The sequence below is a fragment of the Companilactobacillus suantsaicola genome (assembly GCF_004745525.1).
Classification (GTDB): Bacteria; Bacillota; Bacilli; order Lactobacillales; family Lactobacillaceae; genus Companilactobacillus; species Companilactobacillus suantsaicola.
In genome coordinates this window covers 1-57,671 of record NZ_RKLY01000002.1, presented here as the reverse complement: position 1 = coordinate 57,671, position 57,671 = coordinate 1, and the positions used below count along the sequence as shown (strand labels likewise).

The following is a 57,671-nucleotide window of genomic DNA, read 5'->3' as shown; positions in this document are numbered from 1 at the left end:
AGTGGGTAGTTTACTTAAATACCGGACATGTGGTAGAACTGAATCGGAAGCATATTCCTAATGTTGACGAGTAAAATTGCTAAATTAGTGAATATGTAGTATATTTTTGAACAAGTTGAGGTGAAAACTTATGAATAAAAGACTCACAAGATCAAGTACCGATCGAATGTTGGCTGGTGTTTGTGGTGGTTTAGGAGCTTTCTTTGGGATAGACTCAACTTGGATTCGTTTAGCGTTTATCTTCTTATTACCATTTACTTATTTTTTGCCAGCCTTGGTATATGTTATCAGCGTTTTTTTAATCCCAGAAAAGCGAAATATCCAAGAAACGGATTATAATCGGACTAAACGTAGAATGAAATCACCGAAGAAATATTATTGATTCGAAAAAGAATGAGGGTATGAAATGAGGTTACTAATAAAAGTGGCAATCCAGACACTATTGTTTATTGCAATCGCACGTCTGTTGCCCAATATGTTTATCGTTGATAGTTTAGCTACAGCGATTATTGCTAGTTTTGTCCTAGTAATTTTGAATTGGACTATCAAGCCGATTTTACATATTATTTCGTTACCGATCACGTTTATAACTTTTGGTTTGTTTTCGTTTGTCATTAATGCCATCACACTCGAGATGACTTCATCGTTAGTTGGATCAAGCAGCTTTAATTTTAATGGATTTGGTTCAGCGCTTGTCGTAGCAGTGATTTTGGCAATTTGTCATTCGATTATTAATAGTTATACGATGGATAATTTTCAAAGACGCGTTTAGAACGCGTTTTTTTGTTTCTAAAATGATAAAATTATTATAAATATGAATCAACGGGGGTTAGCAATGACAAATTTTGTTACTGTGTATCAAATGGTAAAAGATAATGAATTGAAGGTTTATGCTGGAGAAGAGTTATTAAAAGAGAAGAAGGTTATTACAACTGATATTTCTCGTCCAGGAATCGAATTAACTGGTTATTTTGATTATTATCCAAGTGAACGGATTCAATTGTTTGGTCAAACGGAAACAGCTTATTCACGTTCAATGACTGCCAATAATCGTTATAAAGTTATGTTGGAGATCTGTCGTGAAGACACACCAGTTTTGTTAATTTCGAGAAATATTCAACCTAGTAAAGAACTACTTAAAGCTGCCAAGGAACACCGCGTTCCTGTAATTGGTTCGGAATTACCAACAACTAGACTTTCCAGTATGATTACCGAATATTTGGATGAAAAGCTAGCTCCTAGAGAGTCAATCCATGGTGTTTTAGTCGATGTTTATGGAATTGGAATCCTCTTGACTGGACATTCTGGGATTGGTAAGAGTGAAACAGCTTTGGAGCTTATCAAACGTGGTCACCGCTTGATTGCTGATGATCGTGTTGACGTTTATCAACGTGATGAGAAAACAATCGTTGGTGAAGCACCGAAAATTTTGAATCACCTACTAGAAATTCGTGGAATTGGAATTATCGATGTGATGAATCTCTTTGGTGCCGGAGCCGTTCGTTCACAAAGTGAGATTCAATTGATCATTAATTTGGAAAATTGGTCAGCAGACAAGAATTACGATCGAATTGGAACTTTGGAAGAGAGTCGCGCTTTCTTTGATGTCGACGTACCACAAATTACCGTCCCCGTTAAAGTTGGTCGAAACATTTCTATTATTATCGAAGTTGCAGCAATGAACTATCGTGCAAAGAAGATGGGTTATGACGCAACAAAGAAATTCGAAGATAATCTTGGTTTGCTGATTAAGGAAAATGAAGCAAAAACTAAGTCGGAAAAAGATGGAGAAGGTAAGTAATGATTTTTGATTTATTAGCATTAAATCCAATTGCACTACAATTAGGTGGATTAGAAATTCACTGGTATGGTGTCATTATTGCCATGGGGGCGCTGATTGGTGTCATCATGGCTATGAGAGAGGCCAAGAGGAAACATTTAGATCCAGATAATATTTTGGATTTAGTTTTGTATGGAGTACCAATCGCTCTAGTCGGAGCAAGAATTTATTATGTGATTTTCCGATTGCCTTATTATATGGCCTATCCGGGAGAAATTATTAAAATTTGGCACGGAGGAATCGCCATTTATGGTGGTTTGATCGCCGCATTTATCGTGTTGCTAGTTTTGTGTAAGAAACGTAATATTTCTCCTTGGTTAATGTTAGATATTGCTGCCCCATCAGTTTTATTCGGACAGATAGTTGGTCGCTGGGGTAATTTTATGAACCAAGAGGCCTTTGGTGCAAAGACAACCTTGGATTTCTTGCAATCGTTACATTTACCACATTTTATAGTTGAACAGATGTATATCAATGGAGCTTACCGTCAGCCCACTTTTCTCTATGAATCAATGGGAAATTTGATAGGTTTAGTATTGATTTTAGTGTTACGCAATCGTAAACATCTGTTAAAACGTGGTGAAGTATTTTTAAGTTATTTAATTTGGTATCCAGCAGTGCGCTTCTTTGTTGAAGGGATGAGAACTGATAGTTTATATATTTTACCTGGTGTAAGAGTTTCTCAGATTCTATCATTGGTCTTATTCGTTGCTGCAATTGGTATCTGGATTTATCGTCGAAAGATGTTAGATGACCCTTGGTATAATGAGTTGTGAGCAATCTAATTGATAAATCGAAAATTAATGGTAATATTTGTTGAGTAATAGGAGGTATTTCGACGATGAAATCATATGATGTAGTAATTATTGGGGCAGGTCCTGGTGGATTAACCGCTGCTCTTTATGCTTCACGTGCTAACTTGTCAGTTATGATTCTTGATCGTGGTATTTATGGTGGACAAATGAACAACACCGCTGCGATTGAAAATTACCCTGGCTTTGAATCAATTTTGGGACCAGATTTGAGTGAAAAGATGTATAAATCTTCAACTCAATTCGGTGCCGACTTTGGTTATGGCGCAGTTGAATCCGTTGAAGATAAGGGTGATACAAAGATCATTCACACTGATGACGGAGATTATGAAGCAAAAGCTTTGATTATCGCAACTGGTTCACAATATAAGAAAATTGGGGTTCCTGGTGAAAATGAATTATCAGGACGTGGAGTTTCTTACTGTGCCGTTTGTGATGGTGCATTCTTCAAAGGTCAAGACGTTGCCGTTATCGGTGGTGGCGATTCTGCCGTTGAAGAAGGTATCTATTTAACACAATTAGCCAAGTCTGTAACAATTATTCACCGTCGTGACCAATTACGTGCTCAAAAGATTTTACAAGATCGTGCATTCAAGAATGACAAGATCAAATTTGTTTGGAATGCTGATGTAAAAGAGATCATGAGTGACGATGATAAAGTTTCTGGCGTTAGATACATTGATAAAAAGACTGGCGAAGAACATGTCGTTCCTGCTAAAGGTGCTTTTATCTACGTTGGTATTCAACCAATGACAGCACCTTTCAAAGATTTAGGTGTGCTTGATGAAGCTGGCTGGATCAACACTAATGAACATATGGAAACAAAGGTTCCTGGAATTTTTGCTGTCGGTGATGTTCGTAAAAAAGATTTACGCCAAGTAGCAACAGCTGTTGGTGAAGGTGGTATTGCCGGACAACAAGCTTACAACTACATTCAAGAATTAGCTGACGACTCAGTAGCAACTAAGTAATTAATTTTTACAATTTAAATAATGAGGATTATGAGGTGGAAGTATCCATCTTGTAATCCTTTTTTTATGCTTGTGGCACAAGGATTTTCTAAAAAACGAAAAAATTATTATTAACATATGGATTGAATATAGACATGTTTAAACATATACTATTAGTAAAAGACAGGAAGTGATTCTTATGCGTGAAGTAGTTGATAAAAAAATGAATAAGCTAATGAATGAATCCGGTTTTAATATTGCTCGAAATTTAAAAATTCTCAGAAAAGAAAGAAATGTAACACAAAAGGAAGTTGCTAGACATCTTAATATTGACGTCACAACTTTGTCCCATTATGAAACAGGTATTAGAATGCCAGATATTGACACTTTGATTGCTTTAGCGAAATATTATGACACAGACATCAACAGAATCATCAGTAATAATTTCGACTAATTTGTTTATTTGAAGACAATTTTTAAGGATATTTTAAAAAAAATCTTTTAAACTGTCGTAATCAAATATAAATAGTACTCTATGATTGCTATAATAGTTGTAAGTACTTACAAATTAGGAGGATTTAGTTAATGTCTTGGCAAGATAATATGCAAAAGTGGCTCGACTACAAAGATTTGGATCTTGATATGAAAGAGCAACTAAATGAAATGAAAAAGGATGATAAAGTTGCTGAAGAAGCCTTCTATCAACCTATGGAGTTTGGAACAGCTGGTATGCGTGGATTGATTGGACCTGGTATCAATCGGATGAACATTTACACAGTTCGTCAAGCAGCTGAAGGTTTAGCTTCATTCATGGATACATTGGATGAATCAACTAAAGCTCAAGGTGTTGCAATCAGTTATGATTCACGTTACTATTCACAAGATTTTGCTTATGAATCAGCTAAAGTTCTAGGTGCTCACGGAATTCACAGTTATGTGTTTGACAGTCTCAGACCAACACCAGAATTATCTTTTGCTGTAAGAAGTATTCCAACATATGCTGGTATTATGATTACAGCTAGCCACAATCCTAAGCAATACAATGGTTTTAAGATTTATGGTCCAGATGGTGGACAGATGCCACCAAAGGAATCAGATAACATCACTAGCTTTGCTAGAAAAGCTGACGACTTGTTTGCTATTAAAGTAAAGCCAGTCACACAATTAAGAGCCGAAAAACTTTTGACCCTAATTGGTGAAGATGTCGATCTAAACTATATGAAGAATCTTGAAACTGTAATTGTTAACCGTGATTTGATTGAAAACATTGGTGACAAGATGAAGTTCGTCTACTCACCACTTCATGGTACTGGTAAGATGATTGCTCCAAGAATCTTCCAAAAGTTAGGATTTAAAAACTTTAATATGGTGACTGAGCAAGCTATTCTTGATCCAGAATTTGCAACAACGCCATTTCCGAATCCTGAGTTCGCCCAAACTTTTGATTTGGCAATTGAACGAGGTAAAAAGATCGGTGCTAATATTTTAATTGCCACTGATCCTGATGCTGATCGTTTAGGAGCAGCCGTTAGACAACCTGATGGCTCATACAAATTGATGACAGGTAACCAAATTGCTTCAGTGCTTTTGAATTACTTGTTACATGCCAAGAAGGGCCTAAATGCTTTACCTAATAACGGAGCCGTTGTTAAATCAATTGTTTCATCAGAATTAGCAACAGCTATCGCTAATAAATATGATATTAAGATGTTCAATGTTTTAACAGGATTCAAATATATTGCTGAAAAGATTGAACAATTTGAAGAAACAGGAAGTAACGAATTCCTCTTTGGTTTCGAAGAAAGCTATGGCTATCTAGTTAAACCATTCGTTCGTGACAAAGACGCTATGCAATCAACATTGTTGTTGGCAGAAGCTGCCGCTTATTACGAATCAAAAGGTAAGACAATCTATGATGCTCTAGAAGATCTTTACAAAGAATTTGGTTATTATCGTGAAAAGACAATTTCCAAGACATTTGAAGGAATTTCTGGAAAAGATAAGATGGCTAATATCATGAAGACACTTCGTGAAGAAGGAATCGACGAAATTTGCGGTGTAAAAGTCATTGAATCAATCGATTATCTCAATGATACTGACAAGACAGCTGAAGGTACTAAAGAAACAGGCTTACCAAAGGCCGATGTTCTGAAGTATGTTTTAGCAGACGACACATGGGTAGCTGCCAGACCTTCTGGTACAGAACCTAAGTTGAAGTTCTATGTTGGCGTTAAGAGCGACACTGAAGAAGGAGCTTCAAAGAAACTAGCAGATTTTGCAAAAGAAATCGAAGGCTGGGAATAAAATTAAATATACTTTAAAGGGACAAGAAAATTCTTGTCTCTTTTTTTGTGGGGTGGGTGAAGTATGCCGTCCTCCATAGCAAAGTCGATTTTGGCAGAACGCTGCCGGCACAACTTTGAGCTTTTTCAAGTTCGGAAAAATCTCAAAGATTGGCCTTCTTGTACGTGCTAAAGCACTAACAAGAATTTGGCGGCTGAGCCAAATCGACTTTGCTATTCCGGACTGAATTTCATTTCTATGTTTTATTTGTTTTCCATTCTTTTAGGAATACCAATTCTATTCAAAAGTAAGGTTTGACACATTAACTAGTTATCGTGCTTCGCTCCATTTAAAAAAGAAGTAACAATAATAAAAGCAATAAAAAGAGAATGTTACTAGACATTGCTAATTACTGATGTTCTAGTAAAAGTCTCTTTTTTTAATATCGTATTAAATCAATCAAAATATTAACGTATTCAGACTATAAAGCAGTAAATTATTTAATCTGAACAGAGGTCTATCTAATTTCCGAATTTACTGGAATACTGCAAAAAACTGAAATTCAGTCTGGAGCAACAGCTCTGGGAAATGCTCAGCCGTGAAATTTTGGTTAGTGCTTTAGCACTTACCGAAAGACCAATCTTGGAGACAATTCCCGGGCCTGGAATTGGCTTCAAGTTGCGTCCACCGCGTTCCAGCGTTTCCCAGAGCTGTTGCGGAAGACGGCATCAACCACCGCCACATCATAAGACAAAATCAAAAATCTGTTCTTATTCTATTTTTTGTATCGTTACAACTCTGTCGTAACTGCGATATAATATTTTCATGTAGTTTGTGAAAAGGGGAAAGAGAATTGTCTAACAATCAACATTTAATTATAATTTCGCTCGATTCTCTAGGATTTAGAGACATTGATGAACACAGATCAGAATTGCCAACTTTGAATAAATTGGTCGAAAGTGGAACCTGGGTCAAAAAGGTTCAAGGAATCTATCCAACTTTGACCTATCCATCACATACATCAATCATTACCGGACAATATCCTAATGTGCACGGAATTGTTAATAACACTAAAATTCAACCAGAACGTCGTTCACCTGATTGGTTCTGGTATCAAAAAGATGTTAAATCAACTACTTTGTACGACTTGGCTCATGAAAAAGGCTTGAAAACAGCAGCTTTTTTGTGGCCCGTTACAGCCGGAAGTAAAATAACTTACAATTTGGCGGAAATTTTTCCTAACCGAATTTGGACTAATCAAGTTCTAGTTTCTTTGAAAGCTAGTTCACCTTTATTCATTTTGGAAATGGATAAGAAGTACGGTAAATTGCGTGATGGGATCAAACAACCACAACTAGATGAATTTATCACTGCTTGTGCGGTTGATACGATTGAAAACAAACAACCAAATTTGACATTGCTGCATTTAGTTGACATGGATAGTATGCGGCATCGTTATGGCGTTCGTTCTGATGAGGCGATGCAAGCTTTGCACCGGCTAGATAAGCACGTTAAACAAGTAATCGATGCTACTAAAAGAGCGGGGACTTTTGAGGATACCAATTTTGTTATCTTGGGTGATCATTATCAAATTAACGTTGATAAAATGATTCACTTGAATACTATGTTTGCTAAGAGAGGTTGGTTGACGGCAAAACCTGATCAAACTTTCAAGAAAAAATGGTCAGTAATGGCTAAGACTTGTGACGGCAGTACTTACATTTATACCCGCAATTTTGACCAAATGGAGCGTCTCAAGGAATTAGTCGCAAGCATCGAAGGTGTGGAAAAGATTTATTCAGCTCAAGAAGCCGCTGCTATGGGAGCTGATCCTAACTGTACCTTGATGGTTGAAGCAAAACCTGGTTACTATTTCACGGATGAAAGCGATCGTCCGCAAGTAGTTGAAAAAGTGTCACCCGAAATGATGGGTAATCCTGACCGCTATCAAGGTGTTCACGGATATCACCCTCAAAAAACGGGTTACAAAACGACAGTTATTTTCAATGGTCCAATGGTTAAAGAGAATCAAACCGTTGAAAAGGCAAACTTGGTGGATGAAGCACCGACCTTTGCAAAGTTGTTAGGCTTAAAGTTTGATCAAAAGATAGCCGGTAACTGTATTGAAGATGTTTTTAGAGAATAGAGGAAATTTATGAGGTTTAATAAAAAACAATGGAGTTGGATTTTTTACGACTGGGCCAATTCGGGCTACGGAATTATTGTTACGACCGCCGTTTTGCCAGTTTACTTTAAATCCGTTGCGCAAAACTCTGGAGTATCAGCTGCCAATGCGACAGCTTTTTGGGGATACGCCAACAGTTTTGGAACATTATTAGTATCAATTTTGGCACCTGTTTTAGGTGCTTTAGCAGATTATCCCCATCATAAAAAGAAGTTGATGAATTACTTTGCCTTTTTGGGAATCATCATGACATTTGGTTTGGCAGTTGTACCTTCGAGCCAATGGCAAATGTTGATAGGTGTGTATATCCTGTCGATAATTGGCTATTCGGCTGGAAATTTGTTTTACGATAGTTTCTTAACTGATGTGGCTGATAATTATGAGATGGATTCAATTTCGTCGAATGGTTATGCTTACGGATATTTAGGTGGAGTCGTGGCGTTTATAATATTCTTAGTGTTACAACTGACTAGCGGCTTTGGGATGTTGTCAAGTTACGGTGTGGCAAGGTGGAGTTTCGTCTTAGCAGCAGTCTGGTGGATAGTCTTTTATCTACCAATGCTAAAAAATGTTCATCAAGTTTATTCTTTACCGGCCAATCCGCATCCGGTCATTTCCAGTTTCAAGCGAGTTTGGGAGACGATGACTCATCTACGTCAATATAAGGCAGCAGCTTGGTTCTTAGTGGCCTATTTCTTCTATATTGATGGGGTCGATACGATTTTTACGATGGCAACTTCAATTGGAATGGATATGGGAATCAATACTACGACTTTGATGTTAGTTTTGTTGGTTGTCCAATTGGTAGCTTTCCCATTTTCCATTTTGTATGGTTGGCTGGCTAATCAAGTTTCAGCTCGTGCCGGTATTTTGTTAGGAATTGTTTTGTATTTTGGCATCTGTCTTTATGCTTTAAAACTAACTACTGCAACAGATTTCTGGATTTTAGCAGTCTTAGTAGGAACTTCGCAAGGTGGAATCCAAGCTTTGAGTCGGTCTTATTTTGGTAAGTTGATTCCTAAAGAATCTGGTAGTGAATTCTTTGGCTTTTATAATATTTTGGGTAAATTTTCAGCAGTTCTAGGACCTATTTTGGTTGGAATCGTGACACAAATCACTGGTAAATCAACGATTGGTGCCGCATCATTGAGTATCTTATTCTTGATTGGTTTGATCATCTTTTTGATGTTACCAAGACTAACAACTTCCGATTAAAATCGTGGCGAAAATATGTTCGCTATGGTAATATAGAGCAAGCGATATACCTGACATTAATTACATCTAATTCGGTGAGTTAGATGTTTTTTTTAGCTCAAAGGGGGTCAATTAATTCGTGATTGATAGAGTAAATGATAATAAGTTTGACTTAGTTTCCAAGTACTCACCTGCTGGGGATCAAGCTCAAGCTATTGATAAGATAACGAAAGATTTTCAAAAAGGTGATAAAGAAGTCGTACTTGAGGGTGCCACTGGGACTGGGAAGACCTTTACCATGGCAAACGTGATCAAGAATCTGAATAAACCAACTTTAATCATCTCGCACAATAAGACTTTAGCTGGCCAATTGTACGGTGAAATGAAAGAATTCTTCCCACACAATGCCGTTGAATATTTTGTGAGTTACTATGATTACTACCAACCAGAAGCTTATGTGCCTTCAAGTGACACGTATATTGAAAAAGATTCTAGTATCAACGATGAAATTGATAAATTACGGCATTCAGCTACTAGTTCACTCTTAGAACGTAATGACGTGATTGTCGTTGCTTCAGTTTCTTGTATTTTCGGTTTAGGTGATCCGAGAGAATATGCGGACAGTATTATTTCTTTGCGGGTTGGACAACAGATTGCTCGTGACACCTTGTTAGAGGAATTAGTCGACAATCAATTCGAACGAAACGATATCGATTTTCAACGTGGAAGATTCAGAGTTCGTGGGGATGTTGTCGATATTTTCCCAGCTTCTCGAGATGACAATGCGATTCGAGTGGAATTTTTCGGAGACGAAATTGATCGAATCATCGAAATGGATGCCTTGACCGGTGAAATCAAAGGTCAAATGGACCATATCGGGATTTTCCCAGCAACTCACTTTATGATCAGTGATTCGAAGATGGATGAAGCTTTGAAACGGATCAAGAATGAAATGGATCAACAAGTGGCTAAATTTACAAAAGAAGGTAAATTGCTTGAAGCTCAACGTATCAAGCAAAGAACTGAATATGATATTGAAATGATGCGGGAAATGGGATATACCTCAGGAATTGAAAACTATTCACGCCACATGGAAGGGCGTGCTGAAGGTGAACCACCATTCACCCTGTTAGATTTCTTCCCTAAGGATTTCAACATTATGATTGATGAATCCCACGTTACTATGCCGCAAGTCCGCGGGATGTACAATGGGGACCGCGCCAGAAAACAAATGTTAGTCGATTACGGTTTCCGCTTGCCAAGTGCATTGGATAACCGTCCATTGAAATTGAATGAATTTGAAAAACATGTCAATCGAATTTTGTATGTTTCAGCTACACCAGGTCCTTATGAACTTGAACGGACTCAAGATAAAGTAGAACAGATCATTCGTCCAACGGGTCTATTGGATCCTAAAATTGAAGTTCGGCCAATTATGGGGCAAATTGATGATTTAGTTGCTGAAATAAATGATCGTGTGGAAAAACATGAACGGGTCTTTGTCACGACTTTGACTAAGAAAATGGCTGAAGATTTGACTGATTACTTCAAAGACTTGGGAATCAAGGTTAGATATTTACACAGTGATATCAAGACTTTGGAAAGAACGAAAATCATCCGTGACTTACGTTTAGGTAAATTTGATGTCTTAATTGGAATCAATTTACTACGAGAAGGAATCGACGTTCCAGAAGTTTCATTGATCGCTATTTTGGATGCTGATAAGGAAGGCTTTTTGAGAGCAGAACGTTCCTTAGTTCAGATCATTGGTCGTGCTTCTAGAAATGAACATGGTAAAGTTATCATGTATGCGGATAGTATTACTGATTCAATGCGTGGTGCAATTGACGCCACCGCTCGTCGTCGTGAGATTCAAGAGAAGTTCAACAAAGAACATCACATCACACCTAAGACGATTGTTAAACCAATTCGTGATGCTATTTCAATGTTCCAAAAGGTTGATAATTCAGAATCAGAGACTGAAAAGATCGATGACGATATCGACTTTAAGGATATGAGTAAGAAAGAACAAAAAGAATTGTTGAAGAATTTAACTGAACAAATGGAAGCAGCTGCTAAGAAACTCGACTTTGAGGCAGCGGCTCACTTACGTGATACGATTTTAGAATTAAAGGCGGAAATGTAATTAATATGTTAAATGATAAAATTGTGATTCATGGTGCACGTGCCCATAATTTAAAAGATATTGATGTAACGATTCCTCGAGATAAGTTAGTCGTTATGACTGGTTTGTCTGGTTCGGGAAAAAGTTCTCTAGCCTTCGATACGTTGTACGCTGAAGGGCAAAGACGTTATGTTGAAAGTCTATCTTCTTATGCACGACAATTTTTAGGACAAATGGATAAACCAGATGTTGATTCGATCGACGGATTGAGTCCAGCTATTTCAATTGATCAGAAGACAACTTCAAAGAATCCTCGTTCGACAGTTGGAACGGTCACCGAAATTAATGACTACTTACGTCTCTTGTGGGCTCGAGTAGGAACACCAATCTGTCCTAACGATGGAACTAAAATTACCAGTCAATCGGCCCAACAGATGGTCGATGCAATTTTGAAATTGGATGAGGGAACTAAACTGCAAATTCTTTCACCAGTTGTTCGTGCTAAACGTGGTCAACACAAAAAAGCCTTGAATCAAATTAAGAAACAAGGTTATGTCAGAATTAGAGTTGATGGCGAAATTCATGACGTTAGTGAAGATATCGAACTGGATAAGAATAAGAAACACAGTATTGACGTGGTAGTCGATCGAATCGTGATCAATGACCATATCAAATCACGCTTGTTCGATTCTGTGGAAGCAGCTTTAAGATTATCCGATGGTTACATGAACGTCGATGTTATTGGTTCAGACATGATGGTCTTTTCAGAAAAGAATGCTTGTCCACTCTGTGGTTTTACTGTTGGTGAACTTGAACCTAGACTATTTTCTTTCAACGCACCATTTGGAGCTTGTGAAAATTGTGACGGTTTAGGAATTAAATTGGAAGTTGACTTGGATTTAGTAATTCCTGATCAATCAAAGACTTTGGCTCAGGGAGCAATTGAACCTTGGAATCCCATCAGTTCACAGTATTATCCAGAAATGTTGGCCCAAGCATGTAAAGAATTCGGAATTGATATGAATACGCCATTTGAGAAGCTGCCACAAAAAGATCAAGATATTATTTTGCATGGATCAGATGGCAAAAACTTCCATTTCCATTATGAAAATGATTTTGGAGGCGTTCGTGATGTTGACGTTGCGTTTGAAGGGGTAATTCCTAATATCAATCGTCGTTATCACGAAACTAACAGTGACTTTACTCGTGAAGTCATGAGAAAGTATATGACTGAACTTACTTGTCCAGTTTGCCACGGTAAACGTTTGAACAAGAAAGCTTTGGCAGTCAAAATTTCTGGCAAGGACATTGCGGAAGTCTCTGACATGTCAATCAAAGATGAACTACCATTCTTTAAAGCAGTCGAGTTTGGTGAACAGAATACGGTTATTGCGAAACCAATTTTAAAAGAGGTCAAAGATCGATTAACTTTCTTGATCAACGTTGGTTTGGAATATTTAACTTTGTCTCGTTCAGCCGGAACATTATCTGGTGGTGAAGCTCAAAGAATTCGTTTAGCAACGCAAATTGGATCAAACTTGTCTGGAGTAATGTACATTCTTGATGAGCCTTCAATTGGTTTGCATCAACGTGATAATGACCGTTTGATTCGTTCATTGAAGAAAATGCGTGATCTCGGTAATACTTTGATCGTGGTTGAACACGATGAGGATACTATGCGCGCTGCCGATTATTTAATCGATGTCGGACCTGGTGCTGGTGAAAATGGTGGTCAGATCGTGGCAGCTGGAACTCCAAGTGAAGTTGAAAAGAATCCTAAATCTTTGACTGGTCAATACTTGGCTGGTAAGAAGTTTATTCCAGTGCCATTGAAACGACGTCCGGGCAATGGGGACTTTGTTGAAGTCTTTGGGGCTCAAGAAAATAATTTGAAGAAATTAAATGTCAAATTTCCATTGGGTAAGTTTATCGTTGTAACTGGAGTTTCTGGTTCCGGTAAATCAACCTTGGTTAATATGATTTTGAAACGGGCTTTGGCACAAAAGATGAACCATAATTCACAAAAGCCAGGTAAATATAAGAAGATAACTGGCTATGAGAATTTGGAAAAGATGATTGCCATTGATCAAAGTCCAATTGGACGTACGCCAAGAAGTAATCCGGCTACTTATACTGGAGTCTTTGATGATATTCGTGATCTCTTTGCTCAAACTAATGAAGCTAAGTTGCGTGGTTACAAGAAAGGTAGATTTTCTTTCAATATTAAAGGTGGCCGTTGTGAAAACTGCCGTGGTGACGGAATTATTAAAATTGAAATGAATTTCTTGCCTGACGTTTACGTGCCCTGTGAAGTTTGTCATGGAACACGTTATAACTCGGAAACTTTGGAAGTTACGTATAAAGGTAAGAACATCGCCCAAGTTCTTGATATGAAGGTTTCTGAAGCATTAGATTTCTTTAGCAATATTCCTAAGATCAAACGTAAGTTGCAAACAATTCAAGATGTTGGGCTAGGTTATGTTTCATTAGGACAATCGGCTACCCAATTATCTGGTGGTGAAGCTCAAAGAATGAAACTGGCTTCTGAACTATATAAGAAGTCAAACGGTAAGAGTTTTTATATCTTAGATGAGCCTACGACTGGTTTACACACTGACGATATCAAACGTCTGTTGGGTGTCTTGCAACGTCTAGTCGATGAAGGCAATACTGTTTTGGTTATTGAACACAATTTAGACGTTGTTAAATCAGCTGACTGGTTGATTGATCTTGGTCCTGAAGGTGGTGAGGGCGGCGGTAAAATCGTTGCTCAAGGAACACCTGAAGATATTATTAAAGTCAAAGATAGTTACACTGGTCAATATCTTAAACCAATCTTGGAACGTGACACTAAACGTACCAAGGATGCGCAATAAAATTTTTATAAAAGTTGTTAAATCGTTTTAAAAGATTTAGCAGCTTTTTTATTTTTAAAAACTGACACGCCCGGCTTGTTATGGTATGCTTATATGGAATGTGAGGTGCAAAATGACAAAAGATACACTTAAATTAGTTATAGTAACCGGTATGAGTGGTGCGGGTAAAACTGTTGCCATGCAATCTTTTGAAGATCTAGGTTATTTTTGTATTGATAACATGCCACCTAACTTGTTACCTAAGTTCTGGGAATTAGTTCATGAATCTGGAACAATCAAGAAAGTAGCTTTGGTTGTCGACATTAGATCACGTGCGTTCTATGATGAGATCTTTTCAATGTTGTCTCAAGTTGATGAAGATGAACAAGAGAAGCATCAAAAAGTCGATATGAAGATTCTCTTCTTGAATGCATCTGACGAAGAATTAGTATCTCGTTATAAAGAAACTCGTCGCAGTCATCCTTTGGCAATGGAAGGACGTTTACTTGACGGGATTGAAAAAGAAAGAGAATTGCTTTCCGAAATTAAGGGTCGGGCTTCAGTTGAAATTGATACGACTGACTTGACTCCTAGACAATTGCGTGAAGAAATCTTTAATCATTTCCAAGAATCAACGGGAATGCCAACATTCCATATTGAAGTAATGTCATTTGGTTTCAAATATGGTTTGCCAATTGATGCTGATATTGTAATGGATGTCAGATTTTTGAAGAATCCGTTTTATATTAAAGAATTAAAGACCCAAACAGGGATGGATAAACCTGTTTACGATTATGTGATGGATGATCCAGAAACAAAGAATTTCTATGATAAATTTTATGGATTATTAAAGGATATCGTCCCGGGTTATGAAAAAGAAGGTAAAACTAGTTTAACGATAGCAATCGGTTGTACTGGTGGGCAACACCGCTCAGTCGCAATTGCTCAACGTTTAGGTACTGACTTAAAGAAGAAGTACTACGTTGATATAACTCATCGTGACATGGAAAAATCTCAAAAGAAGGTAATCGAAGATGGCCGCAAATAGGATAGTTCGTGTTGTTAAAGGGCGTCGTCCCAAAGTTGTAGTTATAGGTGGGGGTACTGGTTTACCAGTTGTATTAAATAGTTTGAGAAATATGGATGCTAATATTACTGCAATCGTGACAGTAGCTGATGATGGGGGATCGTCAGGTATTATTCGTGATTACATTAACGTTGTCCCTCCTGGGGATATTCGAAATGTTTTGGCATCACTATCTGATTTACCCAAAGTTGATATGGACGTTTTCCAATATCGTTTCAAGAGTAATGATGATTTCTTTTCAGGGCATGCGATCGGTAATTTGATTATCGCCGCATTGACAGAAATGTCACCTAACATCTTTGACGCTGTTCAAGAATTATCCAAGATGATGAAAGTTGACGGTCACGTTTTTCCTGCCAGCAATACGAAATTAACTTTGCATGCGGAATTTACTGATGGCACAAAACTTGCTGGTGAGCATGAAATTACTCACTCAGGTAAACATGTCAAACGAGTCTGGGTAACTGATTCAGATAATCCTGAAAAAGAGCCTAAGTCAGTTATTTCAGTCATTGCGTCAATCATGCAAGCTGATGTAGTTGTTCTAGGTCCTGGTAGTTTATTTACTAGTATTTTGCCAAACTTGATGATCAAGGATATTGGTGAAGCTGTTAAACAAACTTCTGCGGAAGTGGTTTATATTTGTAATATTATGACCCAAATTGGTGAAACTGAAGGCTTCACTGATGCCGATCACGTACGAGTATTGAATCGTCATTTAGGTGGCAATTTTATTGATACTGTTTTGGTCAATACGAGAGCTATTCCTGATGGTTACATGGATCATAAAAAATATGATGAGTACGTAAATCAAGTCGAGACTGATTTTGCTGGTCTTCGTAAGATGGGATGCAAGGTCATTCAAGATGACTTCTTGTCGCTCCACGACAAAGGTGCATTCCATGATGGTAAAAAGGTTGCACGCGAAATTATTAATTTGTCGCTGCAATCTGGTAATAGAAAAAATGAGGTGAGACGTTAGTGGTTTCATATGCAAGTGAGGTCAAACAAGAGCTCACAAAATTAGTCGTCCATCCCGAACACGCTCGAGTAGAATTGTCAGCGTTATTAAGAATGAATGGCTCATTAAGTTTACAAAATCATCATTTCGTCTTAACTGCACAGACTGAGAACGCTGCTATTGCAAGAAGAATTTTTTCTTTGATTAAGCAAAAGTATGGAATTGAATCAGAACTACTTGTGCGAAAAAAGATGAAATTGAAGAAAAATAATCAATATCTAGTTCGTTTGAAGTATGACACGAATCGGGTACTGACAGATTTAGATATTTTAGATGAATCCGGTTTGTCGATCAACACCGATGTACCTGAAGAAGTTCTAAACGAAGATCAACGGATGCGTTCATATCTTCGTGGGGCCTTTTTAGCTACTGGTAGTGTCAATAATCCCGAGACCTCTAGATATCATTTAGAGATTTATTCACTCTATGAAGATCACAATGAAGGAATCGCTCAAATGATGAACTATTTCCATTTGAACGCTCGGACGACGAAGCGCCGTAATGGATACATCGTTTATTTGAAGGAAGCGGAAAAAATTGCTGATTTCTTACAATTGATTGGAGCGACGAATTCAATGTTGAAGTTTGAGGACATTCGGATTGTGCGTGACATGAGAAATTCAGTTAACCGCTTAGTCAATTGTGAAAATGCTAATATTAACAAGACGGTAGCTGCCGCTGAACGCCAAATCGAAAATATTAAGCATTTGCAGGCAACGGTAGGCTTAGATTCCTTACCAGATAAATTACGAGAAATTGCGGTATTGCGTTTGGAAAATCCCGAGGTTTCTTTAAAGGAATTAGGCGAGATGGTACCAAGCGGCCCAATTTCCAAGTCAGGAATCAATCACCGTTTACGGAAATTAAACGAGTTAGCTGAGACAGCAAAAGTTTAATTTGGTTGTGGTGGGTAACTGCCGTCTTCCGCAACAGCTCTGGGAAACGCTGGAACGCTGTCGGCACGACTTGAAACTACCGCAAAGTGCGCGGCATTTCCAAGCTCGGCCTTCTAGTAAGCGATAAATCGCTAACTAGAATTTGACGGCTGAGCATTTCCCAGAGCTGTTGCTCCAGACTAGAATGCAGATCTAGGGGTTATTTCAATGAATTCTGAATGGGATATAAGTTCTATTCGTGATTAATGATCAGTTGTTTTATAGTCTGGATACGCTATTGTGTTTCTATAGTTTAATTGAAGTAATTTAATAAAAAGATAATTGAGGATCTTACTAGAATTGCAGTAAATTGCTGTAAAAAGTAAGATTCTCTTTTTTTCATTATTATCTCTATTTTAATAAGGGAGGCGCAATTATAGTTATCAAAATACCAAATTCCAAACTAGAATAGAATTTCTATTTTTAAACAAATGGAAAGCAAATAACAAATAAGTGTGAAATTCAGTCCGGAATAGCAAAGCCGATTTGGCTCAGATGTGAAATTATTCTTAGCGCTTTAGCGCTTAGAATAAGGCCAAGCTTTGAGATTTTGCGTAATTTGCAAAAGCTCAAAGTTGTGCCCACATCGTTCCAGCTAAAATCGGCTTTGCTATGGAGGACGGCATACTACGCCAACAAAAAGAAGCTATACTAATGAAATTCATTAGTACAGCTTCTTTTTTATTAGTTTATTTTTATCTTTTCAAGAAGGCAAGCACGTTCTTCTTGTCTGGTTTCATTCTTCCTGCTAAGAAGGCGATTATGATTGCGACAATAGAAAATGTAAATTCCCATACTGACCATTTAAAGATTAATGTTAAAATCAACATAATAAAAGCGGCAATCAACATGAATCCATCTCTAGGACCTAATTTCAAATATGAATAGAACATCAGACGACACTTCCTTTTCGTTTAATATGAATAAACTAGGACATTATCGTGTATGTAGAATTTTTAGGTAGCCTTTTGCTTATAGCTCTTTGGTAACTGTGTGTCTATTCTGGTAGGAAAAAGTCTAGGAATAATTCACGCATCCATTTAAATCCTAATAATATTATAACACTGCTTTTATTTTTGAAAAAGCGTTTCCAATGAAGCGCGGATACAATCTAATCAAGTATCCAAGTAACAATAGATACAGAAGCGATGAGAAAATCAACAACACTGGATAAACTTTTGGTGTTAGCCACTTAATCTTGACGTCCATTTTTTGAAGGTTTTTCGGAATGTTGATGGTTATTAAACCATGATCACTCAAATGCCAAGCAATTGGTTGGCCGTTCAAAGTTATGCGGTATTGTAATGATTTATAGCCATAACTTGGTAAAGTAATATTACCTTTGGGGATGTTTTGACCGCTCCAGGTGACACTTTTAATAGTGCTCTTAGGTGTCAAAATGAAATCCTTTTGCGGAGTCTGTCCCAGGTGATTGGCTAGTGGATAAATAATTGAGCCATCGAGAAACATTCCATCGCTATCTTTTTGCAGTGGGGTTGTGTCAGGCGTGTAATCAGGTAGCAACGAGCGCATAATCTTATCACTGTTGATACCAGTCGAAGTTAGTTTAACAGTTTTATTCTGGGGAATTTGTTTTTGGGTGAATTGCGTTACCACTACCGCATTGTCAGCCTTGAAATGTTGATTGTGATTGGCAGTGTAAATTGCCATCGGGTAGCTGACTAGGGTTAAGAACATTAGAATGATTGTCGCCAGTCTTTTCTCATAAGCTAGTAAGATTAACAAAATCGGGATGACACCAAGGAAAATTCCAAAACGCCAATTGGCATATTGAAAGTTGTTAATGATTGGAAGTGAGTTGAATAATTTCCAAGGGAAAATATTTGATGACAAGATGACTAAAATAAGTTCCACGACTAACCAAGGTAGAAGTCGTTTCAGATTGGATTTGCGCAGACCGGCCAGAGCAATTACCAAGAAGACGATTGTTGCCCCAGAAATCGTCGCTTTAGCATCCCAGTCCGGTTTTTTAACCAGTTCCCACAATGAGAGACTGATGATATTTCCCTTGCCAAAAGGCGATAATAGCCCAGATTTGGAAATAGCCATCACGCGTTCAATAATCGGTAGTGATAAGAGAATGGTCAAAAAAGCAGCTGCCAAAAGATTGATCCAGGACCAAAAGTTTTTACGCAATATAGTTTCAATAATTAGACAAATACCCGCGACAATCGTAATTGTAACGGCACTCAAAAGATGTGAATTAACGACAATTGTCATCAAAAGAGCAGTCTTTAAGACTAATTTCAAATCCCAATTTTTACTCTGAATAATATCTTTTAAAGTGAATAAAATTGGGAAAATGAACATCATGATAATGGCAGTTCCTGACTGCATTTCACCAGTTAAATCTTTTAAAACTGAGCCAGATAATGCAAAAATACTGGCTGCTAAAACAGCATTTTGACTGGAGAAACGTTTGTTGAGCGACAAAAAGGTCACAACAAAACTTCCTGCAGCAATCAAAGCTCGAATCGCAATTATTTGATGGATCGGAGTTAAAAAGTTAGTTATCCAAACAAAAGGCCATAAGGTATAATCGGGATACATTCCGTTGATTGCTTGACCAGTAAAGAAGAACGTATTGAAATTAAGCCAGCTAGGTAATGTGTGATTTAAAAAGGCTAGACGAATTTCATAGATTCTTTGGGAATGGAAAATTGTATCATATGAAGCGACCATATAATTAAAATGAAATTGCCAGAGGGTCCAAATTAACAGAAAAATAAAAAAAATAGCGGCAATTAGAATAGTTTTACGAGCAGGTTTTTCTTTAAACAAAATGTACTCCTAAATAGTTATTTCAAAATATAATTGTAACTCATTTGATGCATAAAAGGAGCCAGGTAATCGATTTGGACTAGATGTAATAAAATTTTAGTGTGGGATTATTTAAAATATTGGAGGAAATGATGTCTAGTAGGCCACAGTTTGATTCGAAATTGAGTAGTAATGTATTTATTAGTTTTTATTGGTACAAAGAATTTGTAGAGAATACAAATTACCGACATATGGAACAAAGGCTGAATTAACAAACTATATTGTACAGTTTTTAGATGGAGTCCCGTCATCAAATATTAAACCTGCAAGAAAGATAAGAAGAAGTACCAATGAGAAACTACAAGCAAAAGATATTACCTTGGAGACTAAGTTATTGAATTCAGGATTTTCTTTAAATAAAGAGGCTAGAAAATTTTTTGAAGACTATTATGACGTGCCGAAGTTCTCATTTCGTAAATCAATGGGTATTAAAATGAGAGAAGTTGAGAAGAATGAAGATACAAAGGCCACGGTGGCTGATTTAATTCACGTGATAGAAAATAAAGTAGATTTAACCCAAAATAAAGAAGAACAGACTTATCAATGGAATAAATTTGTACGTGATTTCAGAAACGATAAATTCTCAAAGAAATATAATAATCCTATGAAAGTTGCTTCAATTCTCTGGAGAGCAGTAAGAGATTCTGATCAAGAAAAAGTATATAATCATGATTTAATAATTAGAAATAGTAAATTAATTAAAAATTATTTGAAATAAGAAGTGTTATGTATATATGTATGTTGTCCTCAAAACAAATAACCTTGTGGTTAATTGAAATTCAATTACCACAAGGTTATTGTTCTTTAATGTTTAAGAGCTGACTAAAAGCCATATCTCTTGTTTTAATTTTTCTTTTTATTCTTAATTAATAATGCAAAGACAAAACCGATAACAGCCATGAAGAAGAAGAATCCAAACACATTTTGGAAACCAATCAAACCATTATTGGCTGGTAAATTGTGCTTTTGATTAGTTGTAACTAGAATCAATGTGGCCAAGCTTACTCCTAATGAACCGAGTAATTGTCTGACAGTCGTGATAATGGCTGTTCCATGAGGAATTAAATCTTCAGATAGAGAATTACCACCTAAAGTCGTTGCGGGCATCATAACGAAGGCATTACCACCTTCAATTAAAATGGCGATTAGAATCATTGGGAACATTGCTAGTTTGGTGTGTAAAGCAAATAATAAGAACCAACCGACAACGATCATCGACATACCAGAAATCAAAGTAGCTTTGAAGCCAATTTTATCTGCTAAAGTACCAGTTAATGGATTCAAAATACTCAACACGATTGCTGGTGGGACTAAGGCTAAACCGGAAGCTAGAACAGAAACGTGGAGAATGTTTTGATAATAAAGTGGATAAATGATGGTAACGACAATTAATGAGATGTAAGAAAAACCAGTTAGGAGAACCGCTAGATCAAAGTTGAAATTCTTCATAACTTTTAAATCGAGTAGGGGCTTTTCTTTAGTTAATTGACGGTGAATGAAAAGTACGGTCAAAATTAAACTGATCACTAATAAAATTATTAAATTAGTGGATAAGCTGTGCGTACTGCCGGCTTGGTTAACAACGTATAACAAACCAATCAAACCGAATAGATATATTGTAGAAATAAGATCTAAATTAGCTTTGTGACGTGGCATGACGTCCTTAATATTAAAGAGAGCACTGATAAAAATGACGACCATAATTATCAAGAAGATAACGAAAAGTCCTTGCCATTTAAGAAAATTCAAAACAATACCTGAAATAATTGGACCGGATGCCAAGGCTGATCCCATGACCAATCCGGCATATCCCATGGTAGTACCACGTTTTGCTTGTGGTGTGATAGTCATTAAAACTGATTGAAACGATGGAAACAAAACGCCGACACCAATTGCTTCTAAACCACGACCAAGCATGGCCATTGGAAAATTAGGTGCCAAGATGATGATCAAGGTCCCAAGAGCAAAAATTGAGACGACACTCAAAAAGATTTTTTTAAAGGAAAAATTATTCAGCAACCAAGGACTGATCGGCATCATGATACACATGATCAACATAAAACCAGTAGTTAACCATTGAATCGTCGGTGCCGTTACACCAAAGAATTTCATCAAAGTTGGATAAGCCGTGGAAAGTGAAGATTGACTTATCGACATAGTGAAGGTTCCAGAGAGTAAGGTGATGATGAACAATTTTCGAGCTAGGCTATTTTTGATTTCACCCTTATTCATATATTACCCCTTCTTTTGTTTAATCTAATAACGATTTAAGGATAAACTAAAATAAAAAAACTGTCCAATGCAACGCCTGACATGTAGCGCTTTCAAATGTTTTTTATAAAGAAACAGGGGATTATTTAAATAGATGAAAAGGCGTTTTGGTCAATCCCAGATCTTGAGCTTTGTATAAGAATCTAGCTGCGATTGAAGTGTAAGGATGCCATTTTTGACATTTTTTCTGAATTGATTTAACTGAACTATCTTTTGGTTTATAAACCCAACGAAAGCTTTCTAAAAAAGCACCATCTTCGAAAGGAAGAACATCACGGCGGTCAAGTGCAAAAATTAGATACATTTTGGCTGACCAATTACCGATTCCTTTTATTTGTGTCAATTTTTGAATGACTTGCTTGTTTGACAAAGTATTTAAAGTTTTAAGTTCTAGTTTTTTACAAGTTAAGGCAACAGTCAAATTTTTTATATAAGTTACTTTGGGTTTAGAAATTCCCAGTTGATGAATTTGTTCATTAGTTAATTGTGCAATACTTTGTGGCGTGATTTCTCCTTGGCAAGTTTCTGTTAATCGTTTGTCCAAAATAAGAGCGACTTTTTTTGATAACATTTGTTCGATAATTTCGTGAATTAAAAAATGATAAGAATCAGAAATTAATTGATATTGAAGGGGACCAATCATGTCAATTACTTTAGCAAGATGTTTATCTTTTTTGGTTAGATAAATGATCTCCGGTGAATTCTTATCAAAATAACAATTTTTAACCAATTTAATCACTTCCAACTCAAACTCATTATAAGGCGAAAAAAATAAAGACAGAAAAAAAGCTAGAACAAATTGTCCTAGCTTCCTAATTGTAAATATTATTTACTTTCTTTTTGATTTGTCATGATTTCATCAATCAAACCATAATCTTTAGCTTCTTGGGCTGTCATGTAGTTGTCACGATCAGTATCCTTTTGAAGTTTTTCGAAGGTTTGACCTGAATTATCAGCCAAAATGTGGTTCAATCTCTTTCTTGTCTTCAAGATCTCTTGAGCAGCAATTTCAATTTCAGTTTGTTGACCTTGAGCGCCACCTAATGGTTGGTGAATGAGGACAGTTGAGTTTGGAAGAGCAAATCTCTTACCCTTTGTACCAGATGACAAGAGGATACTTGCCATTGAAGCAGCCATACCAGTTGCGATTGTTTGTACATCAGACTTGATGAAGTTCATTGTATCCATGATGGCTAAACCATCTGTAACAGAACCACCAGGTGAGTTGATGTACATTGAAATGTCCTTATCTGAATCTTGGGCATCAAGGAATAACAATTCAGCGATAACGGTATTAGCCATTTGGCTGTTAACTTCTCCTGAAACCATGATGATTCTATCTTTTAATAGTCGTGAGTAAATATCATAGGCACGTTCTCCACGTGAACTTTGTTCGATAACTGTAGGAACTAACATAAAATGCCTCCTGTTTTTAATTAGCACTCTTAATAGCACAGTGCTAATTTAGCATAATATGACTATAGGGTCAACAAACAAAGCTTGAGAAATAAAAATAATTATTTCGTTTCCGTCAAAACGGCTGATCTGCTCAAAGAATGTTTAACCTTGAACCAAAGAATGTGGAAGACGTAAGCTGAGGTAAATGATAGTACCCAGGTTAGTAAATAACAAGCAATGATTGCCAAGACCGGGTTAATTTCAGCCAAGTTGCTACCAAAAATTCTCCAGATAATTTGCAACCAGAAGACATTTGATAAGTAAGCACGATAAGCGTAAGTGGCTAAGAAGTGGAAAACTGGTAAGGCGCTGGATTTTTTATTGATATGACGAATGGAAATTGCTGCAACTAGTCCAATAACGAGTAGCGCATAAAGAGTCATCGATGGTTTGTAGTAAGGTGCATTACCGAGATTGACTGGATAACCAAAATTAAATAATTCCTTGTTCGTCCAATAAAATGTTACTAAGAATAAAATCACTAAAATAGGAAAAGTTTTTTTGATGAACTTCTCAAATTTATTTCTAAACATCCAAGCAATTACGCCAAAGATTCCATAAATAACGAAGCTGATAAAGAAGCGGTCTAAGAGATACCAACTAGTTTCGTGGGGACCGTGGAAAACTTCTACATCGTAAAAATAAATCCAGGCACTATATAAAATAATGGTCAGCGCCAAAGCCCAAATTCCTCGGTTAACATTATTTTTAACAAAATGGGCTAGAGCCCAAAATAATGGCATCAAGATGATAAACTGCAACATCATCGTGTTATACCACAGGTGCGGAGCGGCGTTTCCGTTGATAAAGTGCCAAGCAAATGAAGGTAGGTCGTTGAATTTGTTAACTTGTTGAACGTTTGGAAATATCAACAAGTAAGTTAGGGTCCACCAAATTGTGGGTACAAAAAGGGCAGACCATTGTTTCTTAATGTATCCACCATAATCACTCCACGAATTTTGGTTAGTAGTCCGAGTCGTGGTGTATAAAATACCAAAGATAAAGGCTGGGGCTGTGAATTTGACCAGATTATAAATAATTCCGATCAAATTTTGGTAACTAAAACTTGGATCGGTCGATAAAACTAAACTAAGAACAGTCTGCATCATAACGGCAGTACAAGCAAAGACCTTCATATAATCACCTATGTCGGCCTTGGGTGTAGTGTCTACTTTTGTTTTCATTTGAAAATCTCCCCTTGTAAAATTGTGAGATCAACAAAAGGAAATCGTTAGATTCAATATATTCTCATTCAAAAATAATTGCAACTAAATTTTTAACTCTGATCGTTGGTAAGCTAAAAAGATCAAAATGAGTTCGTTGCTGATTTCACGCTGGATATTAGTTAAATCTTTATGCGGTGAACAAAGATAAATAGTTCGCTGCAAAGGGTCAGGTGTCAGTCGGGCCAATTGAATCTTTGAGCTGACAGTTTGCCAAGTGACAGAAGGGATGAAACTTATTCCAACACCAGCCTCAATAATTCCTCTGACCGTAGCGGGGTCATCGGCTTCATAATTGTAATTTAGAGTGATGTCTCGCTTTAAGAAATATTTATCGATCGTCACTCGTAATGGATTATCCGGTGAGAGACCAATTAATTTTTGTGCGGCCAGTTCTTTTGGTTGGATGAATTGCTGGCTGTAACCGTAATTGATATTCCAACCGACAAAAATTTCCTCCTTTAAAACTGGAACGTTGGTTAAACCCTGTAGAGGTGTGCTAGTGATAATAAAATCAAATTGTTTAAAATCAGTTTCCCTAACGTTGTGTTGAGCAATATTCAACCTGACGTTGGGGAATTTTTCTTTAAAAGTAGTCACGATACTGGGGATAAAGGGGGAAGCAACTTCCATTAATAACGAAATAGGATATTGAGCTTGATCTAATCCTCCTTGAACGGCTGAAATACCGCGGTTTAATTCTTCTAAGCTGTCATTGACGTAGCTGTAAAAGAGTTTACCGGCCCGATTCAATTTTAAAGTTCGACCGGTTCGTTCAAATAGCTTGACCTTCAATTCATCTTCTAATTGTTTAATTGTTTTACTGACAGCGGGTTGTGAGACATACAAAATATTAGCAGCTTTTGTGATGCTCTCTTGGTTGGCGACAACGACGAAATATTTTAGTTGATTGAGGTTCATTTCTTCCTCCTGTGTATAACCAAATGGTTAAGTATCTTGCTTTTTATATATTATACATGTTATGAATCTCCAATTATACTGAATTTGTGAGATCAATAGAAGGATTGTTGGAGGTGATTAATTATCAGAACTTTATGGATATTTCCGGGCCAAGGTGGCCAAAAAAGTGGCATGCTAAAAAATGTTCCATCGGAAATGATTCAACGTGTAAAAGAGTTAACTGGAGTTGAGTTGCGTGATCGGGATGTTGATTATCAAGATTCAATTCAAATTCAATTAGCGATTTTGATTTTGCAACTATACAATGTTCGGCAATTGAAAAAAATTCAAGAACCCGATGTTGTAGCTGGCCATTCACTAGGGATTTTTGCCGCGGCGGTGGCTAGTGGTGTCATTAGTGAAGATGATGCGATTAAAATTGTTTATTTGCGTTCACAAAAGATGCAAGAATCTTTCCCGGTTGGATACGGAATGGGCGCAATTGTTGGTTTAACTCGCAAAGAGGTTGTTGCATTGGTTGATAAAGTCAACACTGAACTTGAGCCAATCTTTACGTCTAATCAGAATTCAGAATTGCAGACGGTTGTCTCGGGTTCGATTGCTGGTATCAAAAAGGTTTTGGATCTAGCTAAAGCAAACAGTGCTCAAAAAACTGTTTTGTTGAAAGTTCCAGTTCCTTCGCATTCACCTTTGATGCAATCAGTGGCTGATGTTTTGGAAAAAGCCCTGTCAGAAGTTGAATGTAAAGATCCACAATGTACGTATTTAGCTAACTTTAATGGACATGCGGTTAGAAAAGTAGCTGGTGTCAAATATGACATGATTAACAATCTAACGCATCCGGTTTATTGGGACACGATGATGGATGTGGCTTCTGAATTAGGAGTCGATACTTCAATCGAATTAATGCCAGGTAGTACTTTTACCAAGTTAGTTAAGAGTAAGTTTCCTGATTTTAGAACCATCACCATGAATAGTATGAATCTTGATGATATTGAATTCTTGTTAGAAAAATGGAAAAGAGGATAATCGATGGTTAACAGAAGTTGGACGAAGAATCGTGATGCTAAGGCTGCCAAAATGGATGGCATCGCATCACTTTTAGACGGTAAAATCGTTAAAACAGAAAATGCTAAAGAATTATTAGAAAGAATTATTCAACCAGGCGATAGAGTAGTTTTGGAAGGGGATAACCAGAAACAAGCTAGTTTTCTATCCGAAACTTTAGCCTCAGTTGATCCCGAAAAAGTTCATGATCTCCACATGATCATGTCTAGTGTTTCACGTCCGGAACATTTGGATATTTTTGAAACTGGGATTGCTAAGAAATTGGACTTTTCTTTTGCTGGTCCCCAAAGTACGCGAATTTCTCAAATGATTGCTGACGGGACTATGGAAGTCGGTGACATTCACACTTATCTTGAACTCTACGCTAGACTTTACGTCGATTTGATTCCAAATGTTGTCTTAGTTGCAGCCGACAAAGTTGACCGTGACGGTAATCTTTACACCGGTGCCAATACTGAAGAGACGCCAGCAATTGTTGAAGCTGCGGCTTTTAAAGACGGAATTGTTATCGTACAAGCTAATGAAATTGTTGATAAAGTTCCTCGAGTTGATATTCCTGGCGATTGGGTCGACGTTGTTGTTCCAGCCGATCAGCCTTATCAATTGGAACCATTATTTACGCGTGATCCCCAAAATGTTACTGAATTACAAATTTTAATGGGTATGATGGCCATTCGCGGTATTTACGAGAAACACAATGTACAAACCGTTAACCACGGGGTTGGTTTCAACACTGCTGCGATTGAGTTATTGTTACCAACTTATGGTGAACAACTCGGTTTGAAAGGTAAGATCGTACCTAACTGGGAAGTTAACCCAACACCTACTTTGATTCCCGCAATTGAAAGTGGCTGGGTCAAGACAATTCACAGTTTCGGTGGCGAAGTCGGTATGGAAAATTATATTGCTCATCGTCCAGATATTTTCTTCGTTGGTAAAGACGGAACGATGCGTTCAAACCGTGCTTTTGGTCAAATGGCTGGTCAATACGCTTTGGATATGTTCGTCGGTTCAACTTTGCAAATTGATAAATTCGGTAACTCATCAACTGTTACTAATGGTCGCCTGTCAGGTTTCGGTGGTGCTCCTAATATGGGTAGCAATCCCCACGGACGTCGTCATTCCACACCAGCTTGGCAAAGTTTGCGTCCCGATGACGATTCATTAGGTAAAGGTCAAAAATTAGTTGTCCAAATGGTTGAAACTTTCGGCTCAAATAAAAAGCCCGTCTTTGTCGATCACTTGGATGCTGAAGAAGTTCAAAAAGAAGCTAAGTTAGCCAATGTGCCAATCATGATCTACAGCGAAGACACAACGCACATCGTGACTGAAGAAGGAATCGCTTATCTATATAAGACCGACAGTATGGCCGAAAGACAAGCAGCAATTGAGGCGATCGCAGGTGTCACACCAGTCGGCTTGAGAAGTAACCCTAAACAATTAGCAGATTTACGTGCTAAAGGAATCGTTGCTCTACCAGAAGACTTGGGCGTTCACCGAAATGAAGCTAAGAGATCGCTTCTAGCAGCACAAAATATGGACGACTTAGTTAAGTGGTCAGACGGACTATACAATCCACCGGCAAAATTCAGAAGTTGGTCATAAGATGATTGAAACAAAATATTTATTATTAGCTAAACAAGCAGTTAGTGCTTTGAAATGGGAAGTTTCTTTTTCACCTAAGCCGGGCTTAGTCGATGCAGTTTCCAATGGTTCGCACACTGATATGGATATAGTTTTATTTTATAAATCAGCCGACGCACTGTTGAGCGGTTTTGAAGAAATGGCGCGAGTTTCTTTTCGTCATCCGCTTGATTTGAAACTACGAGAAGCAATCGGGAAAATCGGTCGAATTGCTGAAAAAGACATGTTTGCAGCTACCAATGGTGTCAACACGCACAAGGGAGCGATTTGGAGTTTAGGTTTATTGGTCAGTGTGATCAGTAGTTTACAGACTGATGACTTAGCAGAAATCTTGGCGGGAGTTAAAAAGTTATCGCGCATGCCAGATCGATTCAATGAAGTTAAGCCAACTCACGGACAAGTAACGAAACAAAAATATGCCTTGACTGGTGCTAAAGGTGAGGCTCAAAGTGGTTTGATCAACGTTGCTAAAGCATTGAGTTTTCAACCAGAAGCCGATGACTTTGATACTTGGATGCGTCGTTTATTGGTTTTGTACAGTAATGTCAATGACACGAATATTGTTTATCGCAGTGATTTAGAAACTTTACAGCAATTTCAAAAGTTGTCAGCAGAAATTGTCAGAGATCCAAGAAGCGTGATGGGAAATCCGCAATTTACTATTTTGCAAAATTTCACCAAAGAAAAAAATATTTCTCCTGGTGGAAGTGCTGACTTGTTTGCAGCTAGTTACTTTTTAAAACATTTAAATTAGGGATGGAGAAGAATATGGAAAAATTACATTTTAATTTCGACACAACTGATGCGATTAAAAAGCCTGTCCACGTTGGGGTAGTCGCATCTGGTGATCTCGAAGTTATTTTTCGACCAACAGACAAGAAGACTGAAGTTAATATCGTAACTGGTAGTGACGGTTTCAAAGAGGTTTGGAGCAATGTCTTGAAACGTTTCTTTGATAGATACCCAATCCAAGCCAACATTGAAATTAATGACTTTGGTTCAACTCCAGGAGTTGTTAATCTTCGTTTAACTCAAGCATTGGAGGCACTAAATGATGAAAAATAGTTTTGTTGAATTACATGCGCGCCAGCGCGCTCTTTCATTATTGGATGAAAACTCAGCTAGAGAACTAGTTGGCCCACTAGATGATATGATTTCTCCTCACTTGGAACCACAAAACATTGTTCCTGAAAGTGATGACGGAATTGTTTTAATGAAGGGAACGATTGAAGGCAAAAATGTCTTGATCGTTTCAATCGAAGGAAAGTTCCAAGGTGGCGGTATCGGTGAAGTCAGTGGTGCTAAAATCGTTGCTGCTTTAGAAAAAGCCTTGGAAGATAACCAGGCCAGTAAGACGATCTATCCAATCTTAGTCTTGGATACTGGTGGTGTCAGATTACAAGAAGCTAACTATGGTTTATTGTCAATTTCCGAGATTCAAAATGTCGTGATTGCTTTAAAGAAGTACGTTCCGGTTATCGGCTTGGTACCAGGTCGTGTTGGTTCATTTGGTGGGATGTCGATCACGGCTTCGATTCTTTCCTACTTGATTGCGACTAACAAGGCTCGGATTGCTTTGAACGGTCCAGAAGTTATCGAACAAGAGGCTGGTGTGAGAGAATTTGACTCCAGTGATAAGAATTTGATTTGGAACACTTTGGGCACGAAGCAAAGATTAGCTACTGGTTTAGTTGATGAAGTTGTTGACGATACGGTTGATGATGTTAAAGCTAGTTTGGTCAATGAGATCGAGACAAGAAAAGATGCTCACCGAACGGAAAATGTCGATTTCTATCTTAGTTTGTTGGACAAGCTTGATTTGTCGAAGAAATTAGATATTGAAACTTATGATGATCTATTCAAACAAGTCGAAACTGTTAAGCATGAGATTCCTGAAGCTGAAACGAGCTTTAAGGAAGGTACGAAGAGTCGTGGTCGAGTTTGGTTTGAAGCAATGACTGGTATCAAGAACGCTACTAGTTCGGTGTCAACTGTCTTACATGCTCAAAAAGATGGTAAGGAATACGTGGCTATTGTTCCTGATGCTGAAAATGATTTCCCTAGAGTTCGTGATGGGGAAGTTGGTTTGCAAGAAGGTTTTGCGGTTGCTAGTGTAATCAATAAAGTTGTCGCAGAGGATAAAGAAAAAGATGTTAAACGACCAATTATTTTGATTGTCGACGTACCTAGTCAAGCTTACGGTTATCAAGAAGAATTGATCGGTATTCACGTGGCGCTTGGTTCTAGTGCTGCTGCTTATGCCAAAGCTAGACAAGCGGGACATCCAGTAATTGACTTTATCCCTGGGGATGCTGTTTCAGGTGGTTTCTTAGCTCATGGTTTGCAATCTAATCGTATGATTGCCTTAGATGATGATTCAATCACCGTTCAAGCAATGTCAAAAGCTAGTGCCGCTCGTATCACCCAAAGAACTATCCCTGAACTTGAAGAAGCAACTAAGCATGTGCCAGCTATGGCTTATGATATTGATAATTATGAAAAACTCGGTGCTTTGTACAAGTTAGTTAAGGGCATCGGTTCTTGGGAAACAACTGATGAAAATGTAGCCACAATTAATTCAATTATTGACGAAGCAATTTCTGGATTAAACGGCGATACAACACTTCATTTCCGCTATGAAACACCAATCGCCAAAGCATCCGGTCGAAAAGCTACTCTGAAAGTCCGTCAATTAGTCGCAGAACAATGGTAGAAATTAATCCACACGACTTGTTGAAAATTAGATCCATTAAAGATTTGACTGGGAATTTACCCGACTGGGCTTTGAAGATGTTTCCTGAATCCATGACGGTGGTGGTTAGACGTAGTCCTATTGTTGATGACAAGATTCCCGTTGGCATTCGAGGAATGAAACGAGAACAACGTTTGGCATCATTTGTAAATAGGGCTGACATCGTGAGGGTAACTACTCCGTATGAATTAGTCCAAAAACAACTTTGGAAAACAGCTCGGCAAGATCTTCCAGCTATTAATGCACTACCAGCAGTGTCAGAAATTTTGAAAAATTATCGTTGGGGAATCAGTGGTTCGGTCGGTTTCGAACTGGCAACTGCCACACACACGGCAAAAATGTCGAGTGATTTGGATTTAGTTTGGCAAGCTGAAAATCCGCTTAGTCAAAATGAGGCTAAAGAATTATTAAAAAGACTGAATCAATTCGGCGTGCATGCTGATTTACAGGTAATTCAAGGTGGCAATGGGTTTTCATTGGAAGAATATAGTCAGTCAAAATCTACTATAATGATGAAAACTTTAACGGGGCCAATTTTGGTTGAGAATCCTTGGAATAAATAAAAAGATAGGCCAGTCGGTCTATCTTTTTTTAGGAGTAGATAATGGAATTTATAACTAATGATGGAATAAAACTAAATTTTCATAGCTTTGGCACCGGTCAACCAGTCGTTTTAGTAGCAGGATTTGGTGGTTATCAAGAAATTTGGCATGCACAAGTGGAATATTTGGTGGGAATGCACTGCCGAGTTATCACGTATGATCATCGCAATCACGGTCAGTCGCAACGAACTGATCAGAATTTGACGATTGAACAACTGACAACCGATTTGGCCGATTTGATTGATTACTTACAATTGCAAAAGCCGATTTTAATTGGTCATTCAATGGGTGCTAGCATTTGTTACGCCTATTTGAGTAAGTATTCAAACGCTTCGTCGGTCATGGCTGTTGATCAATCACCAAAGATGCTCAATGACCCAGATTGGAAATTTGGATTTGAAGATATTAATAGTAAGAATTTTCAACAAAAATTAACCCAACCAAACAATGTCCATGAAACACTGCACGGATTAGACAGCCAAGTATTTACAGTTTTGAACCAGGCTAAAAGTGAATTTCCGTTTGATAGGAAGAGCAATCACACTTTGTTGTTCGATCACATTCAGCAAGATTGGCGAACTAGTTTGTTCAATACGAAAATTCCGGTAACTTTAGTAGTTGCCAAGCAGAGTCCATACTTTGATTTTCATTTTGGAGAATTTTGTCAGCAAAAGAATTCATTAATCACAAGCGTGACTATGAACAATTGTGGCCATGATATTATGGCAGAAATTCCGGATGAATTTAATCAAACCTTACGCCACTTTATCTTTAGTAGTCAAAGGAATTAAAAAAGCAAGATAATCTAGTTCGGAAAAACCGAAAGATTATCTTGCTTTTGTTAGTTATAATTCTTGTGGAACGCCTAAAACCGTTTGTTTGTTGATTTATCAACACTTAAAGTTAAGACTTTGTGAAAAATTATGCGCCACGTGGGAGTCGAACCCACATCCCAGGAACCGGAATCCTGTGTGCTATCCATTACACTAGCAGCGCAAGTACAATATAATTCTATCGCACTTTGATATGAAAAGTAAATCAGTAAAAAAAATAATATAAGTTTCATTATTTGTTGCATATTACTTGAAATATTCACAAGAGAGTTTATACTAGTATTTGTGCTTAGGAGATGAATAAAATCATCACAGGCTTTTATTTTTTGAGTACATGGGTCGTAAACAGACATACAGGGACAATATTTGTCCTACGGAGTATATCAAATGACTAATAATGAAGATTTAGAATTGCTAGATTTAGTTGCCCCAGACTTCATTAAGACTCTGGAAAAGCGATTTAAAATACTTCAGAGTATCTCATTAATGGAGCCTGTTGGGCGCAGAGTGTTAGCTGATGATCTTAATATTACTGAACGTGGATTAAGAACTGAAACGGACTTGTTGAGAAAGCAAGGCTTGATTATCTCTTCGAAATCTGGAATGTCTTTGACAAAAACAGGTAGCGATGTAGTGGTCAGATTGACAGACGTCTTAGCCGATTATCAAGGTACTGCTTTGTTGGAAAAACAATTGAGTAAGCGTCTTGGAATTAGTCGGTGCATTGTGTTGCCCGGTAATGCTGATAAGCAGTATCGAGTAGTCGATTCGTTTGGTAGAAGACTTAATCAACTTTTAGGAACACTGTTGCCGACAGGACAATCAATGATTTCTGTAACGGGAGGAAGTACTTTAGCTCAAGTTGCAAGAAATCTTTCACCTGATTTGTCCAAAAACCGCCAGTTGGTTTTTCTACCAGCTCGTGGTGGAGTCGGAGAGTCGGTAACGATTCAAGCCAACAGTGTTTGTGCAGAAATGGCCTTGAGAACGCAGAGCCAGTACCGGGCAATGTATCTTCCCGAAGACATTTCTGAAAAAAGTTTTGAATCTTTGCAAAAAGAGACTTCAATTAAGTCGGTTCTTGATTTAATATATAGGAGTAATGTTGTTATTCACAGCATTGGCACCGCAAGTGTTATGGCTGAAAGAAGAAATCTTTCCCAAAAGGAACAAGAATTGATCGACAGTGGTCGAGCAGTTTCGGAGGCTTTTGGTGATTTCTTTGATAAAAGTGGTAATCTTGTATATAAGGTACCTAGGATTGGACTTCATGTCCGGGACCTTGATAAAATAGAATATGTGATTGCGATTGCTGGTGGAGAAAGCAAAGCTAACGCGATTCAATCATATATGAACAACGCACCTCATCATACAATCTTAATTACTGATGAGGCTGCCTCAAAGCTGATTTTAAGGGATAACCCTTTAAAATAATATTTTTTTGATTTCCTGAAGGAGGAATTTTTGTATGACTACAAAAGTTGGTATTAATGGATTTGGCCGTATCGGTCGTTTGGCATTCCGCCGTATCGCTGCACTTCAAGCAGCTGGCAAGACAGATTTGGAAGTTGTTGCAATTAACGATTTAACTTCACCTGCTATGCTTGCTCACCTATTGAAGTATGATACAGCTCATGGTAACTTCGAAATCGACAAGATTTCAGCTGCTGACAATGCTATCGTTGTTGACGGTAAGACAATTCCTGTATATGCTGAAATGAACGCTGCAGACCTTAAATGGGTTGCAAACGACGGTGTTGACATCGTTCTTGAATGTACTGGTTTCTACACATCAGCAGACAAGGCCCAAGCTCACTTGGATGCCGGTGCAAAACGTGTATTGATCTCAGCTCCATCAGGTGACATGCCTACAGTTGTTTATGGTGTTAACGATGACATCCTAACAAACGACGTTAAGATTGCTTCAGCTGGTTCATGTACAACAAACTGTCTTGCACCTCTAGCAAATGCCGTAAACAAAGAATTCGGTATCAAAGCTGGTACAATGACAACAATCCATGCTTACACAGCTACACAAAAACTTCAAGATGGTCCAGAACGTAAAGGTAATGTTCGTGCTGCACGTGCTGCTGCTGCAAACATCATCCCTCATTCAACTGGTGCTGCTAAGGCTCTTGGTCTAGTTGTTCCTGACTTGAAAGGTAAGCTTGATGGACATGCACAACGTGTACCTGTAATCACAGGTTCAGTTACAGAATTAGTTGCAACTCTTAACAAAGAAGTTACAGTTGACGAAGTAAACGACGCAATCAAGAAGTATACTGACAACAACCCTTCATTCGGTTACAATGATGACCAAATCGTATCATCAGACGTTATCGGTACATCATTTGGTTCAATCTTTGACCCAACACAAACACAAATTGTTGGTTCAGGTGATGGCCAAGTTGTAAAGACTGTTGCATGGTATGACAACGAATCAGGATTTACTGCACAAATGGTTCGTACACTTGAAAAGTTTGCTACATTAGACTAATTCATTAATCTAAATAGTAATCACAAAAACCTAATTTAGTGTTTTAAATTGGCGGAGGGAGGATAACTCCTTCCCCTTTTTTTTTAAGAAAATATTGGAGGATTTATAATGGCAAAACTTATTGTTTCTGACGTTGATGTAAAAGACAAAAAAGTCTTAATGCGTGTTGATTTCAACGTTCCTATCAAAGATGGTGTTGTCGGCGATACAAACCGTATCGTTGGTGCTATCCCAACAATCAAATATGTTTCAGAACATGGTGGAAAGGTTATCTTACTATCTCACTTGGGTCGTATCAAGAGTGACGAAGATAAGAAAGCTTTATCATTGAAGCCTGTTGCTGCTAAACTTCAAGAACTAAGTGGTTTGCCAGTTAAGTTCGTGCCAGTTAACGAAGGTAAAGAACTTGAAGATGCTGTTAACGAATTAAACGACGGCGACATTCTACTTATGGAAAACACACGTTTCCAAGATATCGACAACGATTTCGGTAAACGTGAAAGCAAGAACGATCCTAAACTTGGCGAATACTGGGCATCACTTGGTGACGTATTTATCAACGATGCTTTCGGTACAGCCCACAGAAGCCATGCTTCAAACGTTGGTATTTCAACAGCTATGAAAGCTGCTGGCAAGCCCGTTGCTGCTGGTTTCTTAATGGAAAAAGAAATCAAGTTCTTAGGTAACGCCGTTGACAATCCTGTACACCCATTTGTAACAATTCTTGGTGGTGCTAAGGTTTCAGATAAGATCGGTGTTATTGAAAACTTAATTCCAAAATCAGACCACATCTTAATCGGTGGTGGTATGGCTTACACATTCTTAGCTGCTCAAGGCCACAAGATTGGTAAGTCACTATTCGAAGCTGACAAAGTTGAACTAGCTAAAGACCTCCTTCAAAAAGCTGGCGACAAGATCGTGCTTCCTGTAGACCACATCGTAGCTAAAGAATTCTCAAATGATGCTGAAGCTACAACTACTGACGGTGTTGATATTCCTGATGACGAAATGGCTCTTGATATCGGACCTAAGACAGTTAAATTGTTCCAAGACACTCTAAAGGGTGCAAAGACTGTTGTATGGAATGGACCAATGGGTGCATTTGAAATGAGCAAGTTTGCTGAAGGTACTCTTGAAGTTGGACGTGCTATGGGTAACTTGACAGATGCTATTACTATCGTTGGTGGTGGTGACTCAACTGCTGCTGCTAAGAGTCTTGGTATTGCTGACAAGCTTACACACATCTCAACTGGTGGTGGTGCATCACTAGAATACCTAGAAGGTAAAGTATTACCAGGTATTGACTCAATTTCAGATAAATAATTATTTTTCACGAGGAGAATTAATTTATGCGTACACCTATTATTGCGGGTAACTGGAAGATGAACAAAAATCCTAAGGAAACCCAAGAATTTTTAGACGGTATCAAAGGTAAGTTGCCAGAATCTGGCGTAGAAACAATCATTGGTGCTCCTGCTATTGACCTAACAACACTTGTTGCTGGTGCAGAAGGTACACCACTAAAGACTGCTGCTGAAAACTCATACTTTGAAGATGCCGGTGCCTTTACTGGTGAAACATCACCTAAGGCTCTTGACGAAATGGGCGTTGATTATGTAATCATCGGTCACTCAGAAAGAAGACAATACTTCAAGGAAACTGATGAAGACATCAACAAGAAAGCACATGCTATCTTGAAGAACAATATGTTACCAATCATTTGCTGTGGTGAAACTCTTGAACAACGTGAAGCTGGCAAGGCTGAAGACTGGGTAACTGGTCAAATCGAAAACGCTGTTAAAGGTATCTCAGCTGCTGACTTAGCTAAGTCAGTTATCGCTTATGAACCAATCTGGGCTATCGGTACTGGTAAGACTGCTACTGCTGATCAAGCACAAGAAATGGTTCACGTAATCCGTGAAAAGATTGCTAGCTTGTACGATAACGACACAGCTGACAAAGTACGTATTCTTTACGGTGGTTCTGTAAAACCTGCTAACGTTAAAGAATTAATGGCTAAAGAAGATATTGATGGTGGATTAGTTGGTGGAGCATCAATGGATCCAGAATCATACATCGCCTTGGCTAACTTCAATAAATAATTTACTTCTATTAAGTTATTTATTTTAAGTCGTAAAAAGGTTAAAATTAGGTTGTATTAAAATCATAAAGGAGATTTTTAAAATATGTCTGTAATTACTGATATTTTAGGCCGTGAAGTTCTTGATTCACGTGGTAACCCAACTGTTGAAGTTGAACTATATACTGAACTAGGTGGCTTTGGCCGCGCACTTGTTCCATCAGGTGCTTCAACTGGTGAACACGAAGCTGTTGAATTACGTGATGGCGACAAATCACGTTTTGGTGGCAAGGGTGTTCTTAAAGCCGTTGCTAACGTAAACGACAAGATTGCTAAAAAGGTTATTGGTATGGACGTTACTGACCAACGTGCCATTGACCAAGCAATGATCAACTTAGATGGTACACCAAACAAGGGTAACCTTGGTGCTAACGCTATCTTAGGTGTTTCACTTGCTGCTGCTCGTGCTGCTGCTGACGAATTAGGTCTTCCATTGTACGAATACCTTGGTGGTCCTAATGCTCATGTATTGCCAACACCTATGATGAACGTTATCAATGGTGGTAAGCATGCTGACAACAACGTTGACTTCCAAGAATTCATGATCTTGCCTGTTGGTGCAAAATCAATGCGTGAAGCCGTACGTATGGGTGCAGAAACATTCCATTCACTAAAAGCTGTTCTTGAAAGCCGTGGCTTGAACACAGCTGTTGGTGATGAAGGTGGTTTCGCTCCTGACCTTGAAAACAACGAAGCTCCTTTCAAGATTTTGGTTGAAGCTATTGAAAAAGCAGGTTACAAGCCTGGTGAAGATGTTGCTATTGGTTTTGACTGTGCATCATCAGAATTCTACGACCCAGAAACAAAGAAATACAACCTTAAGGGTGAAGGCGAAAACGGTGCTAGCCTAACAACTGACGAATTCATCGATCTTCTTGATGGAATCGTTGAAAAGTACCCAGTTGTTACAATCGAAGATCCTATCGACGAGAACGAATGGGAAGACTGGCAAAAAGTTACTGCTAAACTTGGTAAGAAAGTACAACTTGTTGGTGATGACTTGTTCGTTACAAACACAGACTACTTGAAGAAGGGTATTGAAATGGGAGTTTCAAACTCAATCCTTATCAAGCTTAACCAAATCGGTACACTTACAGAAACATTCGAAGCTATCGAAATGGCTAAAGAAGCAGGCTTCACAGCCGTTGTTTCTCACCGTTCAGGTGAAACAGAAGATACAACAATTGCTGACCTTGTTGTTGCTACAAACGCAGGTCAAATCAAGACTGGTTCAATGAGCCGTACAGACCGTATTGCTAAATATAACCAATTGATGAGAATTGAAGATCAACTTGGCGACCAAGCTGAATTCAAAGGTATCAAGAGTTTCTACAACTTGAACAAATAATTACATTAAGTAATCAATAAAGACAGCCCTCGGGCTGTTTTTTTTGTACAATAGAATTATCAATGATGAAGGAGAAGAATATGACATTAAAAATAGCATTTATCGGTTTTGGTAAGTCAGCTAATCGTTACCACCTGCCTTATTTAAACATCCGTGATAATTTTGAGTTGAAAACTATTTATACTCGTCATGCAGCTAATGAAAAAATGGCAGCACCTTACAAAAAACAAGGGGTCAATTTCACTAATGATTTGGATGATATTTTAAATGATCCAGAGATTGATTTGGTGACTATCTGTACACCGGCATCAACACATTATGAATTGGCTAAAAAGGTAATTGAGGCTAAGAAATCAGTTATCGTTGAAAAGCCATTCGTTGATACGTTGGAACACGCTAAAGAGTTGATTCAATTAGGCAAAGACAATCATGTTTTGGTCATGCCATATCAAAATCGTCGTTTTGATGGTGATTATTTAGCAGCCAAACAAGTGATTGAGCAAGGATTTTTAGGTGATATAGTTGAAGTCGAATCACACATCGATTACTTCCGCCCTAATTCAGTCAATGGTAAGGGGACTAAGGAACAAGGTGAGTTTTACGGTTTAGGAATCCATTTGATGGATCGAATGGTGGCCTTGTTTGGTCGCCCTGACAAAGCCGTCTATGATATTAGAAACACTGAAGTTAGTGATGCTGTGGATAACTATTTCGATGTTGACCTTCATTATGGAACAAAAATGAAAGTTAAGGTCAAAGTAAGTACCGATGTTGCCAAAGAGTATCCTCGCTTCATCGTTCATGGTATGAAGGGCTCATTTATTAAATATGGAGCCGATCAACAAGAAAATGATCTCAAGGCTGGTATTATGCTAGGAACTCCTGGTTTTGGAGAAGATAGTCCAATGTATTACGGACTTGCCAAATACCAAAACGCCAACGGGGACTGGATTGAAAAACAAATCAAGACACCACTCGGGGACTATGGTTTGTATTATGATTCGGTTTATCAAACACTCGTGAATGGCAAAGAAAAATTAGTTAGCGATGAACAGATTTTGACAGATATGGAATTACTAGAAGCTGGATTTTACAAGCCATCTCCTTCAATTTATGATGTGCCAAAATTAAATCTTTAATGTAGGGGATATTTATGAAAGTAGCAATTACTGATAATGAAAAACTGAGACTGACTTTAGAAGGTGTTCTGGTCGGGATTATTTCAGGAATTGTCGTTAGTATGTTTAGATGGTCAATTGCCCACTTGTTAACTATTTTTCAGGGGTTATATGTTGCCGCAAGAACTAACGCTGGTTTGGTGATAGGGTTACTTGTAGCGATGATTGTCGTGGCAGTTTTTGTTAGTTATTTATTAAAAAAAGAACCAAATATTTCTGGTTCTGGTATTCCACAAGTTGAGGCGCAATTAGGTGGCGAAATGCATCTTAATTGGTGGTCAATTTTGTGGAAGAAATTCGTTGGTGGAATTCTTAGTATTGGTCCAGGATTATTCTTAGGTCGTGAAGGTCCCTCAATTCAATTAGGTTCAGCAATCGGTCAAGGTGTTGGTGATTTAACTCATGATGATAAAGGAGTTAGTCAGCGCGTTTTGATTGCCAGTGGGGCGGCTGCAGGTTTGTCAGCAGCTTTTAGTGCGCCAATCGCTGGGGCAATGTTTGTTTTGGAAGAGGTTTACCACAATTTTTCACCACTGGTCTGGGTCACTTCACTGGCTAGTGCTGTCAGTGCTAATGTGGTGGCACTTTATGTTTTTGGGTTACAGCCTGTTTTACAGGTTCCTTATCAATACAGTTTACCGATCAAGTATTATTGGCATTTGATTGTTCTAGGAATCGTTTTAGGTTTAATGGGACGTTTGTATCAAGTCGTTTTATTATCGATGCCTAGTTTGTACAGCAAAACTCGTTTACCAAGATACATTCACGGCTTGATCCCACTAGTTTTGATCGTACCTTTAGGTATGTGGCTACCACAATTTATCGGTGGTGGTAATAGTATTATTGTCAATCTAAATAAATATGGTACTGGTTTATTATTCTTACTTAGTTTGTTAGCATTTAGATTTATTTACTCGATGATTTCATATGGTTCAGGTTTGCCTGGGGGAATCTTTCTACCAATCTTGAACTTGGGAGCAATCATTGGCGCAATCTACGCTGTTTTCATGAATCAAATGGGATTGTTACCAATCGCTTTTGAAAGTAATTTGATCATTTTTGCGATGGCTGGATACTTTGCTTGTATCGGTAAAGCTCCTTTTACGGCTATCATTTTAGTTACCGAGATGGTTGGTTCATTGAAACATCTGATGCCGTTGGCCGTTTTATCATTGGTAGCTTATATCGTGGTCGATTTATTGAATGGAGCACCAATCTACGAGTCATTGAAAGAACGCTTGAATTTGAATTCGGCATATTTGAACCGGGTCAGCAAATTTACTGATCGACTAGAAGTGCCAATTTATGAAGGCAGTTCAATCGATGGTAAATATATTCGTGACATTCCTTTTCCTAATGATATTTTAGTTGTCGGGATTTATCGTGGCGAGAGTCAGATCATCCCGAAAGGAGACACTTTGATCAAAGCTGGAGACCGCATTGTCTTCATGGTTAACGCTGGTCAAAGAGCAAAAATTTCTCGGAAGTTGAAGGATCTGATTAACGGAATTAACTAGAAATTTGACTAGTTTTGTGTTATTGTTTTAGGAGTGATTTCAGCTTTCAACACCATGAACGGAGGTTTTACAGGTGTATAACGTTATTGAAACAGTGTTGATAATCGTTTCCATTTTGATAATAATTGCCGTCTTAATGCAACCAACAAAGCAACAAGATGCTTTGAATGCATTATCTGGTGGTGGTGGCGACCTATTCAGCAACCAAAAGAAACGTGGTTTCGAAGCCTTTATGGTTAAAGTGACTTACGTCTTACTAGTGTTATTTTTCGTATGTTCGTTGATACTAGTATACTTATCATCTCACTAAGCAATTTATTCCTCCTGAAGTTTCTCAGGAGGTTTTTTGTTATAAGGAGTGTTTTTAATTGAAAATTTTGACACCACAGCCATTTTATTTTGATCAAGGTCAACAAGCAGTCCTACTATTGCATTCATTTTCCGGAACTAGCAATGATATGCGACTCTTAGGAAGAACTTTGCAAAGAAATAATTATTCGGTCTATGCTCCAATGTTTGCCGGTCACGGAACGAGTGAACCACTAGATATTTTAAACCAAGGTGGTCCACAGAACTGGTGGTTGCAAACAAAAGAAGCGGTGGAATTTTTAAAAGAACAAGGTAAAACAAAAATTTATGTTTTTGGACTTTCACTTGGAGCAATCTTTGCCACGAAGGCATTGGAAGAGATTCCTGATGTCTTAAAGGGTGGAGTATTTGGCTCACCACTATACTCATCTAATTTTTCGGAAATTAGAAAGGCCTTTATGACATATACCAAAAAGGTGTATTCTTTACAACAGGGACTGTCAGATTTTGAACTAGACTCCAAAGTTAGAGTGGTTGATTCAAAGATTGATTCGATGTTGACAAGTGTTAGAAAGACGACTGATAGTGTTGCTGACAACTTAGCTGAAATAAAACGGCCATATTTTATTGGTCAAGGTATAAATGATAAATTGGTAGATCCTGATGCTGCAAAAATTGTAGCTCAAAAGGTTGAAACGTCACAGCTGCATTTGTATGATGCGGGCCATGTTTTAACCATCAACAGTGCTCACAAACAGTTGGAGAGTGCCGTGTTAAACTTTTTAGAAAATAATTGAGGAAAGAAATGCCAGATAAAGAAGAAAAATTAATTGCAGATATTTTAGAGGTTTTCAGAAGTAATCCTGATCGCCGTTATAAATCTGAACAAATTGAAGACATCTTGCGTATGCATGGATCTTCAGCTTTTAAACGAGTAGTTAAAGCTCTTGCAGTCTTGGAAGGTGAAAGTAAAATTAGCCTAACCAACAAAGACGAATTCAAGATGGCTGCTCCAGAAAATGTTGTTGAAGGTGAATTCAAGGGTAACGATAAAGGTTTTGGTTTCGTTCGCTATGACGAAGTTGAACCAGACGCTTTCATTGCTAGAAGTAACACTTTACATGCCGTTAATGGTGATACGGTTGAAGTGAAAATCACTAAGCCTTCAAATCCTTGGATCGATAAAGGACCTGAAGGAGAAATCACTAAGATTATTGAGAGATCATTGACAAAAGCTGTCGGTGAATTCCATCCTTACAGTGATTCACAAGTTGAAAAAACTGGTTTCTACGGATACGTTCAAAGTCACGAAAAGAAAATTGCTTCATACATGATTTTCATTTCTGATAAGGGACTCCACCCACAAATGGGTGATATGGTTCAAGTGTCGATCGATGAATACCCAAATGATAAGCATCCACAAAGTATGGAAGGAACGGCGCTAGAGATCATTGGTAATAAGAATGATCCTGGTGTTGATATTATGTCCATCGTTGTGGATAACGATATTAATCCTGAATTTCCAAGTGAAGTTCTCAAAGCTGCTGAAGCTATTCCTGACCATGTTTTGGATAGTGAACGAGTTGGTAGAAAAGACTTAACTAAGAATATGGTCATCACAATCGATGGCGATGACTCAAAAGACTTTGATGACGCGGTCGGCGTTGATATGTTGCCAAACGGTAACTTCCATTTGGAAGTCCATATCGCTGATGTTACTCACTACGTTACTGAAGGTTCACCAATTGACCAGGAAGCTTATGCTCGTGGAACAAGTACTTACTTAGTTGATCGTGTTATTCCAATGTTGCCATTTAGATTATCAAATGGTATTTGTTCATTGAATCCTAATGTTGATCGACTAGCTTTAACTTGTGATATGGAAATTGATCACCAAGGGAATGTTGTTAAATATGACATCTATCCTAGTGTGATCCAATCAAAATATCGAATGACTTACAACAATGTTAATGAGATTCTCAAGGGTGATGAAGAACTCACTCAAGAATACGCACCACTTGTACCAACCTTGAAAAATATGGCAGCACTTCATGAGATTTTGTTCAACAAACGTCATGAACGTGGAGCAATCGACTTTGAAGAAACTGAAGCTAAAATCATTGTTGATGAGAACGGTAAGCCAATCGATATCAAGTTAAGAGAACGTGGAACTTCTGAAAAGATGATCGAATCATTCATGTTAGCTGCTAATGAAACAGTTGCCATGAATTACAATTTAAAACACGTTCCATTCTTGTATCGTGTCCATGAAAAGCCAGACGATGAAAAAGTTAAGAACTTCTTTGAATTCGTTGCCGCTATGGGTGTTCAAGTTCAAGGTAACTTAAAAGAAATCACCCCTAAGATGTTCCAAAACGTTTTAGCTAAAGTGATCGATACACCAGAAGAACCAGTTGTCACAATTATGTTGTTACGTAGTATGCAACAAGCTAGATATTCTGATAATCCATTGGGACACTTCGGTTTAGCTGCTAAGTACTATACTCACTTTACTTCACCAATCAGAAGATACCCTGATTTGATGGTTCATCGTATGATTCACAGTTATGCCGAAAATGGCTTTACTGATGATGAACAAGCTAAGTGGAAAGCTAAATTGCCTGATGTTGCTGAACATACCTCTGGCCGTGAAAGAATTTCTATCAATGCTGAACGTGCCGTTGACGACTTGAAGAAGACTGAATACATGGCTGATCAAGTTGGTAGTGAATTCGATGCTGTTGTGAGTTCAGTAACTAGTTTTGGGATGTTCGTTCAATTGGAAAATACCGTTGAAGGTTTGATTCATATTTCTAATATGAAGGATGACTTCTATGAATATGATGAAAAGAGCATGTCAATGCATGGTCGTGGAACTGGTAAGACCTTCAAGGTTGGTCAACCAATCAAGGTTAAGTTAATCAGAGCCGATGTTGAACATCGCCAAATTGACTTTGAACGAGTATTGACTCCTGAAGAACAAGAACAAGCTGATAAACGTGAAGCTGAATTCAAGAAGAAGCGTTCGATGCAACATGGTCGTGGCCGTGGAGGTCATGGTCGTCACAATAATGATAAACGTGGTAAAAATAATAATAACCACAACAACCATAAGAGACGTGGTAAATACGAAAGCCGGTGATGATAGATGAAGAAACATCACACAAAAGCTGCTAATGAAGTAGCTAATAATCGTAAAGCTCGTCATGATTATAATATTTTAGATACTTATGAAGCCGGAATTTCTTTAACTGGAACGGAGATCAAATCCGTTCGGGCAAGTAAAATCAATATCAAAGATGGATTCGTCCAACCTAGAAATGGGGAACTTTGGTTAGAGAATGTTAACATCAGTGTTTATGATCAAGGGAATCAGTTTAATCATGATCCATTGAGAAATCGTAAATTACTAATGCACAAAAAAGAAATCCGTAAGATAAGTTCTACCGTTCAAGAAAAGGGAATTACTGTTATTCCTTTGAAAGTTTACTTGAAGCATGGTTTTGCTAAAGTATTGATTGGCGTAGCTGAAGGTAAAAGAAAATACGATAAACGTGAAACAATTAAAAAGCGTGATCAAGAGAGAGAAATTCAACGTATTGTTAAGAATGCGTATTGACTCTCAGTTGATTACGCCTTTTTTTTACTGTCTCTTATCGGCTTTGCCGATTAGAGACAGTTATGCGGTTGTCGAAGACAACCACGAACCATTCGGCTTTGCCGATATAGAGACAGTTATGGAGTCGCTCAAAGGCGACCGTAATCCTTATTCGGCTTTGCCGATTAGAGACAGTTATGAGGTAGCCAAAGACAACCAAGAACCATCAACTTCACTAATCAAACAGATACTGCCCAATGTGGCCATATATGATAAAATTGTCAGTATAATATAGCGGGGGAAAGTATGAAAAAATTAGTCGGTTTTTTTATGGCTTTATGTGGAATAGCATTTCTTTTTTTGACGCCAACAACTGTCAAAGCTGATGAATATTCGATTGAGAAGTATCGAGTTAATGTCGACGTTTTAAAAGACGGGGATGCACAAATCACTCAAAAAATCACTTACGATTTTCAAGGTGATTTCCATGGAGTTTATTACAATCAAGATTTACGGGGAATTAAAGGTGCCGGTGATCCGGAAGTGTTCGTCGATATCGGTGGCGGAGATAAAAAGTTGACTCCTAGTGATTCTGGGAAGAATAATACTTTTAAGGTGACGCGGACTAAAGATGCAATGCGAATGAAGGTTTATCATACGGTCGATTCGGCATCGATCACCTTTACTTATAAATACAAATTGTTTGGCGTGATTACTAACTATCGTGATACCGCCGAACTAAATTGGAAAATAATTGGTAATGGTTGGGACAACGAATTAAAAGATATTAAGCTGAATATTAATTTTCCCGACAAAAATATTTCTCAGTTGAGAGCTTGGACCCACGGGCCTTTGAACGGTTATACGAAAGTAGATAGAAAAAAAGGCCGCGTAGTTATCACGCTTGATGAATTGGCTGAGAATACGAGTGTTGAGAGTCACATCATCTTTCCAAAGGCAGTAACTTCAGCTAACAAAAATTTCGTTGATGCCGACAAAAAAGCTAGCATCATGAACGATGAAAAGAAATTGGCTCAAGAGGCAAATGCTAAACGTCGTCAAAAGAGTGTTATCTATGGAGTTTTGATGGCCATTGGAGTTTTATTGATTTTGGGGATTTATTGGTATCAATATATTAAAATCAAGAAACATCCTGGTAATAAACATCAGATTCCAACACCACTACATCATTTCTTCGATGAACCGCCATTTGCACCTAGTTTTACGAAAGTCCTATTGGATAAATCAAAGCAGGCTGATAGCTTATCTTTGACGGCGGACTTATTGAATGAAGCGGGTTACGGTCGAATGAAAATTGATAAGATCGGTAAAGATTTTAAGGTAACCGCTTTGAAACCGGTCACCAATGAATTTTATAAATATCTATTTGAAACAATTGGTGATGGGACATCATTTCGACTTAAACAAATTCGCAGTTATGCCAAGAAAAATAATGACGAGGTCGATGACAGATTTAACAAGTGGGCTGATGATGCGGCCAGTGGTCGTGAAAAATACTTGGATCTAAAAAACTTAGCAATTGTGAAAAACTTCCGAGGAGCAGTTGTAGGTATTGATATTATTATTGTCATCATGTTTGTTATTTCCATGTTGTTGAGCAATCATTTAGCCATTTCACTGACGACTTTATTAGTTCTAGGTGTAATTGCCTGGATTCCTTATTTCTTTGTTAAAAAGCAGATAACGGCTTATACAGACCAAGGTGAAATTGAGATCAATCAAATTCGAGCTTTCAAACGGATGTTGGAAGATATTGATGATATCAAGATGGCTGAAGTCGGTGATTTAATACTTTGGGAAAGATTTTTGCCATATGCGGTCGTCTTTGGCGTTTCTGACCGAGTTATTAAGGCATTGAGAATAAACTTCGGTGTTGAAGCAGTTAATGGTTCGGGGATCATGTTATATTACGTTGGTAGTAATAGTTTTGCTAGTCGACATAATCAAGGATTCCAATCAGCTTTCACAGGTGCTTTAGGAGCCGGCGGATCAGGTGGATTCTCAGGTGGTTCTTCTGGAGGCTTCGGTGGAGGTTCCGGTGGTGGAGCCTTTTAATTAGAGAGTGGAACAAGCCGCTTAGACTCAGCCGGATAGCCTAATTCCACGAATTGCACACTGAACTTGTGTAACTCGTTTAAACTAAAAATTTAAAGTAAAAAAAATAAGCTGGATAAATTCCAACTTATTTTTTTGCTCTAAATTAGGCATTTTGACGTTTGAAATAAACAATTCCTGATAGAAGTACTAATCCTAATAAACTAGCAGCTAAACCGGATTTTGAACCAGTTTGTGGAAGTTTTTCACTAGCATCGTTATTGGAATTATTGTTTGTATCAGTACTTGGTAGTGTAATGACACCACCTTGTTCATTGTTTTCGTCGTTTGTATCAGGATGATTTGGATCAACAATTAAATTGTTATTATCATCCGTATCAGTACCATTACCATTTTCACCAGGATCTACAACGTTTCCACCGTTATTGTCACCAGGTTCAGGATCTGTTGGTTCTGGATCTGGATTTGGATTAGGCTCCGGTGTTGGTTCAGGGTTAGGCTCGGGTTCTGGATTAGTTTCAGGATCCGTTGGTTCAGGATTTGGTTCAACTGGCTCTACAGTCTTAGGGTCAGATGTTTCAAGTGCATCTAAATCAGTACCGTTTTCGTCAGCTGTAATTGAAAAATGAATTTCATCATCGTTAATATCAAAACCATCGGGTGCTTTAGTTTCTTTGAAGTAATAATTTCCGACGGGTAAGTTATCAACTCTAATTACACCTAATTCGTTAGTGATAGCTGTTGTGATAACAGTTCCGTTTTCATCATATAAAGTATATTCAGCTCCGGGAACACCAACTTTATCTTCTTTATCGACTGCTATTTTATCAGCATCATATTTGTGTAAAACAATGCCATAACTACCTTCACCAGTGAGTTCCTTGAGATTTTCAACTGAAATCAGTTCAGGCGTTAGATTGTCAGCTGTGATTTCAAAGTCGATGTCGTCACCTTTGAGATAACCTTCTGGAGCTTTTGTTTCAACTAATTTATATTTGCCGATTGGTAGGTTGTAATAATGTCCTAGGCCTAGACGGTCAGTTGTGATTGTACCAACGACATTACCTTTTTCATCGACAATATTAAATTCGGCTCCGGCTAATTTGTAACCAGTTTCGGCATCAATTTTTTGAATCACGATTGAACCGAGTTGTTCTTTTTCAGGTTCGTCGTAACCAGAAACTTCAACAGGGGTTGTTGTTTGACCAGTGATGGTAAACAAAATCTCATTGTTGTTCAATTGATAGCCGGCGGGTGCTTTAACTTCTTTAAAGTAATAATCACCAGCTTTTAAATTGGTTAACTTGATCTGACCATTTTCATCAGTTGTCAAATTAGTTTGAACTGGTTCATCAGAACCAACTTGGTACAAGTCATAGACAGCACCGTTTAACAAAGTCTGATGATTATTTTCATCGTATTTTGTTAGCGTTACGCCGCCTAATTTATTACCACTACCGGAACCAGAATTACCGTTAGTATTACCAGCAACTTTTCCGTAAGCTTCCTCTTGGATAATTGAAGGATCGGTTCCGCTACCAGTGATTTTACCTTCTAAGCTGGCATAATTTTCAAAAACTGTACCGTCGGTAACTTTTGATTCATCTGTCACTCTTGTTTGAAAGATGATTGCATACATTTGCGTGTTGGCATCAGGAATGCTTAATTCGAATCCATTGTCTGATTCCTTTAACGCATATTTGTCAGATGAAACAGTACTACCACGTTTGTAACTCCCATTTTGTTTGTCGACCCAAGTAGCGTTTTGGACGACAACTGAACCAGGAACATAAGTTAAATTTGAATCAGTAATGTTATCAGTAACTGTCATATCACCGAAATTCAAATTGTTTCGGTTAGCTAGGATAGTCCAAGTAACAATAGCATTGCCATCTGCGTCAGTGCCAAAAACACCTTTTTTAGAAATGTTCTTGTCATTGTTCTTTTCCTTAACTTTTAAGTTACTGTGATCAAATTTGCCATCAATAATTTCAAAGGCTACATCATTGTCACCAATTTCAGCTTTATTAGCGTCGACCGTGACGCCGTTACCAATCTTTAGTTCCCCCTTAACAGTGTCCATATCGTTGACCGCATCACTAAAGGTAATGACGATTTTATTATCATTGCCTAATTTAGCAGTTCCAATAACTTCACCATCATCGCCTAAAACTTCAAAAGTATCGCTACTAGGTTTTACCGTTAATGGATCGGGGATATCGATCGTTAAAGTATCGCCACTTTGAAGTTTGTGGCCGTTTGAATCAAAGCCAATCGTTAATGGAACAGTACTACCAGTTGAGTAGGTTTTGTTCTGATCATCGATTGTTCCACTAGTGACCATATCAGCATTGCCGTAATTAGTTGCTGCAGAAACATTTTCATGATTGAATGCTAGACAAAAAATTACTACAGATAATAAGCACAAAAGTGGAGTTAAAATATTCCGTAATTTTCTTCCCAAATTTCTTCCCCCTTCTCTCATAATACAAATACAATTATAAGAGCTTTAGAGAAATTTCGATAGGGCAGAAAGACAATAATTATTTTTCTTTGTAAAAGCCTAAATAATTAAGGTTTAGTACTTGTGATAAATACCACATATGGCCAAATTTTAAAAATCTGTACAATATATAGAAGTGAAGTGGTATCATAGTGAATGTTGTTTTTTCAAATAAACAAATTAAATACTTAATTACAAACCGACGGAGGAGAATAATGATGATCGTATTGAGCGGCGCAATTGGAGCCGGAAAAAGTTCATTGGCAACTATATTATCAGAACACTTAGGAACTGAGGCTTTCTATGAACAAGTTGATAATAATCCGGTATTGCCATTATTTTATAAAGACCCTAAGAAATATGCCTTTTTACTTCAAATTTACTTTTTAAATAAACGTTTTGATTCTATTAAGAAAGCTATGGTTCAAGACAATAATGTGTTAGACCGTTCAATTTACGAAGATTCACTTTTCTTCCATATGAATGCCGATATGGGTCGTGCAACTCCACAAGAGGTTAAAGTTTACGATGAACTTTTGGCAAATATGATGCAAGAATTACCATATGCTGCCGCTAAAAAAGCTCCAGATTTGTTAGTTCACTTGGATATTTCATATGATACAATGATTCACCGCATTGAAAAACGTGGTCGTTCATATGAACAACCAGAACAAGATCCAACTTTACCAGAATACTATCATCAATTACTCAGCCGTTACGACGGTTGGTACGACGATTACGATTACAGTCCTAAGATGAAGATCGACGGTGACAAGTATGACTTCGTCGAAAATCCTGAGGATCGCAAAAAAGTGCTCGATTTAATTGACGAACAATTACGCAATCGTGGTACTTTAGACTAAGTAAATTAAAATAAATAGCATCTATTTATCAATATGTCGTAATTAATTATTAAGTAATTATGTGTATATTGAGAAAATAGATGCTTTTTTGTTTTTTGGAGTTTAACTAGATAAAAATTAAAAAATTGCTATCTAGTCTGGAGCACAAACCCTGTGATGGCTCAGTCGTGCCAGCAGCGTTCCAGTCCATCACAGGGTTTGTGCGGAAGACGGCAGTTTAATTAATACACTTTTGCTTGCTAGGTATTAAAAAATAAGATAACCTAGTAAGAGCAGTTTACACTGACTAACCTGCGTAAAAATAAAACAGTGGAGGGTTTTGTTTTGAGTAAATTAAAAACAAGAGATATCACACAATTAGCTTTGATTGCAGCTTTGTACGTTGCAGTAACGATTGCACCAGTCATATCAGCTTTTTCATACGGCCAAATTCAATTTCGAGTTTCTGAAATTTTGATGTTATTGCCATTTTTTAATCATAAATATAGTTGGTCGTTGATAGTTGGTTGCTTCATCTCAAACATTTTCAGTGCTTCATTAGGAGTTTATGATTTAGTTTTGGGAACGTTAGCCACAGCAATTGCATGCTATTTGATCACGCGAGTTCCTAAGGATATGAAATTTTTATGGACAGTTCCTGTTATCTGTGCAGTTGTTAATGGATTGATTGTTGGAGCAGAATTGCATTTCGTCTTGAAATTGCCATTTGCATTGAATTTCGTTACTGTTGGTTTTGGGGAACTAGTTGTTGTTGCAATTGGAGCAGTGATTTTCTATTTCTTAATGAAAAACCAGAATTTTAAAAAATTAATAGGTTAAGGCATAGAAGAGGGAAGTGATTCCTTCTTTTTTTTGTTATAATCTACTTTATAGAGTTCGCGAGGAGATGTGATTTTATGAACATCGGAATTTTTACCGATACATACTTCCCTCAAGTTAGTGGGGTAGCAACATCAATCCAGACATTAAAAAATGATCTTGAAAGAAAAGGCCATTCAGTCTATATCTTTACCACGACTGATCCTAATGTTTCAAAGGAGACAATTGAGCCTAATATTTTTCGTTTAACTAGTGTACCTTTCATTTCATTTACTGACCGTCGGATTGCCATCCGAGGCATGTTTCATGCTGTCGAGTTGGCTAAAGAATTAAAACTCGATATCGTTCATACACAGACAGAGTTTTCTTTAGGAATGATTGGAAAGTTCGTTGCTAAGCAATTGAAGATTCCATTTGTCCATACGTATCACACAATGTATGAAGATTATTTGCATTATGTTTTGAATGGACATTTATTAAAACCATATCACGTTAAGCAAATGACGAAGTTGTTCTTAAAAAATGCTTCCGGTGTCGTCGCTCCAAGTAAGCAAGTACAAGAAACGTTAAATCGCTACGGGGTTAAGTCACCAATCTCAATTATTCCAACCGGAGTCGATTTGTCCGAATATACTAAGCCCGTCAATGCTTCGATCATTCGAGAAAAATTGGGTATCGCCAGTGATACACCAGTTATTTTGATGCTTAGTCGAATTGCTCTGGAGAAAAAAATTGATCACATGTTGAAGTCAATGCCCGAATTACTCAAGTATAATCCTGATATTATGTTGGTAATCGTTGGGGATGGCCCAGATATGGATGAATTAGTTCAAATGAGTAAGGATTTGCAAATTACTGACAATGTGATTTTTACTGGCGAAGTTGCCCATGATGAAATTTCTCCTTATTATCATATGGCCAATATTTTTGTATCATCAAGTGACACTGAATCACAAGGGCTGACTTATATTGAGGCGATTGCTTCCGGTTTGAAAATTATTGTTCGCAGTGCACCTTATACCGATGCCTTGTTGACTGATCCTTCAGTTGGTGTAACATTCAATCAAGATGACCAATTAGTACCTAAAATCAAGACTTATCTCGATCACCCTAAGTCATTCGATGATCGCCAAGCTCGTCAAAAGGTGCTATATGGCATTTCTTCAGATGGATTTGGAAACTCAATTCTTGACTTTTATCGTCATGCCGAGGATTATTTCGTCAGAGAGAAGCTTTCTGATTCATCAATCGATCCAGAGGAGTATTCAAATGATTAAGATAAACATGTTTTCATCAGCCGACAAAGTTGCAGGTCAAGGAGTCGGTAGTGCCTACATTGAATTGATCAATTTATTGAAAGAACGATTCAGTGATGAATTCGAAATCAAAATCAATGATTATCACCGCAGTGATTTGAGTCACTATCACACAATCGATCCCCAGTTCTATTTATCAACTTTCTCGAAGAATCGTGGACGAAAGATTGGTTACGTGCATTTTTTGCCGGAAACTTTAGAAGGCAGTATCAATTTACCTCAACCAGCTCGAGGAATCTTTTATAAATATGTCATTAATTTTTATAAACGAATGGATCAAATCGTGGTTGTTAATCCAACCTTTATCGATAAGTTGGTTAAGCATGGTTTAGACCGTAAAAAAATCAAATACATTCCTAACTTTGTTTCCACGGAAAACTTTTACGAGAAAACGGCTGAAGAAAAGGCAGCCTTTCGTAAGAAGATTGGTGTACCTGAAGATAAATTTGTTGTCTTTGGCGATGGCCAAGTTCAAGAACGTAAGGGAATTGATGATTTTTACAAATTAGCGCAAGTTAATCCAGACATCCAGTTCATTTGGGCGGGAGGATTTTCGTTTGGCAAGATTACTGACGGATATGACCGTTACAAAGATATGATCGACAATGCCCCAAGCAATATGACATTTACGGGAATCGTTGATCGTAATGACTTAGTCAATTACTATAATATTTGTGATTTGTTCCTGTTGCCTTCATATGATGAACTATTTCCAATGTCGGTCTTAGAGGCTTTTAGTTGTGGAGCACCAGTCTTGTTGCGTGATTTGGATTTGTATCGTGCCATCATTGACGGCTTTTACCAAAAAGCTGACGGTTTTTCTGATATGAATGCGTTCATTAATAAAGCCAATCAAGATCGGACTATTTTGGATAAGTTCAAACAAAAATCAAAGGAAGCAACTAATCAATACTCAGAGGATAATTTGAGTAAGATTTGGCATGACTTCTATACGGAACAATACAAAATTTCACAGGATAAAAAATGAGTAGAAAACATATAGCAGCAATCTTTGTCATGTTGGGCTTAGGAATTGGAATTTTCTGGTGGGAAGCTAGAAAAATTAATTTCAGTTCTTTAGTTACAACTTTTCAACATCTAAATTATTTTTGGCTCGCGGTCGCTTTCTTGTCGATTTTGTTATCGTATGGGGTCGAAGCCTTAGTTTTACACACGCTATTGAAGAAAAAAGAAGATCGCAAGTTCGGTTGGTGGGAGATGTATCGTATACCACTACTACAAGCGCTGTTCAATGCGATTACGCCTTTTTCTTCGGGTGGTCAACCAGCACAGTTACTTGGTTTGATGCAATCGAAAATTGATGGCGGACGAGCAAGTTCGGTTCTGTTAATGAAGTTTGTCATCTATCAGGCAATGGTTTTAGTCAATTTTATCGTCGCTATGGTGGTCAGTTTCAGCAGTGTGGCCAAGCACTTCTCTGGTTTGGCAACCTTGATCGTTTTTGGTATGGTGATTCACGTGGTGACCATTTCTTTCTTGTTAATGATCATGTATTACTATGATTTTACAAAAAAAATGGTACAAATTATTTTGAAACCGGTTTTATTTTTTCTAAAAGAAGAAAAACGTGATAAAATTTTACAGTCAGCTATAAACAGTATTGATAGTTTTTATAATGAAAGTTTAGTTTTGAAGCATGAAAAGAAAAAAGTCATTAAGGCTTCACTGTTAACTATCGTGCAACTATTCTTATATTACTTTGTAGTTTACTTTGTTCTATTGGCATTGAATTGTGACCATGTAAACGTCGTTGATGTGTTAGTAATGCATATTATGATCGTTATGATCGTCTCAATCTTTCCGATTCCTGGTGGATCAGGTGGGGCGGAATTCAGTTTCAAAACTTTGTTTGCTGGATTTATACCTTCTTCATCAGGTTTGATTTTAGGTATGTTTTTATGGAGATTTATTACGTATTATTTGGGGATGTTCTTAGGGATTATCGCTGTTTCGAAGAAACCAAAAATTGAACAACAAGTAGCTAATAAATCTATGGAGCGAAAATAATGAAGCGTATTATTAAAGGTTTTTCCAATTTTTTAAACACTAGGCTAGGATTCGTACTTCTAGCTGTGTTTTTATATACCCTTAAAACAATTTATGCATATACGACTAAGTTTAACTTGGGCGTTAAGGGTTCGATTCAAACATTCTTGATGATCATCAATCCAATTCCAATCATGTTATTACTATTTGGTTTGGCGTTGTATATGAAAGGAAGAAAATCTTATATTTTCCTTTTGATCGTCGATTTCTTGGATTCAGTCTGGCTGTTCTCAAACATTTTGTATTACCGTGAATTCTCAGACTTTTTAACTATGGTGCTTATCAAAGGTTCTGGTTCAGTTGCTAATAACCTTGGTAAAAGTATTTTAGGTATCCTGAAGCCAACAGACTTCTTAGTCTTTTTGGATGTCTTGATCCTGATCTTATTACTGGCTTTTCATGTCATTCGCATGGATGTCAAACGACTTAACTGGAAGATTCCAGTTCTAGTCAGTTCATTGGCTGTTCTATTGTTTGGTGCAAACTTAACATTGGCCGAAAGTGACCGTTCACAACTACTAACAAGAACTTTTGATAATAACTATATAGTTAAGTACTTAGGATTAAATGTTTTTAATATCTATGATGTGGTCAAGACGACTAAGACCACAGCTGTTAAGTCACAAGCAAAGAGTTCTGATATTAACTCAATCGAAAAGTATATGAAGGATAACTACGTCCAGCCTAATGTTGAATACACAGGTGTTGCTAAAGGCAAGAACGTCTTCATCATCCACTTGGAGAGTTTGCAACAATTTATGATCGATTATAAGTGGGATGGCGAAGAAGTTACTCCTAACTTGAATAAGATTTATCATGAGAATAATACTTTAAGCTTTGATAACTTCTTTAACCAAGTTGGTCAAGGTAAAACAGCCGATGCTGAGCTGATGCTTGAGAATTCACTCTTCGGATTACCAGAAGGGTCGGCTATGGTTACCGATGGTACAAGCAATACCTTCCAAGCAGCCCCCGCAATTCTTGATCAAGAAGCCGGCTATACTTCAGCTTCATTCCACGGGGATGTTCCTAGTTTCTGGAACCGTGATAATGCTTATAAGTCATGGGGATATGATTACTTCTTCAGTTCTAACTACTATAAAGAAAAGAAGAGTTACAACATTGGTTATGGTATGAAGGACAAGATCTTCTTGAAAGATTCAGCTCAATATATTGAGCAATTACCACAACCATTCTATGCAAAACTAATTACGGTTACGAACCACTATCCATATACTTTGGATAAGAAGAATCAAAGTATTTCTAAAACTGATACTGGCGATAAGACAGTTGATGGTTATGTACAAACAGCCCGCTACTTGGATGAATCCATTGGTGAATTCATGAATTGGTTAAAGGAAACAGGCTTAGATAAGAAGAGTATGATTGTCTTTTATGGTGATCATTATGGTATTTCTGATAACCACAAGAAGGCTATGGCTAAATTAACTGGAATTAAAGGCTTCGATGACTTTGATAATGCCCAATACCAACGTGTTCCATTTATGATTCATATGGATGGATTAAAAGGTGGTATTAACCATACTTATGGTGGTGAAATTGATGTCTTACCAACCATCCTTAATTTATTAGGTGTCGACAATAAGAACATGATTCAATTTGGTAGTGATTTGTTATCTAGTCAACACTCGCAAGTAGTAGCCTTTAGAAATGGTGACTTTGTTTCGCCAACGGTCACAAAGGTTGGAAGTACTTACTACAATACTAAGACGGGTAAAGTGGATAAGAAGATCTCTAAGGCCGAAAAAGAGAAGCTATCTAATAAGGTAACTACCGAGTTGTCGTTGTCTGATAGGGTCATTAATGGGGATCTCTTGAGATTCCACAAGTTACCAGGCTTCACAACTGTCAATAAGAAGGACTATTCTTATAAGAAGAGTACCGCTTTGAAGAGATTAAAGAGTTCTGAAAAGAAGAAGACTAGCTTAATTGATGAAAATGATGGTAAGTCTCTAGTTGATCTTTATACAACCGATGCTCCGGAATTAAGTGATGATAAATAATTAATAATAGCTCAAGATGATCATAAATTGATTGTCTTGAGCTATTTGCGTATTAAGGTGAAAAATCAGCTCTGAGCTTTGATTAGTTGTACAAGAGTTATGCAGCTCAATGACGTTTTTCATCGTTTTAAACAGCTAAGAGGGCTTAAATCAATCAGAATAAAAGGATAACAATTGTTTTTTGAAAAAAATTCAACTTTTTTGTAAAAAAGGGTTGCACATCACTTATTCGATTGGTAATATATATCTTGTTGTTGCGACAGAGCAACGGTGTCAACGGTTTGAAGCTTAATGGTTTCTCCTAAACACCACTAATTATTTTAAAAAAGTTCTTGACTTGGTCTTGTAACTTCGATATGATAATTAAGTTGTCTGTTAGACAGCTCCTAACGTTTTTATCATTCGCTTGATGATTTCGTTAGAAAAATTATTTTAAAAAGTTCTTGACAAGTTATTGTCAGCTTGATAAAATAATTAAGTCGCTGATGAGCGTAAGCGCTTAATCAGCTGGTAGAC

General features: G+C 37.6%; 48 protein-coding genes, 1 tRNA gene and 1 pseudogene (1 of these 50 running past the window's edge). 41 read left to right on the top strand and 9 right to left on the bottom strand.

Going from position 1 to position 57,671, the window contains the following annotated elements; genetic code table 11:
- The 15 genes from phoU to whiA all read left to right on the top strand — a co-directional run.
- Positions 1-74 carry the 3' end of a phosphate signaling complex protein PhoU gene (phoU, locus tag EGT49_RS01050; RefSeq protein ID WP_135371107.1) on the top strand. Its footprint begins 607 nt before the window's first position, so the window shows 74 of its 681 coding nt (coding positions 608-681); its start codon lies beyond the left edge, outside the window; its stop codon occupies positions 72-74.
- Between the two features lie 56 nt (positions 75-130).
- On the top strand, positions 131-382 hold the full coding sequence (locus tag EGT49_RS01045; protein ID WP_135371106.1) for a PspC domain-containing protein: 252 nt from the start codon (positions 131-133) through the stop codon (positions 380-382).
- Positions 383-406: 24 nt separating this feature from the next.
- Entirely contained in the window at positions 407-772 is a 366-nt protein-coding gene (locus EGT49_RS01040; protein WP_135371105.1) for a phage holin family protein, read from the top strand.
- A 63-nt stretch (positions 773-835) separates the two neighbouring features.
- Positions 836-1,801 carry an HPr(Ser) kinase/phosphatase gene (gene hprK / locus EGT49_RS01035; RefSeq protein WP_135371104.1) on the top strand — a complete coding sequence of 322 codons (966 nt, stop codon included), beginning with the start codon at positions 836-838 and terminating at the stop codon, positions 1,799-1,801.
- Positions 1,801-2,616, top strand: a complete 816-nt coding sequence (lgt, locus tag EGT49_RS01030; protein WP_135371103.1) for a prolipoprotein diacylglyceryl transferase — start codon at positions 1,801-1,803, stop codon at positions 2,614-2,616. The genes hprK and lgt overlap by 1 nt, the downstream gene beginning before the upstream one ends.
- Positions 2,617-2,681: 65 nt before the next feature.
- A complete protein-coding gene (trxB, locus tag EGT49_RS01025; RefSeq protein ID WP_135371102.1) occupies positions 2,682-3,623 on the top strand; it encodes a thioredoxin-disulfide reductase in 942 nt (313 codons plus the stop codon).
- 178 nt (positions 3,624-3,801) lie between these two features.
- Positions 3,802-4,056 carry a helix-turn-helix domain-containing protein gene (locus EGT49_RS01020; RefSeq protein WP_135371101.1) on the top strand — a complete coding sequence of 85 codons (255 nt, stop codon included), beginning with the start codon at positions 3,802-3,804 and terminating at the stop codon, positions 4,054-4,056.
- A gap of 131 nt (positions 4,057-4,187) precedes the next feature.
- Positions 4,188-5,906, top strand: coding sequence for a phospho-sugar mutase (locus tag EGT49_RS01015; RefSeq protein WP_135371100.1), 1,719 nt, complete (start codon positions 4,188-4,190; stop codon positions 5,904-5,906).
- A gap of 832 nt (positions 5,907-6,738) precedes the next feature.
- Positions 6,739-8,031, top strand: coding sequence for an alkaline phosphatase family protein (locus EGT49_RS01010; protein ID WP_135371099.1), 1,293 nt, complete (start codon positions 6,739-6,741; stop codon positions 8,029-8,031).
- A gap of 9 nt (positions 8,032-8,040) precedes the next feature.
- Complete coding sequence (locus tag EGT49_RS01005) at positions 8,041-9,285, top strand: MFS transporter (RefSeq protein ID WP_135371098.1); 1,245 nt, start codon at positions 8,041-8,043, stop codon at positions 9,283-9,285.
- A gap of 118 nt (positions 9,286-9,403) precedes the next feature.
- The gene (gene uvrB, locus EGT49_RS01000) at positions 9,404-11,410 is read left to right on the top strand and encodes an excinuclease ABC subunit UvrB (protein ID WP_135371097.1); all 2,007 of its coding nucleotides are present in this window, start codon (positions 9,404-9,406) and stop codon (positions 11,408-11,410) included.
- 5 nt (positions 11,411-11,415) lie between these two features.
- The gene (uvrA, locus tag EGT49_RS00995) at positions 11,416-14,265 is read left to right on the top strand and encodes an excinuclease ABC subunit UvrA (RefSeq protein ID WP_135371096.1); all 2,850 of its coding nucleotides are present in this window, start codon (positions 11,416-11,418) and stop codon (positions 14,263-14,265) included.
- Between the two features lie 112 nt (positions 14,266-14,377).
- Positions 14,378-15,292: an RNase adapter RapZ gene (gene rapZ, locus EGT49_RS00990; protein ID WP_135371095.1), complete on the top strand. Its 915-nt coding sequence runs from the start codon at positions 14,378-14,380 to the stop codon at positions 15,290-15,292.
- Positions 15,279-16,313: a gluconeogenesis factor YvcK family protein gene (locus EGT49_RS00985; RefSeq protein WP_135371094.1), complete on the top strand. Its 1,035-nt coding sequence runs from the start codon at positions 15,279-15,281 to the stop codon at positions 16,311-16,313. The genes rapZ and EGT49_RS00985 overlap by 14 nt, the downstream gene beginning before the upstream one ends.
- A complete protein-coding gene (gene whiA, locus EGT49_RS00980) occupies positions 16,313-17,248 on the top strand; it encodes a DNA-binding protein WhiA (RefSeq protein WP_135371093.1) in 936 nt (311 codons plus the stop codon). The genes EGT49_RS00985 and whiA overlap by 1 nt, the downstream gene beginning before the upstream one ends.
- A gap of 734 nt (positions 17,249-17,982) precedes the next feature.
- On the opposite strand, the gene EGT49_RS00975 is transcribed toward whiA, so the two are convergent.
- Together EGT49_RS00975 and EGT49_RS00970 are read right to left on the bottom strand one after the other, a co-directional pair.
- Positions 17,983-18,183: a hypothetical protein gene (locus EGT49_RS00975; RefSeq protein WP_135371092.1), complete on the bottom strand. Its 201-nt coding sequence runs from the start codon at positions 18,181-18,183 to the stop codon at positions 17,983-17,985.
- Positions 18,184-18,343: 160 nt separating this feature from the next.
- Positions 18,344-20,089, bottom strand: coding sequence for a hypothetical protein (locus EGT49_RS00970; RefSeq protein WP_135371091.1), 1,746 nt, complete (start codon positions 20,087-20,089; stop codon positions 18,344-18,346).
- A gap of 131 nt (positions 20,090-20,220) precedes the next feature.
- Between EGT49_RS00970 and EGT49_RS00965 the strand changes: the two are divergent.
- Positions 20,221-20,846 (top strand): annotated as a pseudogene (locus tag EGT49_RS00965) (SAP domain-containing protein).
- 125 nt (positions 20,847-20,971) lie between these two features.
- Here EGT49_RS00965 and EGT49_RS00960 read toward each other — a convergent pair.
- The 5 genes from EGT49_RS00960 to EGT49_RS00940 form a co-directional block, all read right to left on the bottom strand.
- Positions 20,972-22,360 carry a DHA2 family efflux MFS transporter permease subunit gene (locus EGT49_RS00960; RefSeq protein ID WP_135371090.1) on the bottom strand — a complete coding sequence of 463 codons (1,389 nt, stop codon included), beginning with the start codon at positions 22,358-22,360 and terminating at the stop codon, positions 20,972-20,974.
- A 121-nt stretch (positions 22,361-22,481) separates the two neighbouring features.
- The gene (locus tag EGT49_RS00955) at positions 22,482-23,138 is read right to left on the bottom strand and encodes a DNA-3-methyladenine glycosylase family protein (protein WP_246013770.1); all 657 of its coding nucleotides are present in this window, start codon (positions 23,136-23,138) and stop codon (positions 22,482-22,484) included.
- Positions 23,139-23,224: 86 nt separating this feature from the next.
- Positions 23,225-23,815, bottom strand: a complete 591-nt coding sequence (locus EGT49_RS00950; RefSeq protein WP_135371088.1) for an ATP-dependent Clp protease proteolytic subunit — start codon at positions 23,813-23,815, stop codon at positions 23,225-23,227.
- A 101-nt stretch (positions 23,816-23,916) separates the two neighbouring features.
- Positions 23,917-25,041: an acyltransferase family protein gene (locus EGT49_RS00945; RefSeq protein WP_135371087.1), complete on the bottom strand. Its 1,125-nt coding sequence runs from the start codon at positions 25,039-25,041 to the stop codon at positions 23,917-23,919.
- 84 nt (positions 25,042-25,125) lie between these two features.
- Positions 25,126-26,001: a LysR family transcriptional regulator gene (locus EGT49_RS00940; RefSeq protein ID WP_135371086.1), complete on the bottom strand. Its 876-nt coding sequence runs from the start codon at positions 25,999-26,001 to the stop codon at positions 25,126-25,128.
- Positions 26,002-26,121: 120 nt separating this feature from the next.
- On the opposite strand from EGT49_RS00940, the gene EGT49_RS00935 reads away from it, so the two are divergent.
- From EGT49_RS00935 to EGT49_RS00905, 7 genes are read left to right on the top strand one after another with little or no spacing between them, the layout of a single operon-like run.
- On the top strand, positions 26,122-27,030 hold the full coding sequence (locus tag EGT49_RS00935) for an ACP S-malonyltransferase (protein WP_281275439.1): 909 nt from the start codon (positions 26,122-26,124) through the stop codon (positions 27,028-27,030).
- 3 nt (positions 27,031-27,033) lie between these two features.
- Positions 27,034-28,674 carry a malonate decarboxylase subunit alpha gene (gene mdcA, locus EGT49_RS00930; protein ID WP_135371084.1) on the top strand — a complete coding sequence of 547 codons (1,641 nt, stop codon included), beginning with the start codon at positions 27,034-27,036 and terminating at the stop codon, positions 28,672-28,674.
- 1 nt (position 28,675) lies between these two features.
- Complete coding sequence (locus EGT49_RS00925; protein ID WP_135371083.1) at positions 28,676-29,467, top strand: triphosphoribosyl-dephospho-CoA synthase; 792 nt, start codon at positions 28,676-28,678, stop codon at positions 29,465-29,467.
- A gap of 14 nt (positions 29,468-29,481) precedes the next feature.
- Positions 29,482-29,778: a malonate decarboxylase subunit delta gene (locus EGT49_RS00920; RefSeq protein WP_135371082.1), complete on the top strand. Its 297-nt coding sequence runs from the start codon at positions 29,482-29,484 to the stop codon at positions 29,776-29,778.
- Entirely contained in the window at positions 29,768-31,426 is a 1,659-nt protein-coding gene (mdcD, locus tag EGT49_RS00915; RefSeq protein WP_135371193.1) for a biotin-independent malonate decarboxylase subunit beta, read from the top strand. Before EGT49_RS00920 ends, mdcD begins: the two co-directional genes overlap by 11 nt.
- Positions 31,420-32,028 carry a malonate decarboxylase holo-ACP synthase gene (locus EGT49_RS00910; RefSeq protein ID WP_135371081.1) on the top strand — a complete coding sequence of 203 codons (609 nt, stop codon included), beginning with the start codon at positions 31,420-31,422 and terminating at the stop codon, positions 32,026-32,028. Before mdcD ends, EGT49_RS00910 begins: the two co-directional genes overlap by 7 nt.
- Positions 32,029-32,069: 41 nt before the next feature.
- Positions 32,070-32,858, top strand: a complete 789-nt coding sequence (locus tag EGT49_RS00905; protein ID WP_135371080.1) for an alpha/beta fold hydrolase — start codon at positions 32,070-32,072, stop codon at positions 32,856-32,858.
- 133 nt (positions 32,859-32,991) lie between these two features.
- Here EGT49_RS00905 and EGT49_RS00900 read toward each other — a convergent pair.
- Positions 32,992-33,063 (bottom strand) — tRNA-Arg (locus EGT49_RS00900).
- Between the two features lie 224 nt (positions 33,064-33,287).
- On the opposite strand from EGT49_RS00900, the gene EGT49_RS00895 reads away from it, so the two are divergent.
- From EGT49_RS00895 to EGT49_RS00840, 12 genes are all read left to right on the top strand, one after another.
- Entirely contained in the window at positions 33,288-34,334 is a 1,047-nt protein-coding gene (locus EGT49_RS00895; RefSeq protein ID WP_135371079.1) for a sugar-binding transcriptional regulator, read from the top strand.
- Between the two features lie 34 nt (positions 34,335-34,368).
- Positions 34,369-35,397, top strand: coding sequence for a type I glyceraldehyde-3-phosphate dehydrogenase (gene gap, locus EGT49_RS00890; protein ID WP_135371078.1), 1,029 nt, complete (start codon positions 34,369-34,371; stop codon positions 35,395-35,397).
- A gap of 108 nt (positions 35,398-35,505) precedes the next feature.
- The gene (locus EGT49_RS00885; RefSeq protein WP_135371077.1) at positions 35,506-36,720 is read left to right on the top strand and encodes a phosphoglycerate kinase; all 1,215 of its coding nucleotides are present in this window, start codon (positions 35,506-35,508) and stop codon (positions 36,718-36,720) included.
- Between the two features lie 26 nt (positions 36,721-36,746).
- Entirely contained in the window at positions 36,747-37,499 is a 753-nt protein-coding gene (gene tpiA, locus EGT49_RS00880) for a triose-phosphate isomerase (RefSeq protein ID WP_135371076.1), read from the top strand.
- Between the two features lie 84 nt (positions 37,500-37,583).
- Positions 37,584-38,885, top strand: a complete 1,302-nt coding sequence (gene eno, locus EGT49_RS00875; RefSeq protein ID WP_135371075.1) for a phosphopyruvate hydratase — start codon at positions 37,584-37,586, stop codon at positions 38,883-38,885.
- An 80-nt stretch (positions 38,886-38,965) separates the two neighbouring features.
- Positions 38,966-40,024 carry an oxidoreductase gene (locus tag EGT49_RS00870; RefSeq protein ID WP_135371074.1) on the top strand — a complete coding sequence of 353 codons (1,059 nt, stop codon included), beginning with the start codon at positions 38,966-38,968 and terminating at the stop codon, positions 40,022-40,024.
- Positions 40,025-40,038: 14 nt separating this feature from the next.
- The gene (locus EGT49_RS00865) at positions 40,039-41,580 is read left to right on the top strand and encodes a ClC family H(+)/Cl(-) exchange transporter (protein ID WP_135371073.1); all 1,542 of its coding nucleotides are present in this window, start codon (positions 40,039-40,041) and stop codon (positions 41,578-41,580) included.
- Between the two features lie 73 nt (positions 41,581-41,653).
- Positions 41,654-41,890 (top strand): preprotein translocase subunit SecG, encoded by a 237-nt coding sequence (gene secG, locus EGT49_RS00860; RefSeq protein ID WP_025085070.1) that lies wholly within the window; start codon positions 41,654-41,656, stop codon positions 41,888-41,890.
- Between the two features lie 58 nt (positions 41,891-41,948).
- A complete protein-coding gene (locus EGT49_RS00855; RefSeq protein WP_135371072.1) occupies positions 41,949-42,686 on the top strand; it encodes an alpha/beta hydrolase in 738 nt (245 codons plus the stop codon).
- Between the two features lie 8 nt (positions 42,687-42,694).
- Positions 42,695-45,031: a ribonuclease R gene (gene rnr, locus EGT49_RS00850; protein WP_135371071.1), complete on the top strand. Its 2,337-nt coding sequence runs from the start codon at positions 42,695-42,697 to the stop codon at positions 45,029-45,031.
- Positions 45,032-45,037: 6 nt separating this feature from the next.
- Positions 45,038-45,508, top strand: a complete 471-nt coding sequence (gene smpB / locus EGT49_RS00845) for an SsrA-binding protein SmpB (protein WP_135371070.1) — start codon at positions 45,038-45,040, stop codon at positions 45,506-45,508.
- Positions 45,509-45,793: 285 nt separating this feature from the next.
- A complete protein-coding gene (locus tag EGT49_RS00840; RefSeq protein ID WP_135371069.1) occupies positions 45,794-47,563 on the top strand; it encodes a DUF2207 domain-containing protein in 1,770 nt (589 codons plus the stop codon).
- 145 nt (positions 47,564-47,708) lie between these two features.
- On the opposite strand, the gene EGT49_RS00835 is transcribed toward EGT49_RS00840, so the two are convergent.
- The gene (locus EGT49_RS00835; RefSeq protein ID WP_167849710.1) at positions 47,709-50,027 is read right to left on the bottom strand and encodes a SpaA isopeptide-forming pilin-related protein; all 2,319 of its coding nucleotides are present in this window, start codon (positions 50,025-50,027) and stop codon (positions 47,709-47,711) included.
- A 257-nt stretch (positions 50,028-50,284) separates the two neighbouring features.
- On the opposite strand from EGT49_RS00835, the gene EGT49_RS00830 reads away from it, so the two are divergent.
- From EGT49_RS00830 to EGT49_RS00805, 6 genes are all read left to right on the top strand, one after another.
- On the top strand, positions 50,285-50,929 hold the full coding sequence (locus EGT49_RS00830; protein WP_135371192.1) for a deoxynucleoside kinase: 645 nt from the start codon (positions 50,285-50,287) through the stop codon (positions 50,927-50,929).
- Between the two features lie 324 nt (positions 50,930-51,253).
- Complete coding sequence (locus EGT49_RS00825) at positions 51,254-51,748, top strand: QueT transporter family protein (RefSeq protein WP_135371067.1); 495 nt, start codon at positions 51,254-51,256, stop codon at positions 51,746-51,748.
- Between the two features lie 77 nt (positions 51,749-51,825).
- The gene (locus EGT49_RS00820) at positions 51,826-53,025 is read left to right on the top strand and encodes a glycosyltransferase family 4 protein (RefSeq protein WP_135371066.1); all 1,200 of its coding nucleotides are present in this window, start codon (positions 51,826-51,828) and stop codon (positions 53,023-53,025) included.
- On the top strand, positions 53,018-54,052 hold the full coding sequence (locus EGT49_RS00815) for a glycosyltransferase family 4 protein (protein ID WP_135371065.1): 1,035 nt from the start codon (positions 53,018-53,020) through the stop codon (positions 54,050-54,052). Before EGT49_RS00820 ends, EGT49_RS00815 begins: the two co-directional genes overlap by 8 nt.
- On the top strand, positions 54,049-55,092 hold the full coding sequence (locus EGT49_RS00810) for a lysylphosphatidylglycerol synthase transmembrane domain-containing protein (RefSeq protein WP_135371064.1): 1,044 nt from the start codon (positions 54,049-54,051) through the stop codon (positions 55,090-55,092). The genes EGT49_RS00815 and EGT49_RS00810 overlap by 4 nt, the downstream gene beginning before the upstream one ends.
- Entirely contained in the window at positions 55,092-57,155 is a 2,064-nt protein-coding gene (locus EGT49_RS00805; protein WP_135371063.1) for an LTA synthase family protein, read from the top strand. The genes EGT49_RS00810 and EGT49_RS00805 overlap by 1 nt, the downstream gene beginning before the upstream one ends.
- Positions 57,156-57,671: the final 516 nt, after the last annotated feature.

Excerpts from the sequence above, each read along its gene's own strand:
- EGT49_RS01045 (WP_135371106.1), top strand. The coding sequence starts at position 131 with ATGAATAAAAGACTCACAAGATCAAGTACCGATCGAATGTTGGCTGGT.
- EGT49_RS01040 (WP_135371105.1), top strand. The coding sequence starts at position 407 with ATGAGGTTACTAATAAAAGTGGCAATCCAGACACTATTGTTTATTGCA.
- hprK (WP_135371104.1), top strand. The coding sequence starts at position 836 with ATGACAAATTTTGTTACTGTGTATCAAATGGTAAAAGATAATGAATTG.
- lgt (WP_135371103.1), top strand. The coding sequence starts at position 1,801 with ATGATTTTTGATTTATTAGCATTAAATCCAATTGCACTACAATTAGGT.
- trxB (WP_135371102.1), top strand. The coding sequence starts at position 2,682 with ATGAAATCATATGATGTAGTAATTATTGGGGCAGGTCCTGGTGGATTA.
- EGT49_RS01020 (WP_135371101.1), top strand. The coding sequence starts at position 3,802 with ATGCGTGAAGTAGTTGATAAAAAAATGAATAAGCTAATGAATGAATCC.
- EGT49_RS01015 (WP_135371100.1), top strand. The coding sequence starts at position 4,188 with ATGTCTTGGCAAGATAATATGCAAAAGTGGCTCGACTACAAAGATTTG.
- EGT49_RS01005 (WP_135371098.1), top strand. The coding sequence starts at position 8,041 with ATGAGGTTTAATAAAAAACAATGGAGTTGGATTTTTTACGACTGGGCC.
- uvrA (WP_135371096.1), top strand. The coding sequence starts at position 11,416 with ATGTTAAATGATAAAATTGTGATTCATGGTGCACGTGCCCATAATTTA.
- rapZ (WP_135371095.1), top strand. The coding sequence starts at position 14,378 with ATGACAAAAGATACACTTAAATTAGTTATAGTAACCGGTATGAGTGGT.
- EGT49_RS00985 (WP_135371094.1), top strand. The coding sequence starts at position 15,279 with ATGGCCGCAAATAGGATAGTTCGTGTTGTTAAAGGGCGTCGTCCCAAA.
- EGT49_RS00960 (WP_135371090.1), bottom strand. The coding sequence starts at position 22,360 with ATGAATAAGGGTGAAATCAAAAATAGCCTAGCTCGAAAATTGTTCATC.
- EGT49_RS00950 (WP_135371088.1), bottom strand. The coding sequence starts at position 23,815 with ATGTTAGTTCCTACAGTTATCGAACAAAGTTCACGTGGAGAACGTGCC.
- EGT49_RS00945 (WP_135371087.1), bottom strand. The coding sequence starts at position 25,041 with ATGAAAACAAAAGTAGACACTACACCCAAGGCCGACATAGGTGATTAT.
- EGT49_RS00940 (WP_135371086.1), bottom strand. The coding sequence starts at position 26,001 with ATGAACCTCAATCAACTAAAATATTTCGTCGTTGTCGCCAACCAAGAG.
- mdcA (WP_135371084.1), top strand. The coding sequence starts at position 27,034 with ATGGTTAACAGAAGTTGGACGAAGAATCGTGATGCTAAGGCTGCCAAA.
- EGT49_RS00925 (WP_135371083.1), top strand. The coding sequence starts at position 28,676 with ATGATTGAAACAAAATATTTATTATTAGCTAAACAAGCAGTTAGTGCT.
- EGT49_RS00920 (WP_135371082.1), top strand. The coding sequence starts at position 29,482 with ATGGAAAAATTACATTTTAATTTCGACACAACTGATGCGATTAAAAAG.
- mdcD (WP_135371193.1), top strand. The coding sequence starts at position 29,768 with ATGAAAAATAGTTTTGTTGAATTACATGCGCGCCAGCGCGCTCTTTCA.
- EGT49_RS00910 (WP_135371081.1), top strand. The coding sequence starts at position 31,420 with ATGGTAGAAATTAATCCACACGACTTGTTGAAAATTAGATCCATTAAA.
- EGT49_RS00905 (WP_135371080.1), top strand. The coding sequence starts at position 32,070 with ATGGAATTTATAACTAATGATGGAATAAAACTAAATTTTCATAGCTTT.
- EGT49_RS00895 (WP_135371079.1), top strand. The coding sequence starts at position 33,288 with ATGACTAATAATGAAGATTTAGAATTGCTAGATTTAGTTGCCCCAGAC.
- gap (WP_135371078.1), top strand. The coding sequence starts at position 34,369 with ATGACTACAAAAGTTGGTATTAATGGATTTGGCCGTATCGGTCGTTTG.
- EGT49_RS00885 (WP_135371077.1), top strand. The coding sequence starts at position 35,506 with ATGGCAAAACTTATTGTTTCTGACGTTGATGTAAAAGACAAAAAAGTC.
- tpiA (WP_135371076.1), top strand. The coding sequence starts at position 36,747 with ATGCGTACACCTATTATTGCGGGTAACTGGAAGATGAACAAAAATCCT.
- eno (WP_135371075.1), top strand. The coding sequence starts at position 37,584 with ATGTCTGTAATTACTGATATTTTAGGCCGTGAAGTTCTTGATTCACGT.
- EGT49_RS00870 (WP_135371074.1), top strand. The coding sequence starts at position 38,966 with ATGACATTAAAAATAGCATTTATCGGTTTTGGTAAGTCAGCTAATCGT.
- EGT49_RS00865 (WP_135371073.1), top strand. The coding sequence starts at position 40,039 with ATGAAAGTAGCAATTACTGATAATGAAAAACTGAGACTGACTTTAGAA.
- rnr (WP_135371071.1), top strand. The coding sequence starts at position 42,695 with ATGCCAGATAAAGAAGAAAAATTAATTGCAGATATTTTAGAGGTTTTC.
- smpB (WP_135371070.1), top strand. The coding sequence starts at position 45,038 with ATGAAGAAACATCACACAAAAGCTGCTAATGAAGTAGCTAATAATCGT.
- EGT49_RS00840 (WP_135371069.1), top strand. The coding sequence starts at position 45,794 with ATGAAAAAATTAGTCGGTTTTTTTATGGCTTTATGTGGAATAGCATTT.
- EGT49_RS00830 (WP_135371192.1), top strand. The coding sequence starts at position 50,285 with ATGATCGTATTGAGCGGCGCAATTGGAGCCGGAAAAAGTTCATTGGCA.
- EGT49_RS00820 (WP_135371066.1), top strand. The coding sequence starts at position 51,826 with ATGAACATCGGAATTTTTACCGATACATACTTCCCTCAAGTTAGTGGG.
- EGT49_RS00815 (WP_135371065.1), top strand. The coding sequence starts at position 53,018 with ATGATTAAGATAAACATGTTTTCATCAGCCGACAAAGTTGCAGGTCAA.
- EGT49_RS00810 (WP_135371064.1), top strand. The coding sequence starts at position 54,049 with ATGAGTAGAAAACATATAGCAGCAATCTTTGTCATGTTGGGCTTAGGA.
- EGT49_RS00805 (WP_135371063.1), top strand. The coding sequence starts at position 55,092 with ATGAAGCGTATTATTAAAGGTTTTTCCAATTTTTTAAACACTAGGCTA.